The sequence below is a fragment of the Pseudomonas sp. App30 genome, assembly GCF_047947025.1.
Lineage (GTDB): Bacteria > Pseudomonadota > Gammaproteobacteria > Pseudomonadales > Pseudomonadaceae > Aquipseudomonas.
The window spans coordinates 2933821-2987500 of record NZ_CP133165.1 but is presented as its reverse complement, the minus strand read 5'-3'; the positions used below and the strand labels follow the sequence as shown (position 1 = coordinate 2987500).

Genomic DNA, 53680 nt, shown 5'->3' with positions numbered 1-53680 from the left:
GCTAAATACTACTGACTGACCGATAGTGAACTAGTACCGTGAGGGAAAGGCGAAAAGAACCCCGGAGAGGGGAGTGAAATAGATCCTGAAACCGTATGCGTACAAGCAGTGGGAGCAGACTTTGTTCTGTGACTGCGTACCTTTTGTATAATGGGTCAGCGACTTATATTCAGTGGCGAGCTTAACCGAATAGGGGAGGCGTAGCGAAAGCGAGTCTTAATAGGGCGTTTAGTCGCTGGGTATAGACCCGAAACCGGGCGATCTATCCATGGGCAGGTTGAAGGTTAGGTAACACTGACTGGAGGACCGAACCGACTACCGTTGAAAAGTTAGCGGATGACCTGTGGATCGGAGTGAAAGGCTAATCAAGCTCGGAGATAGCTGGTTCTCCTCGAAAGCTATTTAGGTAGCGCCTCATGTATCACTGTAGGGGGTAGAGCACTGTTTCGGCTAGGGGGTCATCCCGACTTACCAAACCGATGCAAACTCCGAATACCTACAAGTGCCGAGCATGGGAGACACACGGCGGGTGCTAACGTCCGTCGTGAAAAGGGAAACAACCCAGACCGTCAGCTAAGGTCCCAAAGTCATGGTTAAGTGGGAAACGATGTGGGAAGGCTTAGACAGCTAGGAGGTTGGCTTAGAAGCAGCCACCCTTTAAAGAAAGCGTAATAGCTCACTAGTCGAGTCGGCCTGCGCGGAAGATGTAACGGGGCTCAAACCATGCACCGAAGCTACGGGTATCATCTTAGGATGATGCGGTAGAGGAGCGTTCTGTAAGCCTGTGAAGGTGAGTTGAGAAGCTTGCTGGAGGTATCAGAAGTGCGAATGCTGACATGAGTAACGACAATGGGTGTGAAAAACACCCACGCCGAAAGACCAAGGTTTCCTGCGCAACGTTAATCGACGCAGGGTTAGTCGGTCCCTAAGGCGAGGCTGAAAAGCGTAGTCGATGGAAAACAGGTTAATATTCCTGTACTTCCGGTTATTGCGATGGAGGGACGGAGAAGGCTAGGCCAGCTTGGCGTTGGTTGTCCAAGTTTAAGGTGGTAGGCTGGGATCTTAGGTAAATCCGGGATTCTAAGGCCGAGAGCTGATGACGAGTTGCCTTTAGGCGACGAAGTGGTTGATGCCATGCTTCCAAGAAAAGCTTCTAAGCTTCAGATAACCGGGAACCGTACCCCAAACCGACACAGGTGGTTGGGTAGAGAATACCAAGGCGCTTGAGAGAACTCGGGTGAAGGAACTAGGCAAAATGGCACCGTAACTTCGGGAGAAGGTGCGCCGGTGAGGGTGAAGGACTTGCTCCGTAAGCCCATGCCGGTCGAAGATACCAGGCCGCTGCGACTGTTTATTAAAAACACAGCACTCTGCAAACACGAAAGTGGACGTATAGGGTGTGACGCCTGCCCGGTGCCGGAAGGTTAATTGATGGGGTTAGCTAACGCGAAGCTCTTGATCGAAGCCCCGGTAAACGGCGGCCGTAACTATAACGGTCCTAAGGTAGCGAAATTCCTTGTCGGGTAAGTTCCGACCTGCACGAATGGCGTAACGATGGCGGCGCTGTCTCCACCCGAGACTCAGTGAAATTGAAATCGCTGTGAAGATGCAGTGTATCCGCGGCTAGACGGAAAGACCCCGTGAACCTTTACTATAGCTTTGCACTGGACTTTGAATTTGCTTGTGTAGGATAGGTGGGAGGCTTTGAAGCGTGGACGCCAGTTCGCGTGGAGCCATCCTTGAAATACCACCCTGGCAACTTTGAGGTTCTAACTCAGGTCCGTTATCCGGATCGAGGACAGTGTATGGTGGGTAGTTTGACTGGGGCGGTCTCCTCCTAAAGAGTAACGGAGGAGTACGAAGGTGCGCTCAGACCGGTCGGAAATCGGTCGTAGAGTATAAAGGCAAAAGCGCGCTTGACTGCGAGACAGACACGTCGAGCAGGTACGAAAGTAGGTCTTAGTGATCCGGTGGTTCTGTATGGAAGGGCCATCGCTCAACGGATAAAAGGTACTCCGGGGATAACAGGCTGATACCGCCCAAGAGTTCATATCGACGGCGGTGTTTGGCACCTCGATGTCGGCTCATCACATCCTGGGGCTGAAGCCGGTCCCAAGGGTATGGCTGTTCGCCATTTAAAGTGGTACGCGAGCTGGGTTTAGAACGTCGTGAGACAGTTCGGTCCCTATCTGCCGTGGACGTTTGAGATTTGAGAGGGGCTGCTCCTAGTACGAGAGGACCGGAGTGGACGAACCTCTGGTGTTCCGGTTGTCACGCCAGTGGCATTGCCGGGTAGCTATGTTCGGAAAAGATAACCGCTGAAAGCATCTAAGCGGGAAACTTGCCTCAAGATGAGATCTCACTGGAACCTTGAGTTCCCTAAAGGGCCGTCGAAGACTACGACGTTGATAGGTTGGGTGTGTAAGCGCTGTGAGGCGTTGAGCTAACCAATACTAATTGCCCGTGAGGCTTGACCATATAACACCCAAGCAATTTGCGTCGAACGACCAGATTGCGGTGTTATGAAGATGATACGAACCGAAAGTTTGCTGATTCACAAATACCATCACATACCCGATTCGCTGGAATGCCTCCCAAAGGGCATCCTGGCTACAGAATTTCTTGACGACCATAGAGCATTGGAACCACCTGATCCCATCCCGAACTCAGCAGTGAAACGATGCATCGCCGATGGTAGTGTGGGGTTTCCCCATGTGAGAGTAGGTCATCGTCAAGATTAAATTCCGAAACCCCCATCTGCTAACGCAGGTGGGGGTTTTGTCTTTGTGGCGTGCGCAAAAAATCCCGGACGCGTAACCACCGGGCAACCTGGGACGCCGCCTTCGGCAGCTGCTACGGGGGATGGGTTTTTTGCGGGCATTAAAAAGCCGGCTTGTGGCCGGCTTCTCGTCGACAGTCCTGGTTTGTTTTTGGCAAACCGCAACCGCCTTCTAAAAATGTAAGGACCAGTAACCTTGCGTTACAGGTCAGCCAGGGCGGTGATACCGTCGCCTGGCTTGGGCAGGCTGCATGTTGTCCAGCAACAGCGCCTACCAAAAGGTGCGCCAAGAATAGCGACATTCACGCCAAAAGCCCAGCACAAATGTCATTCCTTCTCATCCCGGCGCCCATCCGGCCGCGCTGGCTGCAGGCTGGCCCACCAGAACACCCAGCCCAGGATTTCGATGGGCTCCTCGGCGCTCACTAGCTCATCGCCGAACTCCCCCAGGTTGTCTGCCCGCAGCCGCAACGCATCGCAGGTCATGGGGTAAATCGTGCGCACGCACAGTTCCCCATCGCGTAGGAAGGCGTAGGGCTGGCCCGAAACCGGGGTGGTGAGGCTACGATCGATGGCCAGGGCGGCGCCCAAGGGCAGCCGCGGGGCCATGCCGCCATCGGGCATGATCAACGCCATGCAGTGGGCCGGGTTTATCAGCAGCCGGGAGAACGCCGCCCTGGGCAGGCGCAGATGCCGGTGCTCCACGGCGATGAGCTGACGGTTTAGTGGGCGGTAGAACGCCAGCAAGACGTCATCTGCGCTGGAGGCGGCCAGTACGGTAGGGTTGCCCGTAGGATCGAGGTCGTCCTGATCGTAGAATTCGTCCTGGGGATCATAGGGCGGCCTGGGGGGAGGGAAGCGGTACTTGGGCCCCAGGCCGGTACGCAGCCAGCGGGTATGCACGCACAGCAACTCGGCAATGTCGTCCAGCCGTGCCACGGGCACGCCCCTGCGTATCCAGTTGTTCACGTGCTGGGGTAGTACATTGCGGTGCAGGGCCAGGTCGGAAGGGCTGAGGTGGCAGTCTTTCAGCAGGGTTCTCAGGCGGTCGCCGGATGTGAGCATGGCGGTGCTCCGGTTGTGGGTGGTCCTGCATGCTTGCCGAGCATTAGTCTCAAGAGCTGTAGGACTTTTCCGAGGGCATAAAAAAACCCTGCGCAAGGCAGGGTTTTTTGTCACCGGGCGGCTCAGCCTTTGAAGGCAGCAACCGACTTGGTGATTTCAGCGCGGGCAGCGTCAGCGTTGCCCCAGCCTTCGATCTTGACCCACTTGCCTTTCTCGAGATCCTTGTAGTTCTCGAAGAAGTGCTTGATCTGTTCCAGCAGCAGGGCTGGCAGGTCGGTGTATTCCTTCACGTCAACGTACAGCTGCGACAGCTTGTCGTGCGGTACGGCGATGACCTTGGCGTCGCCGCCGCCGTCGTCGGTCATGTGCAGGATGCCGACCGGACGGGCGCGGATTACCGAGCCTGGCGCCACTGGGTACGGGGTAACTACCAGCACGTCCAGGGGGTCGCCGTCGTCGGCCAGGGTGTTGGGGATGAAGCCGTAGTTGGCCGGGTAGAACATTGGGGTGGCCATGAAGCGATCGACGAACAGGGTGTCGCTGTCCTTGTCGATTTCGTATTTGATCGGCGCGTGGTTGGCCGGAATCTCGATGGCGACGTAGATGTCGTTCGGCAGGTCTTTGCCAGCCGGAATCTTGCTGTAGCTCATTGGGCGTTGCCCCCGTTGTAGGCCAGTAAAAATGGCCGTCTAGGCCAAAAAGTGGCAGGGATTATTGCATAGATTGGCAGCGTTGCCACGCCCGGCCGGACCGACACCCGCCTCAGGCCGGGTGGCTGTGGCGGTAGTCGGGATGGCTGCGTTTCAGGCCCTGCAGACGGGTCAGCGGATCCTGGCGGTAGAACGCCTGGAGTTGCCGGTAAACCTCCGGGTAGGCCTGGTGCAGCAGGTCCGGGGCACTGAAAAAATACTCGCTGGTGACGGCGAAGAACTCCGCCGGGTTTTCCGCGGCATAAGGGTCGATGGCAGTTTCGGCGTGAGGGTTGTGGTCCAGCTGCCGGTTCAGGTCGTCGTAGGCGTGCTGCATGGCGGCGGCCCAGTCGCTGACGCGCATGTCGCCGTGCAGGGGCGGCAGGCCGTTGGCGTCGCCGTTGAGCATATCCAGCTTGTGCGCCAGTTCGTGGATGACCAGGTTGTAGCCCTCCCAGCCGCCGCTGGCCAGCACGCCTGGCAGGGCCAGGATGATGGGGCCCTGCTGCCAGGCCTCGCCGCTGTGCTCGCCGTCCCAGCTGTGCTCCACGCCGCTGGGGTCGCGGTGGCGCTGGGGGCTGAGGAAGTCGTCGGGGTAGAGCACTATCTCGTGGAAGTTGCCGTACCAGTTGAGGTCGCCCAGGTGCAGCAGGGGCAACTGGGCCTGGGCGGCCAGCAGCAGGCGGGTGAGGTCATCCAGCTGCACGCCGTCCAGGCTGGTCAGGTGCTTGTCCAGCAGGAACAGCACGCTGTGCTCCTGCAGCCACTGGTCTTCCTCGACAGTGATGTCGTCGAGGATGGCCAGGGCGTGCCGTACCTGTTTCCACAGTTGCGGGTCCAGTGGGTGCCGGGCCAGGGCCCGGCGGCGGCGCCAGGCGCGCAACGACCACATGGCTTAGCGCGACGTGGCCTTGGCGGCCTTGCCGGCCATGCGGCTCTTGACCACGCCAATGACCATGGGCACCAGCGACAGCAGGATAATGGCCAGCACCAGCAGCGACAGGTTCTTCTTGATGAACGGCACGTTGCCGAAGAAGTAGCCCAGCGCTACCAGGCCACATACCCACACCACGGTACCCGCCACGCTGAAGCCCAGGAAACGTGGGTAGGACATCTTGGCGATACCAGCCACGAACGGTGCGAAAGTGCGCAGGATCGGCAGGAAGCGCGCCAGGGTCACGGTCTTGCCGCCATGGCGCTCGTAGAAGTCGTGGGTCTGCTGCAGGTAGTCGCGGCGGAAGATCTTCGAGTTGGGGTTGCTGAACAGCTTCTCCCCCGTGGTACGGCCGATGATGTAGTTGGTGCTGTCACCCAGGATGGCGGCTGCCATCAACAGGCCTGCCAGCAGGAACGGGTCCATGCCGCCGCCAGCGGCCACGGCGCCGGCAATGAACAGCAGCGAGTCGCCAGGCAGGAAAGGCGTCACCACCAGGCCAGTCTCGCAGAAGATGACCAGGAACAGGATCGCGTAGATCCAGGGGCCGTAGTTGTTCACCAGCAGGTCGAGGTAGGTATCGAGATGCAGGATCAGGTCAAGCGGGTTGAAATCCATGTGCAACACCTGTGCAGGGCCCGAGGCTACGGGCTTGGGGCGACTTTAAGGGCGTGAGGCTGTTCGGTAACAAATCGTACAACCTGCGGCGTCAGGATTATACGACCGGACACCGGGAATGCCCCACGAGTTTGTAGCCAGGCGTGTCGGATTTCCGTGAAAGCGTGCAGCCGCCGCCAAACGGCAGCGGCTGCCGGGGGGGGATCAATCGGAGTTGATGGGCAACACGTAACTGAGGAATTCAGTGTCCTGGTGGAAACCGATGGATTCGTAGGTCTTGTGCGCCACTTCGTTGTCGGCGCTGGTGGACACGCGCATGCGCACGGCATGGGTTTCCTTGGCCATCTTCTTCGCGGTGCGCAGCAGGTGGTCGGCCACCAACTGGCGACGGGCGTCCTCGGCGACATAGATGTCGTTGAGAATCCACACGCGCTTGAGCGATAGCGAGGAAAAACTGGGGTACAGCTGGCAGAAGCCCAGCAGCTTGCTGTCATCATCGTCGGGCAGGGCCAGGTAGATCACCGATTCCTTGCGGCGCAGGCGCTTTTCCAGGAACGCCCGGGACGAATCGGGGTAGGGCAGCTCGCCGTAGAACTCGCGGTATTTGACGAACAACGGAGCAATCATGTCCAGATGCTCCAGCGATGCTTGGATAATTCGCATAACGGGCCTCACGTGCTGACGGATGTTGGCGGCCAATACCACAGCATGCCGTTGGTCCGATGCTGCCTTAAAACAATTAGAAAACGCAATCAAACGGACGCTGAAATGAATCAGCCCGTTCACCCAGGAAGCATGAACGGGCTGCCTCGCTTTCAGCTTAGAAGCTTAGAAGAAGCCGAGCGGGTTGATGTCGTAGCTTACCAGCAGGTTTTTGGTCTGTTGGTAGTGGTCCAGCATCATCTTGTGGGTTTCACGGCCTACGCCAGACTTCTTGTAGCCGCCGAACGCCGCGTGCGCCGGGTACAGATGGTAGCAGTTGGTCCACACGCGGCCCGCCTTGATACCGCGGCCCATGCGGTAGGCGCGGTTGATGTCGCGGGTCCACACGCCGGCGCCGAGGCCGAACTCGGTGTCGTTGGCGATGGCCAGGGCTTCGGCTTCGTCCTTGAAGGTGGTGATGCTCACCACCGGGCCGAAGATTTCCTCCTGGAACACGCGCATCTTGTTGTTGCCTTTCAGCAGGGTTGGCTGGATGTAGTAGCCGGTCGCCAGGCTGCCCTCCAGTTTCTGCACCTGGCCGCCGGTCAGCAGCTCGGCGCCTTCGCCCTTGGCGATGTCCAGGTAGGACAGGATCTTGTCGAACTGCTGCTCGGACGCCTGGGCGCCGACCATGGTCTCGGTGTCCAGCGGGTCGCCGCGCTTGATCTGCTCGATCTTCTTCATCACTTCCTTCATGAAGGCCGGGTAGATCGACTCCTGTACCAGCGCACGCGATGGGCAGGTGCACACCTCGCCCTGGTTGAAGAACGCCAGCACCAGGCCTTCGGCGGCCTTCTCAATGAAGCTCTGCTCGGCCTGCATGATGTCTTCGAAGAAGATGTTCGGCGACTTGCCGCCCAGCTCCACGGTGGACGGGATGATGTTCTCGGCGGCGCATTTCATGATGTGCGAACCCACCGGGGTTGAGCCGGTGAAAGCAATCTTGGCGATGCGCTTGCTGGTGGCCAGCGCTTCGCCGGCTTCCTTGCCGAAGCCCTGGACGATGTTCAGCACGCCCGGTGGCAGCAGGTCGCCGATCAGCTCGACCAGCACGGTGATGCCCAGCGGGGTCTGCTCGGCGGGCTTGAGCACCACGCAGTTGCCGGCGGCCAGGGCCGGGGCCAGCTTCCACGCAGCCATCAGGATCGGGAAGTTCCACGGGATGATCTGGCCGACCACGCCCAGCGGTTCGTGGATGTGGTAGGCCACGGTGTTGCCGTCGATTTCAGCAGCGCTGCCTTCCTGGGCGCGCAGGCAGCCGGCGAAGTAGCGGAAGTGGTCGGCGGCCAGCGGGATGTCGGCGTTGAGGGTTTCGCGCACGGCCTTGCCGTTGTCCCAGGTCTCGGTGATGGCCAGGGTTTCCAGGTGCTGTTCGATGCGGTCGGCGATTTTCAGCAGGATCAGCGAACGGGCCTGCACCGAGGTGCTGCCCCACGCGTCGGCAGCGGCGTGGGCGGCGTCCAGGGCTTTATCGATGTCTTCGGCAGTGGAGCGGGGGAATTCGGCAATGGGCTGGCCATTGACCGGCGAAGTGGTGGTGAAGTACTGACCCTTGACCGGCGCCACGAATTCGCCGCCGATGTAGTTGCCGTAGCGGCTCTTGAAGTTGACCAGAGCCCCTTCGGTACCGGGATGTGCGTAACGCATGGTGAGTATCTCCTTGGGTTTTTATGCTTTTGGCTGGAGGACGCGTTTGCGGCGTGTACAAAGCGTAGAGCAAGTGTCGGGCCAGCGCCCTGCAACCCAGCAAAATCGAGGCTTGCGGCCGCCCTGTGGATAAGTTGTAGCAAGGCTTCGTGGCAACCCCGCGACAGTGGGCGTGACACTTTGTGCCAGGTGTGACACAGCCGTGACCCATGGGTCGAAGGTGGCATTGCATTGGGGGGGCGCCTGGAGGATGCTGGAGATCACCTCCACTGGAGAATAATAAAAAGTGCACAGTGATCATCTCAGCCGCCACGCCCGCCAGGTGCTGACCGTCGCGCGGGGCCAGGCACCGTCCGGCAGCCCTGCCAGCGATCCTTCCATCGCCCGCTCCTGGTTGCGTTGCCTGGAGGACTACCACCTGGACCCTTCCGTGGCCATGGCGCCCACGGTGCTGGAGCATGGGCGCATCCTTGAAAGTCGCGAGCGCATGCAGCAGGTGCTGCAGATTGCCGGCGGCGAAATGGCCAATTTGCATCAACAGTTGTCCGGCGCGGGCCACGCGGTGCTGCTCACCGACGCCCGCGGGGTGATCCTCAACTGTGTCACCGCGCCCACCGAACGCAAGGTGTTCGAGCGCGCCGGGCTGTGGCTGGGCGCCGACTGGAGCGAGGCGCGCGAGGGCACCAACGGCATCGGCACCTGCCTGGTGGAGCGCCAGGCCCTGACGATTCATCAGGATGAACACTTCCGCGGCCGCCACACGGGCCTGACCTGCTCGGCCAGCCCGGTGTTCGACCCCAATGGCGAGCTGCTGGCGGTGCTCGATGTGTCTTCGGCGCGGGCCGACGTCTCGCGGCAGAGCCAGTTCCACACCATGACCCTGGTCAACCTCTCGGCGAAGATGATCGAGAGCTGCTATTTCATGCGCCACTTCGAAGACCAGTGGCTGTTGCGCTTCCACTTGCAGGCCGAATCCGTGGGCATGTTCAGTGAGGGCTTGCTGGCCTTCGACGAACAGGGGCGCATCGTGGCCGTCAACCAGAGCGCCCTGAACCTGCTGGGGCGCGGGCGCGGCACCCTGGTGGGGCAGCCCGTGGAGGCATTCTTCGAATGCGCGCTGGGTGAACTGCTGGGCCGCGCCACCCAGGAAGCCACCGCCAGCTGGCCGCTGCGCAGCCGCGATGGCCGGCCACTGTTTGCCAGCCTGCGCGGGCGGCCGCGGCCGCAGGTGCTGGCCGTGCCGGCGCGGCAACCGGCGGCCCCGGCTGTGGATATCTGCTTGGGCGATGAGCGCCTGCAGCTGGATTTCCGCCGGGCGCTGAAGGTCTTCGAGCGTGACGTGCCACTGATGGTCCATGGCGAAACCGGCTCGGGCAAGGAGGCCTTCGCCAAGGCCGTGCACCAGGCCAGCCGCCGCGCCGACAAGGCCTTCGTCGCCCTCAACTGCGCGTCGCTGCCCGAGAGCCTGATCGAGAGCGAACTGTTCGGCTACCGCGGCGGCAGCTTCACCGGCGCGCGCAAGGAAGGCATGCGTGGCAAGCTGCAGCAGGCCGACGGCGGCACCTTGTTGCTGGATGAGATCGGCGACATGCCGCTGGCCCTGCAAACCCGCCTGCTGCGCGTGCTGGAAGACCGCATGGTGGTGCCGCTGGGTGGCGAGGCCGTGGCGGTGGATGTGCGCATCATCAGCGCCACCCACCGCAACCTGCTGGAGCGGGTGCGCGAGGGCAGTTTCCGCGAAGACCTCTATTACCGCCTGAACGGGTTGGAAATCGACCTGCCGGCCCTGCGCGACCGCACCGACAAACCGGCCCTGCTGGATTTCATCCTGGCCCAGGAGGCAGGTGGCGAACCGATGCACCTGGCACCGGAAGCACGGCAGGCGCTGCTGGCCTTCAACTGGCCCGGCAACGTGCGGCAAATGCGCAACGTGCTGCGCACGCTGGTGGCGCTGAGCGAAGGCGGGCAGGTGACGTTCGCCGACCTGCCGGGGTACCTGCGCGACCAGGCGCAGCCCGCGCCCTTGCCCGAGCAGCCGTTGGCCGAAGCCGAGCGCACGGCGTTGATCGGCGTGCTGGAACGCCAGCGCTGGCACATGACCCATGTGGCCGAGGAGCTGGGCGTGAGCCGCAACACCTTGTATAGAAAATTGCGCAAACACCGCATCAGCCGCCAGCTGAACGCGTGACCGTGGGAGCTGGCTTGCCAGCGAGTTGTCGGGGCCGCGAAAAACTCGCTGGCAAGCCAGCTCCCACACGGACAGGTGCCGCAATCAGCGCGTGAGATTTTTCCTACCGTGGGCTACCCTGCCTCGATGTTTTACGAGGTCAATCATGCACATTCATATTCTCGGTATCTGCGGCACGTTCATGGGCTCGCTGGCGGTACTCGCCAAGGAATTGGGCCATCACGTCACTGGCTCGGACGCCAACGTCTACCCGCCCATGAGCACGCAACTGCAGGCCCAGGGCATTGAACTGACCCAAGGCTACGACGCCGCCCAGCTGGACCCTGCGCCTGACCTGGTGGTGATCGGCAACGCCCTGTCGCGCGGCAACCCGGCAGTGGAATACGTGCTGAACAAGGGCCTGCCCTACGTGTCGGGCCCGCAATGGCTGGCCGACCACGTGCTGCAGGGGCGCTGGGTACTGGCCGTGGCCGGCACCCACGGCAAGACTACCACCAGCAGCATGCTCGCCTGGGTGCTGGAACACGCCGGCATGGCGCCGGGCTTCCTGATTGGTGGCGTGCCGCAGAACTTCGCGGTGTCGGCACGCCTGGGCGACACGCCGTTCTTCGTGGTCGAGGCCGACGAGTACGACAGCGCCTTCTTCGACAAGCGCTCGAAGTTCGTCCACTACCGCCCGCGCACGGCGATCCTCAACAACCTGGAATTCGACCACGCCGACATCTTCCCCGACCTGCCGGCCATCGAGCGGCAGTTCCACCACCTGGTGCGCACCATTCCCAGCGAAGGCCTGGTGATTCACCCCACCACAGAGCCGGCGTTGCAGCGCGTGATCCAGATGGGCTGCTGGACCCCGGTGCAGACCACCGGCGCTGGCGGCCAATGGCAGGCGCGCCTGTTGAGCGAAGACGGCTCGCGCTTCGAAGTGTTGTTCGATGGCAAGGTCGAAGGCACTGTGGACTGGCCGCTGACCGGCCAGCACAACGTCGCCAACGCCCTGGCTACCCTGGCCGCGGCACGCCACGTTGGCGTGGTGGCGGCCCTGGGCATCGAAGCCCTGAGCGCGTTCAAGAACGTCAAGCGCCGCATGGAAACCGTGGCCCAGGTGCAGGGCGTGACCATCTACGATGACTTCGCCCACCACCCCACGGCTATCGCCACCACCCTGGACGGCCTGCGCAAGCGCATCGGCGATGCACCGCTGATCGCGGTTATCGAGCCGCGCTCCAACTCCATGAAGCTGGGCGCCCACCGCGACGGCCTGCCGGACAGCGTGCGCGATGCCGACCAGGTGATCTGGTACGCACCGCCGAACCTGGGTTGGGACCTGGCCGCCACAGCGGCGCAGTGCCCGGTGCCGGCCATTGTCGCCGACTCGCTGGAGGCGATCATCGCCCGGGTGCAAAGCCAGGCGCAGCCAGGCACCCACGTGGTGATCATGAGTAACGGCGGCTTCGGCGGCCTGCACCTGAAGCTGGCCGAGGCGCTCAAATGAGTGGCCCCGAACGCATCACGCTGGCCATGACTGGCGCCTCGGGCGCCCAGTACGGCCTGCGCCTGCTCGATTGCCTGGTGCGCGAAGACCGCGAGGTGCACTTCCTGATCTCCAAGGCCGCGCAGCTGGTGATGGCCACCGAGACCGACGTGGTGCTGCCGGCCAAGCCCCAGGCCATGCAGGCGTTCCTCACCGAATACACCGGCGCTGCGGCCAACCAGATCCGCGTCTACGGCAAGGAAGACTGGATGTCGCCGGTCGCCTCAGGCTCCGGCGCGCCAGCCGCCATGGTCGTGGTGCCGTGCTCCACGGGCACCCTGTCGGCCATCGCCACCGGCGCCTGCAACAACCTGATCGAGCGTGCCGCCGACGTCACCCTCAAGGAGCGTCGGCAGCTGATCCTGGTGCCGCGCGAGGCCCCGTACTCCACCATTCACCTGGAAAACATGCTCAAGCTGTCGCAGATGGGCGCGGTGATGCTGCCGGCATCGCCCGGTTTCTACCACCAGCCGCAGACCATCGATGACCTGGTGGACTTCGTGGTGGCGCGGGTGCTGAACCTGCTGAACATTCCCCAGGACATGCTGCCGCGCTGGGGCGAGTACCACCTGGGCGGCGATGAATAGATTCCTGCCGTGCCTGCTGGCCGCCCTGCAGCTGGGCGGCTGCGCCAGCGTGCGCACCCTGGACGCGGCCAAGCCGGGCGCGCCGGTGGTGTATTCCGGGGCGCGGCTGGATTGGTATGCAATCGAAGGCGGGTGCTGCCCTGTGGATAAGTTTGGCGCCGAGGCGCCGGCCTGGCCGCAGGTTGACCTGCCGTTCAGCACCTTGCTGGATACGCTGCTGTTGCCGTTGTCGGTGCTCAACGTGCTCGGCTTCGGCGTGCAAGCCCAAGGCGGCCTGTAGATTCCGTACCGGTAACTGTCTTGAAATGGCGTCGCCTGCATCGCGACTAAAGTCGGCTCCTACACCGTTCGTGGTAGGAGCCGGCCTTGGCCGCGATGCAGGCGAGGCGATCTTCGCGTAGCAGCTGCCGCAGGCTGCGTCCCGCGCGAAAACGCGGCCCTTACCTGCCCAGACGGCGCAGTTCGTCGGATTCAACCACGCGGATGCCATCCTGCTCCTCAAGCGCCAGGCGCCACAGCGCCCGCGCCAGCTGGCACGCTTCGATGCCGCGGTATTTGCCCGGAATCAATTTGGCCAGCGGTGCCACCAGCTGCTCGCCCAGGCGCGGCTGCACCCGGGTGCCCAGCAGCAATGAAGGCCGCACGATGGTCAGCTGTGGCCAGTTCATGGCCTTGAGGTCGCGCTCGGTCTCGCCTTTCACGCGGTTGTAGAAGATCTTCGACTTGTCGTCGGCGTCGATGGCGCTGATCACCAGCAGGTGCCGGGCGCCCATCTCCCGGGCGCGGTGGGCGTAGGCCATGACCAGGTCGTGGTCGATCTGGCGGAACGCCTCCTGGGAGCCGGCCTGCTTGATGGTGCTGCCCAGGCAGCAATAGGCCACGTCGACGCGGCCCGCCAGCGCCGGCAGCAGGTCAGTGAACGGCCCTACCGGGTTTTCCAGGTGCGGGTGCTCGGCAAGGGGGCGACGGGTGGGCGCCAGTACGCGGCTCACCGTGGGTTCGTTGAGCAGGCGGTCCAGCAGATGTTCACCCGTGAGACCGGTGGCTCCAGCGAGCATGATGTGCTGCGGCGTCAAATACATGTTGTCTCTCCCCTGTTACAGGAAGTCTAGTGGCTTCCTGCACTTTTCGCCTGGGCCCCACTGCCCAGTGCCGCACTTTGCAGCGCCCGCCTGGCCTGCTGCTGGCGCAGGCGTTGCCAGTGTGCAAGCACGCCCTTGGGGGCCCAGATCTGCGGCTCGGACGCATCGAAGCCGTCCGCCTGTTCACGTTCGGCAACATGCTTGCGGGCAAGTTCGAACGCTTGTTGCAGGTCGTCCGTTTCGTTCAGGGCCTGGGCGAACAGCGCGTCGCCAAAATAGGTGAAGTCCGACTCCTCCGAGCAGCCAAACGACACGCGGTCGGCTCGCGAGGCGGTCATGACCAGCGTGTGGTCGTCCTTGAGCGCCGGCACGAAGCCGCCGGAGTAGCACGCTGAAATCACCACGATCTTGTCGCGGTTCTTCAGCGGCGCCAGCACCGCGGCCAGTTCGTCGGGTGGCAGGTCCGACAGCTGCAGGCGCGGCTGGTCCAGCACCAGCTCATGTTCGTGGGTGCCGTGGCTGGTCAGGTAGATGAACACCAGGTCCTCGGCGCCGCTGCGCTGGGCGATGGTCTGCACCGCGCGGCTGAGGGTCTCGCGGGTGGCCATGGGCCGGTCGCCCAGGTGGTCGCGGTGGTTCACCAGGTTCACCTGGCCCACGGCGCCGAAGCGGCTGGCGAGCATGTGGTTGACGTAGTCGGCCTCGCGCATGAACACGCTCTGCTTGCCATCACCGGCCAGGGTCAGGCTGTACAGCTGGATTTCGCCATTGGTGGAGGCGGGCACGGCAGCCAGCGCCTTGTCCAGCAGCGCGCCCTGGTTCAGCAGGCCCAGTTCGAGGGTGTCGGGCAGCAGCTTGCCCTGGGCGTCGCGTACGCGCTGGCCGTTGGTCCACCAGCCGCTTTCCACCTCGCCGTCCTTGTGGGTGAGGGTGCCCTTGCCGTCGTAGGTGTCGGTGTCGAAGTTGCCCTCGTAGCTGCTGCCATCGGCCAGGCTCAGGGTGCCCTGGCCGGCGAAATGCCAGTCCTCGAAACGGCCCTTGAAGTGGCTGCCGTCGCTGCCGAACATTTCGCCCTCACCGCTCAGCGCGCCTTCCTTGAACTCGCCGATCCACACGTCGCCCTCGGCGCTTTCGTAGCGGCCGCGGCCTTGCAGGCGGTTGTGCTGGAACTCGCCGATGTACTGGTCGCCGTCGGAACTGCTGAAGGTGCCGTGGCCCTCCAGCTCGCCGTTGACGAAATTGCCGGTGAACTGGTTGCCGCTGCCGTCGCTGCGCACGCCTTCGCCGTTGGGTTTGCCTTGGGCGAACACGCCCTGGTAGTCGCTGCCGTCGTCCAGCTCCAGGTGCCCGGCGCCCGAATACTGGTCGGCCTTGAAGCCGCCACGGTAGCTTTGCCCCGGCTCTTTCAGCGTGCCTTCGCCGTCGCGGCGGCCCAGCTTGAAGGTGCCGGTGTAGGTAGTGCCGTTGGCGCTCAGGGTGCCCTGGCCGTCGAACAGGCCCTGCTTGAATTCGCCGCGGTAGAGTTCGCCGTTGCTGCCGTGCCATTCGCCCTGGCCGTGCCACTGGCCGTTGAGGAACGCACCGGTGTACCAGCTGCCGTTGGGGTAGTCGATCCGGCCCTGGCCCTGCAACAGGCCATTGACCACCTCGCCACGGTAGCGGCCGCCATCGGGCAGGCGCGCGTCGGGAGGGGAAAGGGACTCGCCATCGCCACAGGCGGTGATCAATAAGGTCAGGGCGAGGGGAACGAGTGGGCGCATGGCGGGATCCGGGCAAGTAAGGCGCCGAGTATGCCGCACAATGCCCCCGGTGAAACAGCCACCGGCGGCATTGCCCGCTGTCTGGTTATTACACGAAGCAGAGTGATAGCGGTTCGGCGATATACGCCGGCTTCTCCGAACCCTCGATTTCAAGGGTGGCGGTAGCCTTGAGCAGCCATTGGCCGGGCTTTTTCTCGGTGACTTCGGTGAGTTCCACCTTGAGCCGCACGTTGGAGTCGACCTTCACCGGCTGGATGAAGCGCACGCTGTCCAGGCCGTAGTTGACCACCATTTTCAGGCCCTCGGGCACCACCAGCAGGTCTTCCATCAGCTTGGGGATCAGCGACAACGACAGGAAACCGTGGGCAATGGTGCTGCCAAACGGGGTCTTGGCGGCTTTTTCCGGGTCCACGTGAATAAACTGGAAGTCACCGGTGGCCTCGGCAAACAGGTTGATGCGAGCCTGGTCGATCTTCAACCATTGGGAATACCCCAGTTCCTTACCGACGTACTGCTTGAGTTCTGCAACGGGTACAAAGGGCATCTGCACTCTCCTTGTTGATGGCGCGTTGGCATACGCGCGTCTAGATCAGCATGGTCATCCACGCCGGTCAAGCTTCCATGGCCATGGCGAATGGCGGTTTATAGCCGCCAAGCTTGCGTGCTTATAATGGCCCGGCATGCCAGGGGCGGAGAAAAATATGTTGTTACGTGGTTTGACGTGGCTGATCGTTTTCCAATTGCTGGGCACGGCCATCAATCATCTGGTGCTGAGCATGCTGCCGGGGCCGATCATCGGCCTGCTGCTGTTGCTGGCGTTCCTGATGCTGCGCGGCGAGGTGGGCAAGCCTCTGGGCGACGCCTCGTCCAGCCTGCTGCGCTACCTGCCGTTGTTGCTGGTGCCGCCGGCCGTGGGCGTGATGGCCTATGCCAGTGATATTGCTGCCGACTTCTGGGCGATTGCCGGCACCCTGGTGATCTCGGTGCTGGTGTCCATGGCGCTGGCGGGCTGGCTGATGCAGAAAATGCTGGCGCGGCGCGGGGACCACTCATGACCCTGGACTGGCACGGCGCGCTGGCGTCGGTGATTCACCATCCGCTGTTCGGCATCGGCATCACCCTGGGCACCTACCAGCTAGTGCTGGCCGGGTACGAGCGCACCCGCTGGATCTTCCTGCAGCCGGTGCTGGTGTCCATGCTGGTGATCATCGGTATCCTGCTGCTGACCGGCGTCAGCTACGGCGAATACCGCAAGAGCACTGACATTCTCGGCATCCTGCTGGGGCCGGCCACCGTGGCCTTGGCCGTGCCGCTGTACCTGAACCTCAAGCGTATCCGCCAATTGCTGGCGCCCACCTTGGCTACGCTGGTGGTAGGCGGGGTGTTCGCCACCGGCCTGGGGCTGTTGCTGGCCTGGAGCTTCGGCGCCGAGCACCTGATTCTGATGACCCTGGCCCCCAAGTCCGTGACCTCGCCCATCGCTATGCTGGTAGCGGAGCAGATTGGTGGCGTGGCAGCGCTGGCGGCAGTGTTCGTGCTGATTACCGGCGTGATCGGCGCGATCTTCGGCCCGGCCATGCTGTCCATGCTCAAGGTACGCAGCCCCGCAGCCCGGGGCATGGCCCTGGGCATGACCGCCCATGCGGTGGGCACTTCGGTGGCCCTGCAGGAAGGCGAGGAGTGCGGGGCCTTCGCTGCGCTGGCGATGAGCCTGATGGGGGTGTCGACCGCGGTGTTCCTGCCGCTGGTCGTCAGCCTGTTCGTTTAAGGAAACCACTATGACCTTGCCGTTGTTCCCCCTCAATACCGTGCTGTTCCCCGGCTGCATGCTCGACCTGCAGATTTTCGAGGCGCGCTACCTGGACATGATCGGCCGCTGTATGAAGCAGGGCGCCGGATTTGGCGTGGTGTGCATCCTGGAAGGCCAGGAAGTCGGCCCGGCGCCCACCGGGCATGCGGTTATCGGCTGCGAGGCGGTGATCCGCGATTTCCAGCAGCAGGACAACGGCCTACTGGGCATTCGCGTGGAGGGCGTGCGCCGCTTCCGCGTGACCGGCACCGAGCTGCAGCGCGACCAGCTGCTGGTGGCGGACGTGGAGTGGTTGCCGGAAAGCGCCGACCAGCCGCTGCAGGAAGAGGACGACGACCTGGTGGCGCTGCTGCACGCCCTCGCCGAGCACCCCATGGTGGCAGCGCTGGACATGGGCAACGAGATCCCCGGGCGCCAGTCGCTGGCGAACCAGTTGGCGTACCTGCTGCCGTTCCCTGAGCTGGACAAGATCGACCTGCTGGCGCTGCAGGAACCTTCCGAGCGGCTTGCGGGCATCCAGGTGCTGCTCGACGACCTGCAGGGCGAACTGTTCGCCTGACCCTTGTATCAACAACCGTCTTTGTGGGAGCTGGCTTGCCAGCGAGTTTTTAGGGCCTCAACAGCTCGCTGGCAAGCCAGCTCCCACAACAGCGTCGTAACGGCCTTCAGTAGGCGTAGCGCAGCAGGGTATGGGAAAACTCCCGCGTGGCGAAATACGCCAGCACTACCGTCGTGACCGGCATCACCACCCACCACACCCTCGGCGCCATGGCTGGCAACGGCTGGCGCCATTGGCTCAGGGTCAGGCTGGCCGCGCACACGAAGCACGCCAGCAGGGCGCCCGCCAGGATATCCGTGGGCCAATGCGCCCCCAGGTACACCCGTGACAGGGCGATGCTCCCCGCCGGCAGGATGCCCAGCAACAACCAGGTCAGCCGCAGCCTCGGCGGCTGGCCGCGCCCGGCCAGCACGGCCAGGGTCAGGAACAGCGCGAACGCCGCCGAACTGTGGCCGCTGGGCATGCTGTAGGTGCCCAGGGGGTGGGTCATCACGTCCGGGCGCATGCGCGCGAACACGTGCTTCATCAGCCCGTTGCCCAGCGCGGTACCCAGCAGCGTGCCGACGGCAAACACGGCCGGCCGCCACTGGCGCAGCACCAGCAGCAGGCCGCAGAGCAGCGCCGCCAGCACGAACTGGGTGCGGAAGTCGCCCATCTTGGTCAGCGCCACGGCGATGTCGTCAGCCAGCGCGCCGCGGTGTTCCTGCACCAGGGTCATGATGCCCTGGTCGAACTGCACCAGGTGCGGCCAGCCCAGGAACACGCCCGCCAGCAGCACCAGGCACATGGCCGTGACCAGCCGGGTGCCATGGCGGCGCGATTGCCAGGCGGCGCTCACGCTCAGGCCGATCAGGATGGCGAAGCCTGCGGCCAGCACGCCTGCCTGGGGCCAGAAGCCTTCCGGCAGCGGCAGGCGCATGGCGGCACCGGTGGCCCAGCCAGGCATCAGGTACACCACCGACCAGCCGGCGCCCGCCAGCAGGCTCACCCCCACGAACCGCACCAGCGGCATGTCGAACATGCCCGCCACCATGGGCAGCATCGGCCGCAGCGGGCCGATGAAGCGCCCCACCAGCAGGCTGGCGATGCCGTAGCGTTGGAAATAGCCTTCGGCGCGGCCGATCCATTCGGGATGGTGGCGCAAGCCAGGCAGGCGCCGGATGTTCTGGTGGAAATGGCGCCCGGTGAAGTAGGACAAACCGTCGCCCAGCAGGCCGCCGATGTAGCCCAGCAGCAAGGTCTCGCCCAGCGACAGCGCGCCGCTGCCGGCCAGCACGGCGATGGCGAACAGCAGCACGGTGCCGGGCACGATCAGGCCGACAATCGCCAGGCATTCGGTGCCGGCCACCAGCACAATCGCCAGCCCCAGCCATTGGGGGTGAGCGGACAACCAGGCGGTCAGCCCGTCGAGCCATGGGCCCATGTTTCAGTTTCCTTGCGTGAGGATGGAAAAGTCGCGACCTTCGACTTGACCGCGGCGCAAGGGGTTCCTTGTGCAATGGCGGGCATGCTCGGCGTCCACGAAGCGGTACGGCAGATGTTCGTCACGCCCGTGGGGGATGCCCAGGCGGGTGGTCTGGATAATTTGTTTCGGGATAATGCCAAGGTCTTCGACAAATAATTGTTCAGGGTCGAAGCGCCGGGCGTCCCAATTGGGCACCTTCAGGCCCAGCGCCTTGCACAGCAGGGTCTGCCCGGCGCACAGGCGTTCGGGCGGGCGCGGGTTGCCGCTGGCGTCGGGGTTGTTCAGCTGCATCTGCGCCAGGGCGTTGGCGTCGGCATGGGCGTCCACCCAGGGGTAGGCGGACTTGATCAGCACCGCGTTGCCGGGGCCCTGGGCGCTGAAGTTCAGCGAGTCGCCGCCGCGGGCGTAGTACATGTAGATGTGCCCGCCGTCGAGGAACAGCGCCTTGCGTTTCTCGGTGTAGCCCAGGGAGGCGTGGCTGCCTTTCTCGGCGCAGTAATAGGCCTCGGTCTCGATAATGCGTGCCGACAGCCAGTACGGCCCCTGGCGATGGCGAATCACCTTGCCCAGCAACTCGCGGGCCAGCACTTGGGCGTCGCGGTCGAAGAAAGCGTCGGGCAGGGGGCGAGCATCGGGCCAGGGCAGGGCAGGCAGCATCGGGCGGTTACCGGAAGATACGAAAGAGCTCGCAAGGATAATATTCATCTGTGGCTTAATCACGGCTGAATCGTTGCCCGTTGTGTGACTGTTTTTGACCATCCGCCTGCCACCGCTGTCGGTGGACCCTCGAGACAGCTATAATCAGCCGCTTTCCTCTTTGCCAAGACCACAGAGACCATGACTGAGTCCGTTCTTGACTACATGACCCGTTTGGGTCGCGCCGCCCGCGAAGCCTCCCGCGTGATCGCGCGCGCCAGCACTGCGCAGAAGAACCGCGCCCTGCAGGCTGCCGCCAACGCCCTGGACGCCGCCCGCAGCGAACTCACCGCCGCCAACGAGCAGGACCTGGCCGCTGGCCGGGCCAACGGCCTGGAGCCGGCCATGCTCGAGCGCCTGGCGCTGACCCCTGCGCGCATCGACGGCATGATCGTCGGCCTGCGCCAGGTGGCCAGCCTGCCGGACCCGGTGGGTGCGATCCGCGACATGAGCTATCGGCCGTCGGGTATCCAGGTCGGCAGGATGCGCGTACCCCTGGGCGTGGTGGGCATCATCTACGAGTCGCGCCCCAACGTGACCATCGACGCCGCCAGCCTGTGCCTGAAGTCCGGCAACGCCACCATCCTGCGCGGCGGCTCCGAGGCCATCCATTCCAACCGTGCCATCGCCGCCTGCGTGCAGCGCGGCCTGGCCGAGGCCGGCCTGCCAGCCGCCGTGGTGCAAGTAGTGGAAACCACCGACCGCGAGGCCGTGGGCGCGCTGATCAGCATGCCTGAGTATGTCGACATCATCGTGCCCCGTGGCGGCCGCGGCCTCATCGAGCGCGTCAGCCGCGATGCCAAGGTGCCGGTCATCAAGCACCTGGATGGCATCTGCCATATCTATGTTGCCGCCGACGCCGACCTGGCCAAGGCCCAGCGCATCGCCTTCAACGCCAAGACCTACCGCTACGGTATCTGCGGTGCCATGGAAACCCTGCTGGTGGACGCGGCCGTGGCCGCCGACTTCCTGCCGGCCATGGCTGCCCAGTTCGCCGAGAAGGGCGTGGAACTGCGCGGCTGCGAGCGCACCCGTGACATCATCCAGGCGCTGCCGGCCACCGAGGCCGACTGGCACACCGAATACCTGGCGGCGATCCTGTCGATTCGCGTGGTCGACGGCCTGGACCAGGCCATCGAGCACATCAATCACTACGGTTCGCACCACACCGACTCCATCGCCACCGAGAACCTGGCCGAGGCCCGGCGGTTCACCGCCGAAGTCGATTCCGCCTCGGTGATGATCAACACCCCGACCTGCTTCGCCGACGGCTTCGAGTATGGCCTGGGTGCGGAAATCGGCATTTCCACGGACAAGATCCACGCCCGTGGCCCGGTAGGCCTGGAAGGCCTGACTTGCGAGAAATACATCGTGGTCGGCGACGGCCAGCTGCGCGGCCAGGAGCCGGCCTGACTTGGGCGACCTGAGCCAGCCAGGCAGCAAACCCGCGCCACGCCGTATCGGCGTGCTGGGGGGCACCTTCGACCCGGTGCACATCGGCCACCTGCGCAGCGCGCTGGAAGTGGCCGATGCGCTGCGCCTGGACGAACTGCGCCTGACGCCCAACGCCCGGCCGCCGCACCGCGACACCCCGCAGGTGACGCCGCAGGACCGCTTGGCGATGGTGCAATGCGCGGTGCAGGGCGTGGCGCCGTTGACGGTGGATGCCCGGGAGCTGCAACGGGACAAGCCGTCCTACACCATTGATACGCTGGAGCTGATGCGCGCGGAACTCGCCGCCGATGACCAGCTGTTCCTGCTGCTGGGCTGGGATGCCTTTTGTGGCCTGCCTTCCTGGCACCGCTGGGAAGAACTGCTGCAGCACTGCCATATCCTGGTATTGCAGCGGCCTGACGCCGACAGCGAGCCGCCGGATGCCTTGCGCAACCTGCTGGCCGCGCGGTCGGTCAGCGACCCGCTGGCCCTTGAAGGGCCTGGCGGGAATATTACTTTCGTCTGGCAGACCCCCCTCGCGGTGTCGGCCACCCAGATCCGTCAACTGCTGGCCAGCGGGAAGTCGGTACGTTTCCTGGTGCCTGACGCGGTACTGGCCTACATCGAGGCGCACGGGCTGTACCGTGCGTCCAATTGAACTGAACGAGTTTTATATGACTAAGCAAAAAATCAGCGTATCCGGCGAAGAGCTGGTCGAACTGGCCAAGGCCGCACTGGAAGACGTCAAGGCCCAGGACATCCTGGTCATCGACGTGAAGGACAAGCACAGCCTGACCGACTACATGGTCATCGCCACCGGTACCTCCAGCCGCCAGATCAACGCCATGCTGGACAAGGTTCGCGAGAACGTGAAGGCCAAGGGCGCGCAGCCACTGGGTGAAGAAGGCAAGGGCGAAAGCGACTGGGTGCTGCTGGACCTGGGTGACGTCATCGTGCACATGATGACCGCCGCTGCCCGCCAGTTCTACGACCTGGAACGCCTGTGGCAGGGCGCCGAGCAGAGCCGTGCCGCCAGCGGCGCGCACCACACCCCGGGCAACGAATAAGGCCGGGCCATGCGTCTGCGTCTGATTGCGGTCGGCTCGCGCATGCCGAAGTGGGTGGAAGACGGTTGGCAGGAATACGCCAAGCGTCTGCCGTCCGAGCTTGCCCTCGACCTGGTGGAAATCCCGCTCAACACCCGCGGCAAGAACGCCGACGTGGCGCGCTTCATCCGTCAGGAAGGCGAAGCCATGTTGGCCAAGGTTCAGCCGGGGGAGCGTATCGTCACGCTCGAAGTGCACGGCAAGCCGTGGAGCACCGAGCAGCTGGCGGTAGAGCTGGACAAGTGGCGGCTGGATTCGCGCACCGTCAACTTCATGGTGGGCGGCCCCGAGGGGCTGGCGCCTGAAGTGTGCGCGCGCGCCGACCAGCGCTGGTCGCTGTCGCCCCTGACCTTGCCGCACCCGCTGGTACGCATCCTGATCGGCGAGCAGTTGTATCGCGCCTGGACAGTCCTGTCCGGGCACCCTTACCACAAATAAGCGTACAAGCCGCCTTTCATGTCCCAGCCGATTCGCCTCAAGGATCACGAGAAAGACGCACGCCTGGTGCGTAGCCGCGTCGTGGTCGGCGCAATCGTGGTGATGGTGATGGTGTGTGCGCTGGTGGCTCGCCTGTATTACCTGCAGGTCATCCAGTACGAATATCACTCCACGCTGTCGGAGAACAATCGGGTGCACGTGCAGCCGATTCCGCCGTCGCGCGGGCTGATCTACGACCGTAACGGGGTGATCATCGCCGATAACCGGCCCAGCTTCAGCCTGAGCATGACCCGTGAGCGGGCCGGGGACTGGGCGCAGGTGCTGGACAGCATCGTCCAGATCCTCGACCTGGGCCCTGACGAACGCGCCATGTTCGAAAAGCGCATGAAGCAGGGCCGCCGGCCGTTCGAGCCGGTACCGATACTGTTCGAGCTCAACGAAGAACAGATCGCCCGAATTGCCGTGAATCAGTTCCGCCTGCCTGGGGTGGAAGTGGTCGCGCAGCTGGTGCGCCATTACCCCCAGGGGCCGCATTTCGCCCATTCGGTGGGCTACATGGGGCGCATCAACGAGAAAGAGCTGAAGAGCCTCGACGCCGTGGCCTACAGCGGCACCCACCATATCGGCAAGACCGGCATCGAGCGCTTCTACGAGCCGCAGTTGCACGGCCAGGTGGGTTATGAAGAAGTCGAGACCAACGCCCGTGGCCGCGTGCTGCGGGTGCTCAAGCGCACCGACCCGGTGCCTGGCAAGGACATCGTCCTGAGCCTGGACATCAACCTGCAGGAAGCCGCCGAGGCCGCGCTGGCCGGCCGTCGTGGCGCCATTGTAGCCCTCGACCCGCAGACCGGCGAGGTGCTGGCCATGGTCAGCCAGCCGAGCTTCGACCCCAACCTGTTTGTCACCGGCATCAGCTTCAAGGCCTATGCTGACCTGCGCGACTCCATCGACCGGCCGCTGTTCAACCGCGTGCTGCGCGGCCTGTACCCGCCGGGCTCGACCATCAAGCCGGCGGTGGCCATCGCCGGCCTCGACACTGGTGTGGTGACTGCCAGCACCCGGGTGTTCGACCCCGGCTACTACCAATTGCCCAACTTCGACCACAAGTACCGCAACTGGAACCGCAGCGGCGACGGCTGGGTGGACCTGGACACGGCGATCATGCGGTCCAACGACACCTACTTCTACGACCTGGCGCACAAGATGGGCATCGACCGCCTGTCCAGCTACCTCAACCGTTTCGGCATCGGCCAGAAGGTCGCCCTGGACATGTTCGAGGAGTCCCCGGGGCTGATGCCGTCGCGGGACTGGAAGCGCGCTACCCGGCGCCAGGCATGGTTCCCGGGTGAAACCCTGATCCTGGGGATCGGCCAGGGCTACATGCAGGCCACCCCGCTGCAACTGGCCCAGGCCACCGCGCTGGTGGCCAACAAGGGCAAGTGGAACCGTCCGCACCTGGCGCGCACCATCGAAGGTGAACCGCCGGTGGACGAGAACCCCATGGAAGACATTGTGCTGCGCGACCCCAACGACTGGGACCGCGTCAACCACGGCATGCAGCAAGTGATGCACGGTGCCCGTGGTACCGCCCGCAAGGCGTCGGTCGGCGCCCAATACCGCATTGCCGGCAAGAGCGGCACTGCCCAGGTGGTGGCCATCAAGCAGGGCGAAAAATACGACCGCTCCAAACTTCAGGAACGCCATCGCGACCACGCCCTGTTCGTGGGTTTTGCGCCGGCTGACAATCCCAAAATTGTAGTTGCGGTGATGGTGGAGAACGGCGAGTCCGGTTCCGGCGTCGCGGCGCCCGTGGTGCGCCAGGTGATGGACGCCTGGCTGTTGGGCCCCGATGGCCGGCTCAAGCCCGAGTACGCCAGCAATACCGCAACGGAGATCACCGCACGTGAAGAGTAATTTCGATCGCATGCTCTCCAGCGAGGACGTGATGCGCCGCCGCGCCACCTTGCTGCAGCGCATCCACATCGACGGCCCGCTGTTGATCCTGCTGCTGACCCTGGCGGCCGGCAGCCTGTTCGTGCTGTATTCGGCCAGTGGCAAGAGCTGGGACCTGCTGATCAAGCAGGCCACCTCGTTCGGCATCGGCCTGGTGTCCATGCTGCTGATCGCCCAGCTGGAACCGCGCTTCATGGCCCGCTGGGTGCCGCTGGCCTACTGCCTGGGGGTGATCCTGCTGGTGGCCGTGGACGTCATGGGCCACAACGCCATGGGCGCCACGCGCTGGATCAACATCCCGGGGGTGATCAAGTTCCAGCCCTCGGAATTCATGAAGATCATCATGCCGGCCACCATCGCCTGGTACCTGGCCAAGCGCACGCTGCCGCCCACGCTCAAGCATGTAGGGGCGAGCCTGATGATGATCGGCATCCCGTTCATTCTCATCGTGCGCCAGCCGGACCTGGGCACCTCGCTGCTGATTCTGGCCTCGGGTACATTTGTACTCTTCATGGCCGGCCTGCGCTGGCGCTGGATCATCAGCGTGATCGCCGCGGCGGTGCCGGTGGCGGTGGCGATGTGGTTCTTCATCATGCACGACTACCAGAAGCAGCGGATCCTGACCTTCCTCGACCCCGAGAGCGACCCGCTGGGCACCGGCTGGAACATCATCCAGTCCAAGGCCGCCATCGGTTCGGGCGGGGTGTTCGGCAAGGGCTGGCTGCTGGGCACCCAGTCGCACCTGGACTTCCTGCCCGAAAGCCACACCGACTTCATCATCGCCGTGCTCGGCGAGGAGTTCGGCCTGGTGGGCATCTGCGCCTTGCTGCTGTTGTACCTGGCGCTGATCGGCCGTGGCCTGGTGATTACCGCCCAGGCGCAGACGCTGTTCGGCAAGCTGCTGGCCGGCAGCCTGACCATGACGTTTTTTGTTTACGTTTTCGTCAATATCGGTATGGTCAGCGGCCTATTGCCCGTCGTAGGCGTGCCGCTGCCCTTCATTAGCTACGGCGGAACTTCGCTGGTGACGCTGATGTCAGCGTTTGGGGTTTTGATGTCGATCCATACCCATCGCAAGTGGATCGCGCAGGTTTGATTAAGGTGAAGAATTTCATGCAAGCAGTATGCAACTGGGCCGCTCGGTGCATTCCCTGGGTCGGCCTGGTGGGCATCCTCGGGTCGTCGCAACAGGCGACGGCCGGCGACTACGACGGCACCCCGCAACTGGCCAAGTTCGTTGGCGAGATGACCCGTGACTACGGCTTCGCCGGCGAGCAGGTGATTGGCGTGTTCGAGGAGGTGCAGCGCAAGCAGGCGATCCTCGATGCCATTTCCAAGCCGGCCGAACGGGTGAAGCCGTGGAAGGAATACCGCCCGCTGTTCATCACCGACGCGCGCATTGCCCGCGGCGTGGACTTCTGGCGCCAGCACGAGGTAGCGCTCAAGCGTGCCGAACAGGAATACGGCGTGCCGGCGCAGATAATCGTGTCTATTATTGGTGTCGAAACGTTTTTCGGCAGAAATACCGGCAACTACCGGGTGATCGACGCGCTTTCCACCCTGGCGTTCGACTACCCGCCACGGGCCGACTTCTTCCGCAAGGAGCTGCGCGAGTTCCTGCTGCTGTCGCGTGAGCAGCAGGTCGACCCGCTGAGCATCAAGGGGTCGTACGCCGGCGCCATGGGCCTGCCGCAGTTCATGCCCAGCAGTTTCCGCGCCTATGCCGTCGATTTCGACGGCGATGGCCACATCAACATCTGGAGTGACCCCGATGACGCCATCGGCAGTGTCGCCAACTACTTCAAGCAGCACGGCTGGGTGATGGGCCAGCCGGTGGTGAGCCGCGCCTCGGTGCGTGGCGAGCACGTGGACGAAGGCCTGAGCCCGGGCATTGATCCGGTCAAGAACGTTGGACAGTTGCGAGCACTGGGCTGGTCGAGTCATGATGCGCTGCGCGACGATATGCCAGTGACTGCTTTCCGCTTCGACGGTGAGTTCGGTCCGGAATATTGGATGGGGCTTGGCAACTTCTACGCCATCACTCGCTATAATCGCAGCGCCATGTATGCCATGGCCGTCTATCAACTGTCGCAAGCACTGGTTCAAGCACGGGGCGTCAAGTAATGCGGACTACGCCGATTCGCACACCACTGAAGCTGATGGGCTACGCAGCCCTGGCCCTGCTCGTCGTCAGCTGCTCGTCGACCAGCCGTGCCCCGCAAAGCGGTGGTTATACCGTGCGCTCGCAGCCTGGCCTGGACATCAACCGGGCCCACAAGGACGGCGCGCCGTGGTGGGACGTGGACGTCTCGCGCATCCCTGACGCGGTGCCCACGCTGCACAGCGGCCCGTACAAGGCCAACCCCTACACGGTGCTGGGCAAGACCTACTTCCCGCTCAACGATGCCAGCAGTTACGTGGCCACTGGCACGGCCTCCTGGTACGGCACCAAGTTCCACGGCCAGAACACCGCCAACGGCGAGGTCTACGACCTGTACGGCATGAGTGCCGCGCACAAGACCCTGCCGCTGCCCAGCTACGTGCGCGTCACCAACCTGGACAACAACCGCAGCGTGATCCTGCGGGTGAATGACCGCGGGCCGTTCTACTCCGACCGCATCATCGACCTGTCCTACGCCGCCGCCAAGAAGCTGGGCTATGCCGAGATCGGCACCGCGCGCGTGAAGGTCGAGGGTATCGACCCCGCCCAGTACTGGGCCCAGCGCGGCCGCCCGGCGCCGCTGATGCTTGACCAGCCGCAGGTGGCGCAGGTGCCGCAGAAGCCGGCCATCACCGCGTCGGCCGGCACCATCGAGCAATGGACGCCGCCGCCACAACAGCATGCCGCCGCCGTCCTGCCCGCGCAGATCGACGCAAAAAAAAACGCTTCTGTTCCAGTCTCTGGCCAGTTTCTCCAGGTGGGAGCGTTCGCCAATCCGGACGCTGCGGAGCTGCTGAGGTCGAAGCTGAGTTCGATGGTGCGAGCCCCGGTGTTCGTCAGCTCGATCGTGCGCAACCAGCAGACACTGTATCGAGTGCGGATGGGGCCGATCGGCACGCCGGGTGAGGTGCAGCAGACCCAGGACAGCGTGCGCCTGGCCAACCTGGGTTCGCCTAGCGTGGTCACCGCAGAATGACTTTTCCGGCCTGGCAACAGGCCGGACCACGGCTGGCGCCTGTCCTTGGGGGCGGGTGCCAGCCGTTTGATTAACGGCCCGCAGAACGGCTGAGCAGTAAACGGGGTCATAGGCCCCGACACAAAACAGATTTTGCCCGAGAGGGCATGTGCCCATTAGCAATTTCGAGAGACGGATGAACATCACCACCTTTGCCAAACGCCTGTGCCTGCCTGTACTGCTGCTGATCGCCCCAGTTGCCATGTCGGCCGAGCAAATGACGCCTGCGGCGCCGCAACTGGCTGCCAAGGCCTACGTACTGATGGAAGCGTCCAGCGGGCAAGTCCTGGTGGATAGCAACGGCGACCAGCGTCTGCCGCCAGCCAGCCTGACCAAACTGATGAGCGCCTACATCGCCACCCTGGAGATCAAGCGCGGCCAGATCGGTGAGAACGATCCGGTGACCGTCAGCGAGAACGCCTGGCGCACCGGTGGTTCGCGGATGTTCCTGAAAGTCGGCTCGCAAGTGTCGGTCAGCGACCTGCTGCACGGCATCATCATCCAGTCGGGCAACGACGCCACCGTGGCCCTGTCCGAGCACATCGCCGGCAGCGAAGACGCCTTCGCCGACATGATGAACAAGACCGCCGGCGACCTGGGCATGGAGAACAGCCACTTCATGAACCCTACCGGGCTGCCGAACCCGGATCACTACTCCACCCCGCACGACATCGCCAAGCTGGCCCGCGCGATCATCAACATCGACCCGGCCCACTACGCGATCTATTCGCAGAAAGAGTTCTTCTGGAACAACATCAAGCAGCCTAACCGCAACCTGCTGCTGTGGCGCGACAAGACCGTCGACGGTCTGAAAACCGGCCACACCGAAGAAGCCGGCTACTGCATGGCGGCCTCGGCCGTACGTGATGGCATGCGCCTGATCGCGGTTGTGTTCGGTACCACCAGCGAAGCGGCCCGTGCTGCCGAAACCCAGAAGCTGCTGACCTACGGTTTCCGTTTCTTCGAAACCCAGACCTTCTACCAGAAGGGCACCGAGCTGGCTAAAGCCCCGGTATGGAAAGGTGCTACCCACGAAGTGCGCGCCGGCCTTGCCGACGACCTGACCATGACCCTGCCAAAAGGCCAGCTGAAAGGCCTGACCGCCACCATGACCATGAAGCCACAGCTGACCGCGCCTATCGCCAAAGGTGACGTGATCGGTAAAGTGGAAGTCAAAAACGGTGACCAGGTGGTCCACAGCGCCGACCTGATCGCCCTCGACGCGGTCGAGGAAGGTGGCTTCATCCGCCGCATGTGGGATAGCATTCGTCTATTCTTCTACGGCTTGTTCAACTGATTACGTGAATAGCATGCCCCCTGGCTGCGCCGTGCGGCCAGGGGGTTTGTCCGTCTTCACGGCTTAAGAGGCCGTTACTGCTATGACAGACACAGAAGTCAAGGCTCCTAAAATCGAATTCCCTTGCGCCGATTATCCGATCAAAGTAATCGGTGATACCGGCGCGGGCTTCAAAGACAAAGTCATCGAAATTGTCACGCGTCACGCCGACATCGAGCATGACAAGACCGCCGAACGCCAGAGCAGCAATGGCAAGTACACCACGCTGCAGCTGCACATCCTGGCCACCGGGCAAGACCAGCTCTACAACATCAACAGCGAACTGCGTGCCACCGGCGTAGTTAAAATGGTGCTCTGATGTCGCGGTGCCTGGGCTTTCGCGAACTGGGCCTTGTGGCCTACGAGCCGGTCTGGCACGCGATGCAACGTTTTACCGACCAGCGCACCCCGGCCACCGGGGACGAGGTCTGGCTGGTGCAGCACCCCGCGGTGTTCACCCAGGGCCAGGCGGGCAAGGCCGAGCACCTGCTGGTGCCCGGCGACATCCCGGTGGTGCAGGTGGACCGTGGCGGCCAGGTGACCTACCACGGCCCCGGCCAGTTGGTGGCGTACCTGCTGCTGGACGTGCGACGCCTGGGCTACGGCGTGCGTGAACTGGTCACGCGCATCGAGCAGACCCTCGTCGCGCTGCTGGACGAGTATGGTGTACCGGCGGCGGCCAAGGCCGATGCCCCCGGTGTGTATGTCCAGGGTGAGAAGATCGCCTCGCTGGGCCTGCGGATCCGCAACGGGTGTTCCTTTCATGGCCTGGCCTTGAACGTGGACATGGACCTGGCGCCGTTCCGCCGTATCAACCCCTGCGGATATGCCGGGCTGGCGATGACCCAGTTGTGCGATCATGCAGGCCAGATTGAATATGCCGAGGTTGGTGCCCGGCTGCGCGCGCAGCTCGTCAAGCACCTCGACTACGCTGAGCAGACGACCCTGACGGGCGGAATCGATTGATATGACTACCGCGCAAGACACAGCTGAATCCGTGCAATCCATGATCCCGGTGACCAACGTGACCCCGCCCCGGCCAAAAGTCGAGGCCGGCGTGAAGCTGCGTGGTGCCGAGAAGGTCGCGCGTATTCCGGTGAAGATCATCCCTACCGAAGAACTGCCGAAGAAGCCTGACTGGATCCGCGTGCGCATCCCGGTTTCGCCGGAAGTCGACCGCATCAAGCAGCTGCTGCGCAAGCACAAGCTGCACAGCGTGTGCGAGGAAGCGTCCTGCCCGAACCTGGGCGAGTGCTTCTCCGGTGGTACCGCTACCTTCATGATCATGGGTGATATCTGCACCCGTCGCTGTCCGTTCTGCGACGTCGGCCACGGCCGCCCGAAAGCCCTGGATGCTGACGAGCCGATGAACCTGGCCGTGGCCATCGCCGACCTGCGCCTCAAGTACGTGGTCATCACCTCGGTGGACCGCGACGACCTGCGCGACGGCGGTGCCCAGCACTTCGCCGACTGCCTGCGGGAAATCCGCAAGCTGTCGCCGGGCGTGCAGCTGGAAACCCTGGTGCCGGACTACCGCGGCCGCATGGACGTGGCGCTGGCCATCACCGCCGCCGAGCCGCCGGATGTGTTCAACCACAACCTGGAAACCGTGCCGCGCCTGTACAAGGCCGCGCGCCCGGGTTCGGACTACCAGTGGTCGCTGACCCTGCTGCAGAAGTTCAAGGAACTGGTGCCGCACGTGCCGACCAAGTCCGGCCTGATGCTGGGCCTGGGCGAGACCGACGAGGAAGTGATCGAGGTGATGCATCGCATGCGCGAGCACAACATCGACATGCTGACCCTGGGCCAGTACCTGCAACCGTCGCGCAGCCACTTGCCGGTGCAGCGTTTCGTGCACCCGGACACCTTCGCCTGGTTCGCCGAGGAAGGCTACAAGATGGGCTTCAAGAACGTCGCCTCCGGCCCGCTGGTACGTTCCTCGTACCATGCCGACCAGCAGGCGCACGAGGCCAAGATCAAGCTCTGATCGACGCCTGAAGCACCCGTGCCGGCCGGCAGTTCACCGAACTGCGGCCGGCATTGTTGTTCATGGGCCATGACATTGGGATACAGGGGGTTACACGGCTATGCTGTTCTGTCACGGGGAACGCTCTAAAGTAGGCGCTTTCGATCCACGCAAGGAGCCCATCGAATGACACACCAAGCCGCTGCCACCCTGCCGCGCAGGGTACCCACCGAGGCGCAGATCGCCCTGATCGCGCCGGCCGGCCCCAAGGATTTCAGTGTCGAGGCCGCCGAACGCTGGGTCACCAGCCGAGGCCACCGGCTCAAGGTCTACCCTGGCGTGCTGCAGCACCAGGGCTACCTGGCCGGCAGCGACCAGGCGCGCCTGCAGGACCTGCACGACGCCTTCGCCGACCCCGAGAACGACGCGATCATCTGCCTGCGCGGTGGCTACGGCGCCCCGCGGCTGCTGGAGCACATCGACTACGAGCTGATCGCCCGCCACGCCAAGCCCTTCATCGGCTACAGCGACATCACCGCCTTGCACCTGGCGTTCGCCCGGCACTGCAATTTCGTCACCTTCCACGGCCCCATGCTTACCTCGGACCTGCTGGCCAACCGCCAGGCGCCCACCGAGGACTCGCTGCGCCGCCTGCTGCGCGGCCAGCTGCGCGCCGGTGACCTGCTGGCGCACCCGGTGGCCCACCCGCTGACCTGCATCGAGCATGGCGTGGCCAGCGGGCGCCTGACCGGCGGCAACCTGTCGATGATCTGTGCCACCCTGGCCACCGACTACGAAATCGACCTGAACGGCGCCATCCTCTTCATCGAGGACGTTGGCGAGCCCCTGTACAGGGTTGACCGGCTGCTCACGCAACTGCGCCTTGCCGGGCGTTTCAAGGGCCTTCGCGGGGTATTGGTGGGCGACTTCTCGGGGCTGGACGTGCCGCGGCTGACGCCGTTGCTCAAAGAGGTCTTCGAGCCGATGGGCATCCCGGTGCTGGCGGGTTGGCGCAGTGGCCATTGCGACCCGAACCTGACCTTGCCGCTAGGCGCCCAGGTGCGCCTGGACGCGGGCCAGAAGACCCTGATGCTGGAGCAGGATGTGGTGCGGTAGTGGCTGGACCACACCCCTCTCGTAGCAGCGGCCGCCAGGCCGCGTCCAGGGCTTACTGACCCCGCAAACTATCCAGCAGCTTGTGGTTGGCATACCCATCCGCCGGCCAGCCCAGCGCCTGCTGCGCCTGGCGGATCGACTTGCGGGTGTTGGCGCCGATGATGCCGTCCGGCGTGCCGGCGTCATACCCCTTCGCGGTCAGCAGCGTCTGCAGCTCGATACGCTCGGTGCGGCTCAACGGCAGGTCATCGCGCGGCCATTCGCCGGTCACGTAGCCACCGCCATCGAAACGCTGGGACAGCAGGCTCACCGCCAGCGCGTACGACGACGAGTTGTTGTACTTGAGGATGGCGCGGAAGTTGTCCAGCACCAGGAACGCCGGGCCACGGTAGCCCGCCGGCAACAGCAGTGACGCCGACAGCTGCTCGCTGCCGGTGGGCAGGCGGGTGCCCGGCGTGACCTTCACGCCCATCTGCAGCCATTCGCCCACCGGCTTGCGCAGGGTGCCGTCGGCCTGGGCGTAGTCGAAGCCTGGCGCCAGCTGCACTTCAAAGCCCCACGGCTGGCCACGCTGCCAGCCGGAGCTTTGCAGGTAATGGGCGGTGGAGGCGAGGGCGTCCGGCGCGCTGTTCCAGATATCCCGGCGGCCATCGCCGTCGAAGTCCACCGCGTGGGTGTTGTAGGTGGACGGGATGAATTGGGTCTGGCCCATGGCGCCGGACCAGGAGCCCAGCATCGCCTCTGGTTGAATATCACCGTTCTGCAGGATCTGCAGCGCGGCAATCAACTGGTCCTGGGCGAAGCTCTGGCGGCGGCCTTCGTAGGCCAGGGTCGCCAGGGAGCGGATCACTGACTTGTCACCCTGGAACTGGCCGAAGCTGCTCTCCATGCCCCACACCGCCACCAGCGCCTGGCGGTCCACGCCATAGCGCTGCTCGATGCGTTGCAGCACGTCGCCGTACTGGCTCATCAACGCCTGGCCCTTGCGCACGCGCACCGGCGAGATGGCGCCATCCAGGTATTCCCACACCGGCCGGGTGAACTCCGGCTGGCTGCGGTCGGCCTTGACCACGCTCGGGTCCGGGGTAACACCGGCGAAGGCGCGGTCGAACACATCCGGACGAATGCCAGCCTGCAGGGCCTGCTGGCGGAAACCGTCTTCCCACTGGGTGAAGGTTTCGCTGGGCAACACCACGCCATCGGCATCCACCGGCGCGGCCGTGGTCAACGGGGCCTGTGGCGAGCTTTTCTGGGCAGGGACGGGCAGGGCATCGGCGGCGACGGTCGGCTTTTCAGCGCAAGCGCCCAGCAGAACGAGAACGGAAGCAGCGAGCAGGTGACGCATGTGCACACGCTGGGGACGACGAAGAGGCATTCACAGGTCCAGGTATTTCGGGTTCAGGTGTGGACCATAACATGAGAGCAGGGGGGGAGGGGTAGCGCGGGGCAACGTTCGGCGTGAATGGGCTTTTCAGGCAGCCAGAAAAGGAGAAGCCTCCCAGTTTTTCGACTGGAAGGCTTCGCGTTTGTAGCTGCCCTTGCCCTTGGTGGGTCGTTCCTGGCGGCTGCGGAACAGGGGCTGGGCGATGATGGACTTGGCCTTGTTGGGGCGCTTTTTGCTCATGGCGGGTCTCCTTGGTTGGAGCGCCGATCATACGCCTCTGCACACACCATGCAACCGTAGCAGCGGCCGCAGGCCGCGTCCCGGGCGCTGCGCTTGTATCGCGTTGCCTGGGACGCGGCCTGCGGCCGCTGCTACGGGTTTCATCACTGGGCGGGGAGCACCGTTCGCTGGCCTGCCATCAACAGCGACAACCGCGACAGGCTGATCCACACCGACCCCTGCGCCTGGCCCTTGATCTGCGCGTCGATGTGCTGGGCGTCCTGCAGCAGTTCGCCCCAGCGTTTTGCCGAGTGGCGTTGCAGGGCCTTGCTCATCAAAGGGCGGCGCTTGTCCCACACCGGCGGCTTGGCGCTGCTGAAGGCTTTGTCCAGTGGTGTGCCCTGGCTGTATTGCAGCGAGATGTTGGCCAGCGTGCGCAACTCCCGGGCCAGGGCCCAGAGGATGACCGGCGGTTCCACGCCTTCGCCACGCAGCCCTTCGAGCATGCGCAAGGCATGGGCGGCCTCGCCGTTCAGCACCGCGTCCACCAGGCCGAAAACGTCGAACCGCGCGCTGTCGGCCACCGCCGATTGCACGGTTTCCAGGGTTACCTGGTTGTTCTCGGCCAGCAGCTTGAGCTTCTCGATTTCCTGGGCGGCAGCCAGCAGGTTGCCTTCCACGCGGGCGGCAATCAGCTCCACCGCATCCTGCTGCGCAGCCAGGCCAGCCTGGGACAGGCGCTGGCGAATCCATTGCGGCAGCTGGTTGGCGTCCACCGGCCAGATCTGCACGAACTGGGTCTGCTGGCCTTCGACCAGCGCCTTGCCCCACTTGGTCTTCTGCGCGCTGCCATCGAGCTTGGGCAGGCTGATCAGCAGCAGGGTGTCTTCGGCAGGGCGCGAGCAGTACTCGATCAGCGCCGCAGCGCCCTTGTCACCGGGCTTGCCCGAGGGCAGGCGCAGCTCCAGTAGGCGGCGCTGGGCGAACAGCGACAGGCTGGCGCCAGCCTGCAGCAGGGTGCCCCAGTCGAAGTTGGCGTCAGCGCTGAACACCTGGCGTTCATCGAAGCCTTGCTGGCGCGCAGCGGCGCGCACCGCGTCGGCGGCTTCCTGGCACAGCAGCGGGTCGTCGCCACTGATCACGTAGATCGGCGCGAGGCTGCCTTGCAGGTGCTTGTTGAGTTGGGCGGGGGTCAGTTTCATGGTGATGAAAGAAGGGGCGCCTGAGCGCCCCGTTCCTCTTTTACTTCGAAGGGATCTGGACAGGCGACTGTTGCGGCGTCGCGTCACGAATGCGTTGCGCTTCGGCTTCCTGCTCGGCCAGGGCCTTGGCCTTGGCTTCGGCATCATCCTGCAGCTTGTCCAGCTGCTGCGGGGTGATCTGCTGCAGGCGCAGCATCAGGCGCTGGACGATTTCACGACGCATCTCGTCGCGAGTCTCGTGAGCGACCTGGTCGGAACCCGCCAGGTTGTTGCCATCCTGGGTGTAGGTCTTGTCTACCACGACCTTGTCGCTGAGCAGGTTCAGGTTCTCGTGGCCGACGATGTCATAGCTCAGGGTGGTGGTCAGCTCGTACTCAGCCGAACGCGTACCGCTGGTATAGCTGGCGGTGCGCTGGTCTTCCTGCTCGCGGCTCAGCACCAGCTTGTAGGGGGCGCCGTCGTAGACCTTCACGCCGCTGGCGGCGATCTGCTTGCGCAGTTGCGTCACGGTAGGGCCGTAGGCGTCACGCGCGGTGATGTTCAGCTCCTTGAGAGCCATCACGCTGGTGCCGGTGCCGCGCAACTGGAAACCGCAGGCGCCCAGCAACACGGCCAGGCCCATAACCAGTAGATTGCGTTTGATCATCTTGTTGCTCCCTAGAAACCTTGTGGGCCGACTCTGTAAATGGCGCCCGGTTGCCCGGGCGCGCTGATCCGATCAGCTGGCGACGATATTGACCAGTTTCCCCGGCACGACGATGACCTTGCGGATCGTCAGGCCGTCGATGAAGCGCAGCACGTTCTCGTTGACCCGGGCGGCCGCCTCGATTTCCTCGCGGCTGGCGCTGGCTGGCATCTCGATCTGGCCGCGCAGCTTGCCGTTGACCTGGATCACCAGCTGCAGGCTGTCCTGTACCAGGGCGCTTTCGTCCAGCACCGGCCAGCCGGCGTCGATGACGGCACCGGCGTGGCCCAGCGCATTCCACAGTTCGTGGCAGATGTGCGGGGTGATCGGGGCCAGCAGCAGGGTCACGGTCTCCAGGCCTTCCTGGATCAGTGCACGGTCCTGCTCGGTGGCCTGCGGGGCCTTTTCCAGCACGTTCATCAGGGTCATCACCTGGGCGATGGCAGTGTTGAACTTGTGGTGCTGGCCGATATCCTGGCTGGCCTGGCGGATGGCCAGGTGCGTGGCACGGCGGATAGCCTTCTGCTCGTCATTCAGGCTGGCAACGTCCAGCGCGGCCGGCAGGCCCTGGGCCACGTGGGCCTGGGCCAGGCGCCAGACGCGACGCATGAAGCGGTGCGAGCCTTCGACGCCGGAGTCGGACCATTCCAGGCTCATGTCGGGCGGCGAGGCGAACATCATGAACAGGCGGCAGGTGTCGGCGCCGTACTGGTCGATCATGGACTGCGGGTCGACGCCGTTGTTCTTCGACTTCGACATCTTCTCGGTGCCGCCGATTTCCACCGGCAGGCCGTCGCTGATCAGCTTGGCGCTGATAACCTTGGCCTTGCTGTCGCGCTCAAGCTCGACGTCGGCCGGGTTGAACCAGGTCTTGCCGCCGTTATCTTCCAGGCGGTAGTAGGTCTCGGCGACCACCATGCCCTGGGTCAGCAGGTTCTTGAACGGCTCGTTGGAGCTGACCAGGCCTTCGTCGCGCATCAGCTTGTGGAAGAAGCGCGCGTACAGCAGGTGCAGGATGGCGTGTTCGATACCGCCAATGTACTGGTCAACCGGCAGCCAGTGGTTGGCCGCAGCTGGGTCGACCATGCCGCCTTCGTATTGTGGCGAGGCGTAGCGAGCGTAGTACCACGACGACTCCACGAAGGTGTCCATGGTGTCGGTTTCACGCTTGGCCGGCGCGCCGCATTTCGGGCAGCTGCACTCGTAGAACTCGGGCATGCGCGCCAACGGCGAACCGGCGCCGTCCGGCACCACGTCTTCGGGCAGCTTGACCGGCAACTGGTCTTCGGGCACCGGCACGTCGCCACAGGTGTCGCAGTGGATGATCGGGATCGGGCAGCCCCAGTAGCGCTGGCGGCTGATGCCCCAGTCGCGCAGCCGGAACTGGGTGCGCGACTTGCCCAGCTCTTTCTTGATCAGCGCCACTTCCATGGCGTCGAATGCGCCAGCGAAGTCCAGGCCGTCGAATTCGCCGGAATTGATCAGCGTGCCGTGCTCGCCATAGGCTTCCTGCCACGGGGCAGGGTTGGTGTCGCCGGCGCTGGTGCGTACTACCGACTTCACCGGCAGGCCATACTTGTGGGCGAACTCGAAGTCACGCTCGTCGTGCGCAGGCACGGCCATGACCGCGCCGTCGCCGTAGTGCATCAGCACGTAATTGGCGACCCACACCGGCAGCTTGTCGCCGGTCAGCGGGTGCTCGACGAACAGCGACGTCGGCATGCCTTTCTTTTCCTGGGTGGCGACGTCGGCTTCGGCGACGCTGCCGCTCTTGCATTCGTTGATGAACGCCTGCAGCTCAGGGTTGTTCTGCGCGGCCAGGGTGGCCAGCGGGTGCTCGGCGGCCACGGCCACGTAGGTGGCGCCCATCAGGGTGTCGGGGCGGGTGGTGAACACTTTCAGGGTGCCGGCTTCGCCGATCGACGCCTGGTGGTACGGGAACTGCACCTCCATGCCGCGCGACTTGCCGATCCAGTTGCGCTGCATGGTCTTGACCTGCTCGGGCCAGCCGGTCAGTTCGTCCAGGCTTTCCAGCAGCTCTTCGGCGTAGGCAGTGATGGCGAAGTAGTACATCGGGATTTCGCGCTTCTCGATCAGCGCGCCCGAACGCCAGCCACGGCCGTCGATGACCTGCTCGTTGGCCAGCACGGTCTGGTCGACCGGGTCCCAGTTCACGGTGCCGTTCTTGCGGTAGATCACGCCTTTTTCGAACAGGCGGGTGAACAGCCACTGCTCCCAACGGTAGTAGTCAGGCTTGCAGGTGGTGACTTCGCGCGACCAGTCGATGGCCAGGCCCAGGCTTTTCAGCTGGGTCTTCATGTAGGCGATGTTCTCGTAGGTCCACTTGGCCGGCGCGACCTTGTTCTTCATGGCGGCGTTTTCCGCCGGCATGCCGAAGGCGTCCCAACCCATCGGCTGCAGGACGTTCTTGCCCTGCATGCGGTGGTAACGCGAGATCACGTCGCCGATGGTGTAGTTGCGCACGTGCCCCATGTGTAGCTTGCCGCTGGGGTAGGGGAACATCGACAGGCAGTAGTAGGTCTCCTTGCCTGGTTGTTCACTTACTTCAAAGGACTTTTGCTCGTCCCAGAACGACTGGGCGGCGGCTTCGATTTCGCGGGGCTGATAGAGTTCGTGCATGGCTACTTTGCGCTGAGAAATGGGTGACCTTATCCAGGCAGCGTGAAATCCGCTACACCCGGCAATCCGGTGGCGATCTTTAAACGCCGTAGCATACATGACCCCGCTTCAAGGTGGGAAACCCATATTGCATCCAGGCATGCCCATCCAACCCGGCCAAAAGCCAGCAAAGCCCCGCAGGCATTGGCCGTTGGTCGCTGCAGCGGGCTGGTTTCGCCTGCGCCGCTAAGCTCATCAATGGGGAAGCTGTTTTATCTTCAATGAGGTGAACGGATGGTTGAGTCACATGTTAATGCTATGAAGCCGGAGCTGTTCGAGCGTCTGATCGATCGTCTCGGCCTGGCCCTCGACGTTGCCCGCACATCTGTACGTTTGCGCAACGAAGCGCCTGCCGAACTCGAGTTGCGTGGCTTGAGCCGCGCGGAAGTGGAACTGATCAATGCCTACCTGGACTCCATGCCAGTGGGCGTGCATGCCGGTGCCGTGGTGCGTGACCCCAGGGACGCCGCGCCCGCCACCAGCAATGTGGTGTGGATCAAGGACAAGACCGCGAGAAAGACCGGCGCCAAGGCAAGGGCCGCGCAGTTCAAATAATAGACCGGAGGCGCTGCTCATGCACCCAGACCGCCGGCGAGACTTGCGTACACACATTCAGATTGAGGCCGTGCGCCTTAACCCTTAGGCTTCGGGCATCCTGGGAGATGCTCGATGCCTTTTCGTTACTTCATCAAACAATTATTCCTGCCGCCTGGCGTGCTTTTCCTGTGCCTGCTGCTGGCCTGGTGGCTGCGCCGCTCGCGGCCGCGCCTGGCCCTGGCCTGCTTCGTGGTGGGCCTGGCCGGGCTGTGGCTGATGAGCCTGCCGCGGGTGGTGCAGTTGGCCGCCCACGGGCTGGAGCAGGAACCGGCCCTTACCGCTGAACAATGGCCGCAGCTGGCCCAACGTGCTGATGCCATCGTGATTTTGGGCGCCGGCCGCGAGCGCGGCGACCCGGCCTGGGGCGGTGAAGACCAGCCCACCGGCGTTAATCTCGAACGCGTGCGCTACGCGGCCCGGCTGGCCAAGGCCTCGGGCTTGCCGATACTCACTTCCGGCGGCCTGCACTACGGCTCGCCGCCCAGCGAGGCGTACATCATGGCCACCTCGTTGCGCGATGATTTCGGCGTGGCCACCCGCTGGCAGGAAGGCGCCAGCCGCACCACCTGGGAAAACGCCACCCTGAGCGCCGAGATCCTCAAGGCCCAGGGCATCCACCGCGTGGTGGTAGTCACCCAGGCCTGGCACATGCCGCGGGCGCGCTGGAGCTTCGAACATGCGGGCCTTGAGGTGGTGAGCGCGCCGGTGGGCTTCCTGGGCATCGACAACGCCCGCCCGCTGGGCGGCTGGATGCCCGAGGGCAAGGCGTTCTGGCAGAGCGGGCAGTTGTTGAACGAGGCGGTGGGGTTGGTCGGGTATCGCCTGTTTTACCGTTAATCCGTGGCAGCTGCCGAAGGCTGCGTCCTGGCCCTGCCGTGGTGCCCTGGACGCGGCCTTCGGCCGCTGCTACGGGGGAGCCGAGGCCCCAATCACACCGTCTTGGCGATCCGGCTGGCCAGCAGGGCCCAGCCGAACAGCACCAGGCACAGGATGATCAGCGGCCACGAGCGCCACTGCAGGTACGGCGTGAGCTGGTGCATGGGCACCACGTCGCCGTACAGGATGCCTTTCTGGAACTGCGGGATCTGCGCGGTGATCTGCCCGAACGGGTTAATCAGCGCGGTGACGCCGTTGTTGGTGGCGCGGATCATCCAGCGGCCGGCCTCCAGGGCACGCATCTGCGCCATCTGCAGGTGCTGCAGCGGGCCGATGGAGGTGCCGAACCAGGTGTCGTTGCTGATGGTCAGCAGCAGATCGGCCTTGGCGGCTTCACCCGCGGCAAACTCGGGGTACACCACTTCGTAGCAGATGAACGGCGCGATCTGGTAGCCCTTGGCCTGCAGCAGCGCTTGGTCGGCCGGGCCACGAGCGAAGTCCGACATAGGCAGGTCGAAGAAGGTGATCAGCCCGCGCAGCAGGTCCTGCAACGGCACGTATTCGCCGAACGGCACCAGCTTCTGCTTCAGGTAGGTGCCATCACCCTGGCCCACCACGGTGATGCCGTTGTAGTACTGGTTCTGGTGGCGCACCTGCTGGCGGATCGGCACGCCGGTGATCAGCGCCGCGTTATGGCTGGAGGCGAAGTTGCCCATCATGTCCAGGTAGCCCTGGGCGTTGTCCATCAGCACCGGCACGGCGGTTTCCGGCCAGATGATCAGGTCGGTCTTCTTCGCCGTGAAGGTCATGTCGCGATACAGCGCCAGCTGCGCGTCGACCTGGGCCGGGTCCCATTTCATTTCCTGCTCGATGTTGCCCTGCACGGCCGCCACGCTCAGCGGCTGGCCCAGGGGCTCGGTCCAGGCGTGATGCTTGAGCGCCAGGCCGATGCCCCAGGGGGCCAGCAGCAGGACGATGCCGGCCACCAGGAAGGAGGCGCGCTGGCGCAGGCGATGCAGGTTGCACAGCAGCGCTGCGGTCAGGGCCAGCACGAAGGAAATCAGCCACATGCCACCCACCGGCGCCAGCCCGGCCAGGGGGCCGTCAAGTTGGCTATAACCGGCGTACAGCCATGGGAAACCGGTCAGGAACCAGCCGCGGAAGGCCTCCTGGGCCACCCACAGGGCGCCAAAGGCCAGGGCGTCGGCCAGCGGCGCCTCGTTGCGGCGCAGCCAGCGCGCCCACAGCCAGGTGGGCAGGGCGAAGAACAGCGCCACCGCAATGCTGAACAGCAGCATCAGGAAGCCGGCCAGCAGCACCGAGGCACCGCCGAAGTTGTGAATGCTGACGTAGATCCAGCTGGTGCCGGCGCCGAACAGGCCGAAGCCGTAGGCCCAGCCACGCATGAACGCCTGGCGCGGGCTGAGCCCGCGCAGGCCCAGGTACAGCAGCGCCAGCGACAACAGTGACAACGGCCAGATGTTGAACGGCGCCAGCGCCAGGGGAGTCAGGGCACCGGCCGCCACGGCCAGCAGGTTACCGGGCCAGCCGGGGCGGGTGATCCAGCGCATCTTGATCCTTAATGCGTTTTCAGCGGGAAATGGGGGTCAGGCGCAGCAAGTGTATCCGGCGGCTGTCGGCGTTGAGAATGCGGAAGCGGTAAGCACCTATTTCCGTGGTCTCGTTGCGCTTGGGCAGGTGGCCGAAAGCGCTCATCACCAGGCCACCGACGGTGTCGAACTCGTCGTCGGAGAACTCACTGTCGAAGAACTCGTTGAAGTTCTCGATGGGCGTCAGGGCCTTGATCAGGAAGTCGCCGCTGGGCAGAGGCTTGATGTAGCTGTCCTCTTCCACGTCGTGCTCGTCCTCGATGTCGCCGACGATCTGCTCCAGCACGTCTTCGATCGTCACCAGGCCCGCCACGCCGCCGTATTCGTCGATGACGATGGCCATGTGGTTGTGGTTGGCGCGGAACTCGCGCAGCAACACGTTCAGGCGCTTGGACTCGGGCACGAAGGTGGCCGGGCGTAGCAGGTCCTTGATGTTGAAGTTGTCGCCGTTCTCCTTGAGGATCAACGGCAGCAGGTCCTTGGCCAGCAGCACGCCGATCACGTCGTCGTGGCTGTCACCGATCACCGGGTAGCGCGAGTGGGCGGCGTCGATCACCGCGGGCAGGAATTCGCGAGGTGTCTGGGTCGACTTGATGCTGATCATCTGCGAGCGCGGCACCATGATGTCGCGCACTTGCAGGTCGGCAACCTGGATAGCGCCTTCGACGATGGTCAGCGCTTCGCTGTCGAGCAGCTTGTTCTGGTGGGCTTCGCGCAGCAGCTCCAGCAGCTCCTGGCGGTTTTTCGGCTCATGGGCAAAAGCCTGGGTGATTTTACCCAGCCATGACTTCTGCCCGTTGCTCGATCGATCTTCGCTCATGGCCCTTTTCTCGTGATCCTTGCTGTTTCGGTGGTGAATATTAGTGTTCATCGTCGTCTGCATAGGGGTCGGGATGACCCAGTTTGGCAAGCAACTCTCGTTCCAGCGCTTCCATTTCCTCGGCTTCCTCGTCCTCTTCATGGTCGAAACCAAGCAGGTGCAGGCAACCGTGGATGACCAGGTGCGCCCAATGCGCTTCCAGCGACTTGCCTTGTTCGGCCGCTTCGCGTTCCACCACCGCCACGCAGATCACCAGATCGCCGAGCAGCGGGATGTCGAGCATGTCGTCAGGCACGTCTGCCGGGAAGGATAAGACGTTGGTGGCGTAATCTTTATGACGGTAGGTGTTGTTCAGCTCGCGCCCTTCGGGCACGTCCACCAGGCGGATGGTCAGCTCCGAGTCACCCTTGCGCATGCCCAGCGCCGTCTCGCACCATTGCTGGAAGAGCGTTTCGCTGGGCACCGGGTCATTGGTGGCAACCTGCAGGTCCAGTTCAACCATTGCGCACGTTGTCCTTTTCTACCGGGCGGGCATCGAAGCGCTCGTAGGCTTCGACGATGCGCTGCACCAGCGGATGGCGCACCACGTCCTTGGGCTTGAAATGGGTGAAGCTGATGCCTGGCACGCCATCGAGCACGTCGATGACGTGCGCCAGGCCCGACTTGGTGCCCTTGGGCAGGTCGACCTGGGTGATGTCGCCGGTGATCACGGCGGTAGAGCCGAAACCGATGCGGGTGAGGAACATCTTCATCTGTTCGACGGTGGTGTTCTGGCTTTCGTCGAGGATGATGAAGCTGTTGTTCAGGGTGCGACCGCGCATGTAGGCCAGCGGGGCGATCTCGATCACCTGGCGCTCGATGAGCTTGGCCACGTGCTCGAAGCCCAGCATCTCGTACAGCGCGTCGTAGAGCGGGCGCAGGTACGGGGCGATCTTCTGGGCCAGGTCGCCGGGCAGGAAGCCCAACTTCTCGCCGGCTTCGACCGCGGGGCGCACCAGCAGGATGCGGCGCACCTGCTCGCGCTCCAGCGCGTCGACCGCGCAGGCCACGGCCAGGTAGGTCTTGCCGGTACCGGCCGGGCCGATGCCGAAGTTGATGTCGTTGCCCAGGATTTCCTTCACGTAGCGCTGCTGGTTCAGCCCGCGCGGGCGAATCATGCCCTTGCGCGTGCGCAACGACACCGGCACTTCGTTGGAAGACGGGTTGTCCAGCTCTTCGATGGCCGACTCCTGCAGGTACAGGTGCACCAGGTCCGGGGACAGCTCGGTGGCCTTGGTCTCCCGGTACAGGCGACGCAGCAGGTGCTCGGCAGAGGTGGTGTGCGTGGGTTCGCCAATCAGCTCGAACTGGTTGCCGCGGTTGCGGATCTCGATCTCGAGACGTTGTTCGATCAGGCGCAGGTGTTCGTCGAACTGCCCGCAGAGGTTGGCGAAGCGGCGAGCCTCGAAGGGCTCGAGGATGAAGCGATGAGGTTCTATGGGTGCGTTCAAGGTCGTTTTTAGCCGCCCGACGGCAATTGAGTTGGATTCAAGGATAACCCCAGCAGGCCAGCGGCGAAAGGCCCCAGATGTCCAGTGGTCATGTAATGCACGCGCCCACCCCGATAACAACCGCCATGCCATCGGTCGGCTCATCTTCGAGCGGGGTTCCTGGCATTGCCGGGCGGGCGCCTGTGCTATAGTTTTCGCCCTCTTTACCACCCTCGACTGTTACCCACCCAAGATGACCAAACGCGAAGCTCCAATCTACAAAGTGATTTTCCTCAACCAGGGCCAGGTGTTCGAGATGTACGCCAAGCAGATCTTCCAGAGTGATCTGTGGGGCTTCCTGGAAATCGAGGAATTCGTCTTTGGCGAGCGCACCCAGGTGGTCGTGGACCCTAGCGAAGAAAAACTCAAGGCCCAGTTCGAGGGCGTGGTGCGCAGCTTCGTGCCCATGCATTCGATCGTGCGCATCGACGAAGTGGAGCGCCTGGGCACGCCGAAAATCAGCGAAGCCCGCGGCGTCAGCAACGTGATGCCATTCCCCATGCCGATGCCGGAGAAGTAACGGCGTCAGCTCAGGGCAGCGGCGAGAAGGGCGAGCGGCCGTCGGCGGTCTGCAGTTCCAGCAGGTATTTGCGGAAAATCTGCCCCAGCACCTGGGTGGCCATTTCCAACTGGTCGCGCGGCATCTGCGCGGCCACCTCGTCGGCGCTGTCCAGGGCGTCTTCCTGGCCGTTCACGGCGGCCATCTTCAGCACGATATAGGCCTGCACGTTGTTGGCCGGCACGCCTTCGCCGTGGAAGAACATCAAGCCCAGGTGGTATTGCGCGTCGGCATGGCCTTGCAGCGAGGCCTGCTCGAAGTAATTGAGCGCCTGGTTCAGGTCGCGGGGGGTGGCGGTGCCGTCGTAGTAGAACTGCCCCAGCTCGTATTGCGCCTGGGCGTCGCCGGACTTGGCGGCCGCCTGGCAGCTGGCCAGGGCCTGGGGCAGGTCCTGGGGCTGGGTGTTGAGCGTGCAGCGACCCATCGCCGGAATCAACAGCGAATTGCCGCCTGCCGAGGCCAGCAGGGGCTGAAGAAGCAACAGGCAGCCCAGGGCAAGGGCGCGGCCGGTGCGGTTCATGGGGATCGACTTACCTCAACAGGAAACGGGCGGACCCGGCCAGAACAAGGACTGGTGGCACATTATGAAATAAGCCGGCCTGTCCTTACAAAGTCTTTACTCGTTTTTCTGCTCTGTGGGTAGGGATTGAGTAAAAGTAACAGCTGGAACGCTGTGTGGGAGCTGGCTTGCCAGCGAGCTTTTCAGGGCCTCAAAAGCTCGCTGGCAAGCCAGCTCCCACAACGTTCTTATTTCAACGCTGCGAAGGCGCGCTCGGCCGCATCCAGGGTGATTTTAAGCTCGGCATCGCCATGGGCGATGGAGGTGAAGCCCGCCTCGAACGCGCTTGGCGCCAGGTACACGCCGCCTTCCAGCATCAGGTGGAAGAAGCGCTTGAAGCGCTCGGCGTCGCTGCTCATCACGTCTTCGAAGGTGACGATGTCGTCGGCGCCGCTGAAGTACAGGCCGAACATACCGCCCGCCTGGGTGGTCACGAACGGGATGCCGGCGGCGTCGGCGCGCTGCTGCAGGCCGTCGAGCAGGCGGGTGGTGTAGTCGCTCAGCTCGTCATGGAAGCCGGGACGGCTGATGAGGTTCAGGGTGGTCAGGCCTGCGGCCATGGCCAGCGGGTTGCCCGACAGGGTGCCAGCCTGGTACACCGGACCCAGCGGCGCGATGTGCGACATGATCTCGCGCTTGCCGCCGAAGCAGCCCACGGGCATGCCGCCGCCAATGATCTTGCCGAAGGTGCTCAGGTCCGGGGTGACGCCGTAGTAAGCCTGGGCGCCGCCCAGGGCCACGCGGAAGCCGGTCATCACTTCGTCGAAGATCAGCACCACGCCGTGCTGGGTGCACAGCTCGCGCAGGCCTTGCAGGTAGCCTGGCGCAGGCGGCACGCAGTTCATGTTGCCGGCCACCGGCTCGACGATGATGCACGCCACTTCCTCGCCCACTTCAGCCAGCATTTCGGCCACGGCCTGCAGGTTGTTGAACGGCAGGGTCAGGGTGTGCTTGGCGAAGGCCGCGGGCACGCCCGGCGAGCTTGGCACGCCCAGGGTCAGGGCGCCGGAGCCGGCTTTTACCAGCAGGCTGTCGGAGTGGCCGTGGTAGCAGCCTTCGAACTTGATGATGCTGTCGCGGCCGGTGAAGCCACGGGCCAGGCGGATGGCGCTCATGGTGGCCTCGGTGCCCGAGCTGACCATGCGCACCATTTCCATGGATGGCACCAGCGAGCAGACCAGGTCGGCCATCTGGGTTTCCATCTCGGTCGGCGCGCCGTAGGACAGGCCGTGCTCCAGCTGCTTGCGCACCGCGTCCAGCACGTCGGGGTGGCTGTGGCCCAGGATCATCGGGCCCCACGAGCCCACGTAGTCCACGTAGCGCTTGTCGTCTTCGTCGGTGACGTAGGCGCCGGCGGCGTGCTTGAAGAACAGCGGCGTGCCGCCCACGCTCTTGAAGGCACGCACGGGCGAGTTGACGCCACCGGGGATGTGTTTCTGGGCGTTGGCAAACAGCGTTTCGGAGCGGGACATAATCAGGGTCTCGTTAATCAGGCGGATTCGAACAGGGCGTTGAACGCGCGGGCGCGAGCGGTCACTTCCTGGGCGGTGTCGGCGCCAAACAGGGCATTGACCACGGCCAGCAGGTCGGCGCCCTGTTCCAGAAGTTGCGGGGCGTTGGCCAGGGTGATGCCGCCGATCGCGCAGATCGGCAGCTTGAACTGGGCGCGGGCCTGGCTGAGGGTGTCCAGGGGCACCAGGCCGGCGTCGGGCTTGGTGCTGGAGTCGAAGAAGGCGCCGAAGGCCACGTAGCTGGCGCCTTCGCGGGCAGCTTGTTCAGCCAGGTCGAGGCGGCCATGGCAGGTGGAACCGATGATGGCGTTGCGGCCCAGCAGCGCACGCGCCGGGGTCAGCGGGCCGTCGGTCTGGCCAAGGTGCACGCCCACGCCCAGGCGGGCGGCCAGCTCGGCGTCATCGTTGATGATCAGCTGGGTCTTGTACGGTTCGCACAGCTTGCGCAGCGCTTCGGCCTCGCGCAGGCGGCGGGCCTCGTCGGTGCTCTTGTCGCGGTATTGCAGCAGCAGCACGCCGCCGTCCAGGGCCGCCTTGACGTAGTCAAGGAAACGGCCGGCCAGCAGCTTGCTGTCGGTAATGGCGTAAAGGCCACGTAGTTTCATCACACTTACCTCTATGGCGCGGCGTTACGAGCAGAAATCCAGTGGCAGGCGGCGGGGCACGTACTGGCCCTTGCCGAGCTGCTCGGCGTCACGCAGGGTGCGCCAGGTGTAATCGAGGGCCGACTGCACGGCGCTCTCCAGTTGCTCGCCCAGGGCCAGGCGGCCGGCCAGGGCGCTGGCCAGGGTGCAGCCCGAACCATGATAGCTGCCGGGCAGGCGCTGGCAGATGAAGGTCTGGCGGCGGCCGTCACGGCTGTACAGGCGGTTGTGGATTTCGGTTTCGTCACCGTGGCCGCCGGTGATCAGCAGGTGGCGCACGTAGGGCAGCAGTTTTTCCGCGCATTCGTCGGCGCTGCCTTCGGGCAGTTCGGCCAGGATGCGAGCTTCGGGGAGGTTAGGGGTAGCGATGATGGCCAGGGGCAACAGGCGCTCGCGCATGGCGTAGCCGACCTCGTCCTTGCCCAGGCGGCCGCCGCCACCGGCGCGCAACACCGGATCGCAGACCATCGGCAGGTGCGGGTGCTGGCTGAGCAGCTCGACCACGGTGTCGACCATTTCCAGCGAGCCGAGCATGCCCAGCTTGACCGCGGCCACCTCAGAGTCGTTGAGCACGGCATTGGCCTGGGCCAGTACCCACTCGCGGTCGAGCACGCGGAAGTCGGTGACATTGACAGTGTCCTGCACGGTCAGGGCGGTCACGGCCGGGGCGGCGTGGCAACCTTGGGCGATCAGGGCTTCGATATCTGCCTGCAGGCCGGCGCCGCCACTGGGGTCGTGGCCGGAGAGACAGAGGACAACGGGGCGGGAGCTATAGATATTCATGGTGCGCGAGCTTACCACCAAACGCTTTTGTCGGGACCGGGCGGCATCGGCTGTTTTTTTGTCGCAATAGTCAGGCAGTTTTTCCTGCTGTTGGCTGAAAGTGCCGACCTAGAGCCTTTGATACAATTTTTTACAGCCGCTGCGCTAGTGGCAAGAAGCTATGCTAGAGTGCTTCGAAACCGATAACAGGCACTGCCGGACGACGTCGTCTCAAAGGGAATGGGGGCTTCCTGACGCGCTCGGACAGGCTACGCTGGGGCTGTATGCGCTATTTCCTGATTTTACTGGTGGGCTGGCTACCGCTGCTGGCCTGCGCGCTCGATTTTGACGAGTCCACGCGCACCCTTCCCCTGGGGCACGTGATGCAAGTCTATGAAGATGTCGATGGCTCGGCCAGCATCGAGCAGGTTTCGTCCGCGGCCTTTGCCGATCGTTTTCATCGGCAAAGCGAAGCCGTGCTCAACGCCGGCTACTCGCGCTCGGTGTTCTGGCTGCGCGTGGACCTGCGCTACGTGCCCAAGGCCCCCGAGGCCGTGGGCAACTGGCTGCTGGAGCTGGCGTACCCGCCCATGGACAGCATCGAACTGTTCCTGGCCGACCCCAACGGCAAGTTTCGCCTGACCCAGAGCACGGGCGACGAGCTGCCGTACTCGGTGCGCGAGATCAAGCAGAACAACTACGTGTTCGCCATTCCGTTCCCGGCCAACCAGACCACCACCGCCTACCTGCGCATTCACAGCGAAGGCTCGGTGCAGGCGCCGCTGAACCTGTGGTCCTATACCGCTTACCTTGAAGATCAGCCCACCCGTCTGTATGTGCTGGGGCTGATCTACGGCGTGCTGCTGGGGATGCTGGTCTACAACCTGTTCATCTACCTGAGCGTGCGCGACCGCAGCTACCTCTACTACATCCTCTATATCGCCTCCTTCGGCCTGTACCAGGTGTCGGTGAACGGTGCCGGGGTGCAGTATTTCTGGCCCGAGAACCCCTGGTGGGCCAACGCCGCCACGCCGTTCCTGATCGGCTCGGCCGCGCTGTTCGGCAGCCAGTTCGCCCGCAGCTTCCTGCAGACCGCCGAACACAGCCGCTGGCTCGACCGCCTGCTGATGGTGCTGATGGGCGTGGGCGTGGTGACGATGATGCTGTCGCTGACCGCCACCTACGGCATGGCCTTGCGCCTGGCGACGGCGCTGGCGCTGGTGTTCACTGTGGTGATCTTCAGCGCCGGCCTGATCGCCTGGTGGCGCGGCCTGCGCCTGGCGCGCTATTTCATCATTGCCTGGACCGCGTTCCTGGCCGGCGGCATCGTCAACACCCTGATGGTGCTGGGCTACCTGCCCAACGTCTTCATCACCATGTACGCCAGCCAGATCGGCTCGGCGCTGGAGGTGGGGCTGCTGTCCCTGGCCCTGGCCGACCGCATCAACTCCATGCGCGAGCAACAGGCGCGAGTGCTGCTGGAAGCGGGGCAGAAGCTGGAACTGCTCAACCAGCAACTGGCCAACAGCAACCGCCTCAAGGACGAGTTCCTGGCCACTGTCACCCACGAGCTGCGCACGCCCATGAACGGTGTGATCGGCTCGCTGGAGCTGATGCAGACAGTGCCCATGGACACCGAACTCGAGCAGTACCAGCAGACCGCGGCCGGCTCGGCGCGGGACATGATGCGCATGGTCGACGACATCCTCATCCTCACCGAACTGCAGGCCGGCAAGCTTTACCCGCGCCACGAACCGTTCGGTGTGCAGGCCCTGCTCGACGGCCTGCAGATGCAATTCGGCCGGGCCGCCCAGGCCAAGCACCTGGCGTTCTCGGTGGAAACCGACAGCGACCTGCCCGAGCGCCTGCAGGGCGACTCGAAGAAGCTGGCGCTGTGCCTGGGTTGCCTGCTGGACAACGCCGTCAAATTCACCCGCCAGGGCTCGGTGGGGCTGCGGGTGCGCGTGGGCGAGCGCACGGCGGACGGCCTGGCGCTGAGCTTCAAGGTCAGTGACACCGGCATTGGCTTCAGCCAACTGGCCGACGCCACTTTGTACCAGCGGTTCTTCCAGGTCGACGGCTCCATGACCCGTGAATACGGCGGCTTGGGCATTGGCCTGGCGATCTGCCGGCAATTGGCCGACCTGATGGGCGGCGAGCTCAGCCATCACTCCGAACCGGGGCGCGGCAGCTGGTTCGAGCTGCACTTGCAGTTGGGCCTGGTGGACGACCTGGGGCCAACCCCGGCCGGGCCGCGTACCGAGCACCAGCGCACCCAGCGCTCGCCCCACGACTGCACGGTGCTGCTGGTGGATGACAACAGCATCAACCAGCTGGTGATCCGCGGCATGCTGCTCAAGCTGGGCTACCGCGTGCGCACGGCCGACGATGGCATTACCGCGCTGGAGCTGTTGCACCGCGAGCGGTTCGACGCCGTGCTGCTGGACTGCCAGACGCCGCTCACCGACGCCTTCGCCACCTGCCGGCGCCTGCGCGAACTGCCCGGTTGCGCACGCCTGCCGGTGCTGGCGGTGGTGGGCCAGCGCCAGGAACGGGAGCGTTGCCTGGAGGCTGGGATGAGCGATTGCCTGAACCGGCCGGTGCGTTTCGAAGAGCTGCAAGCCACCTTGCACCGCTGGTTGCTGGTCAAGGTGCAGGGCGAAAGCGCCGACATTTAGGCCGATATGTCACTTTGACAGGGGCGGGTAGCGTGATTCACTGGGGTATGAACCTGCCCCAGGAGCCCGCCATGAACCTGCACCAGTTCGCCGAAACCCACGAAGTCAGCAACCAGCCGCCGCCCCTGGATGGCGCCAACCTGTGGCGCATCGACCTGCCGCTGCAGGCCTGGGCCAAGCGCTTCGGTGGCGGCTGGGCCGAGGCGCGCATCGACGCCTACGGTGCCCTGGCCGGTGGGCCGCTGATGGCGGCGGGGTTCCTGGCGAACCAGAACAAGCCGGTGTTCAGCAGCCACGACCGCTACGGCCACCGTATCGACCTGGTGGAATTCCATCCCGCTTATCACGAGCTGATGCGCGCGGCCGTCGAGCACGGCTTGCCGTCCCTGCCCTGGACCGATCCGCGCCCCGGCGCCCACGTGGCGCGCGCCGCCATGACCTACCTGCACACCCAGGCCGAGGCCGGTAGTGGCTGCCCGCTGACCATGACCTTCGCCAGCGTGCCGGCGCTGCGCCTGCAACCGGGCCTGGCCGAGCAGTGGCTGCCCAAGGTGCTGGCCACCGAGTACGACCCGCGCAACGTCGGCATGGCGCACAAGGCCGGGGTCACCCTGGGCATGGCCATGACCGAGAAACAGGGCGGCACCGACGTGCGCGCCAACACCACCCGCGCCTTCCCCGTGGGCGCCCCGGGGCCGGGCCAGGCCTATGAACTGGTGGGGCACAAGTGGTTCTGCTCGGCGCCCATGTGCGACGCCTTCCTGACCCTGGCCCAGACCGACAAGGGCCTGACCTGCTTTCTGCTGCCGCGCCACCGCCCGGATGACACCCGCAACGAGTTCTACATCCAGCGCTTGAAGAACAAGCTGGGCAACTGCTCCAACGCCTCCAGTGAAGTGGAGTTCCGTGGCGCCCTGGCCTGGATGGTGGGCGAGGAGGGCCGCGGCGTGCCGACTATCATCGAGATGGTGGCCATGACCCGTTTCGATTGCATGGTCGGCTCCAGCGCGCTGATGCGCCAGGCGCTGACCCAGGCCGCGCACCATTGCGCCCATCGCCAGGTGGGCGGCCGAGTGCTGGCCGAGCAGCCGTTGATGCAGAACGTGCTGGCCGACCTGGCGCTGGAAAGCGAGGCGGCGCTGGCGCTGAGCCTGCGCATGGGCCAGGCCCTGGACCATCTGGATGACGGCCACCAGGCACGCTTCGCCCGGCTGATGACGGCAGTGGGCAAGTATTGGATCTGCAAGCGCGCCCCGGCCATGATCAACGAAGCCGCCGAGTGCATGGGCGGCGCCGGCTACGTCGAGGACAGCATCCTGCCGCGGCTGTACCGCGAGGCGCCGGTCAACTCCACCTGGGAAGGCTCGGGCAATGTCCAGTGCCTGGACGTGCTGCGCGCCCTGTCCAAGGAACCGGGCGTGCTCGATGCCCTGTTCGCCGAGCTGGGTGATGGCCATGGCGACCGTCGCCTGGCGGCGCACATCGGCGGGCTGAAAGCGGCGTTCCAGGACACCAGCGACATCCAGTACCGCGCCCGCCAGCTCACCGAAGACATCGCCCTGGCGGTGCAGGCCAAGTTGTTGCTGGAGGCAGGCAATGCGCTGGTCAGCGACGCCTTCATCGCCAGCCGCCTGAGCGGCGGCGGCCGCGCCTACGGCGCGCTGCCGCGCGGCCTCGACGTCCAGGCACTGGTCCAACGCTCAACCCCCCACCTCCCGTAGCAGCGGCCGCAGGCAACGCAGGTCCTTCGCCGGACGCAGCCTTCGGCAGCTGCTACGCAGATCGGGCGCCTGGCCGCGTCACGGGCAACACGTGCCTTTATGTGTTGTTACAGGCAAGATGGAGGTCTGCAAGATCAGACAGGAAGCGCACCGTGACTCGAACTGCCGAAGCCTTTGTTGTTGTCGAAACCGCCGAACAAGCCGTCGATCGTCTGGCTGAACTGCACGAGCGGGGTACCAAGGCCCTGAGCCAGGCGCTCAAGCAATACCTCAAGGACCGCAGCGAACCCGACGCGGCCCAGCGCGCGCTGTTCCACTACCCGGAACTGCGCGTCACCTACACCTACAGCGGCGAAGTCCCGCCCATCACCCGCGCCTACGCCAAGGTACAGTCGCCGGGCACCTATTCGGTCACCGTCACCCAGCCGGCCGCGTTCCGCACCTACCTGCTGGACCAGCTCAAGCCGCTGATGCGCGACTTCTCCGTCACTGTCGAAGTGGGCGTCAGCGAGCAGAACATCCCGTACCCCTACGTGGTCGAGCAGGGCGATGAGCTGGCCGGCAGCGGTGTCACCGCCGCCGCCCTGGCCCGCGTGTTCCCCAGCACCGACCTGTCCGCTGCCACCGATGGCGTGGCCGACGGCCTGTACGACTGGGCCACTGCCGACCCGATGCCGCTGGCGCTGTTCGACGCCGCCCGCGTCGACTTCTCCCTGCGCCGCCTGATCCACTACACCGGCAGCGACTGGCGCCACGTACAGCCGTGGATCCTGCTGACCAACTACCACCGCTACGTCGACCAGTTCGTCAGCCATGGCCTGGAGCAATTGCAGAGCGACCCGCGCTTCGTGCGCATGGTCATGCCTGGCAACGTGGTGATCGAGAAGGGCATGGCCAGCGAGCAGGCCCAGGCCCTGGTGGACAGCGTGGTGTGGCACCGCTACCAGATGCCGGCGTACCACCTGATTGCTGCCGATGGCGACGGCGTGACCCTGGTCAACATCG

General features: G+C 64.4%; 50 protein-coding genes and 2 rRNA genes (2 of these 52 running past the window's edge). 28 read left to right on the top strand and 24 right to left on the bottom strand.

What is annotated here, in order from left to right; genetic code table 11:
* Positions 1 to 2478 (top strand): 23S ribosomal RNA (locus RAM80_RS13830); it begins 415 nt to the left of the window's first position.
* A gap of 143 nt (positions 2479 to 2621) precedes the next feature.
* Positions 2622 to 2737, top strand: a 5S ribosomal RNA gene (gene rrf, locus RAM80_RS13825).
* A gap of 369 nt (positions 2738 to 3106) precedes the next feature.
* Here rrf and RAM80_RS13820 read toward each other — a convergent pair.
* From RAM80_RS13820 to RAM80_RS13795, 6 genes are all read right to left on the bottom strand, one after another.
* Complete coding sequence (locus RAM80_RS13820; protein WP_416427083.1) at positions 3107 to 3844, bottom strand: LexA family transcriptional regulator; 738 nt, start codon at positions 3842 to 3844, stop codon at positions 3107 to 3109.
* A gap of 122 nt (positions 3845 to 3966) precedes the next feature.
* The gene (gene ppa / locus RAM80_RS13815; protein WP_416427082.1) at positions 3967 to 4494 is read right to left on the bottom strand and encodes an inorganic diphosphatase; all 528 of its coding nucleotides are present in this window, start codon (positions 4492 to 4494) and stop codon (positions 3967 to 3969) included.
* Positions 4495 to 4606: 112 nt separating this feature from the next.
* On the bottom strand, positions 4607 to 5425 hold the full coding sequence (locus tag RAM80_RS13810; protein ID WP_416427081.1) for a zinc-dependent peptidase: 819 nt from the start codon (positions 5423 to 5425) through the stop codon (positions 4607 to 4609).
* Positions 5426 to 5428: 3 nt separating this feature from the next.
* The gene (locus RAM80_RS13805) at positions 5429 to 6085 is read right to left on the bottom strand and encodes a DedA family protein (protein ID WP_416427080.1); all 657 of its coding nucleotides are present in this window, start codon (positions 6083 to 6085) and stop codon (positions 5429 to 5431) included.
* Positions 6086 to 6289: 204 nt separating this feature from the next.
* The gene (locus RAM80_RS13800) at positions 6290 to 6748 is read right to left on the bottom strand and encodes a GNAT family N-acetyltransferase (protein ID WP_416427079.1); all 459 of its coding nucleotides are present in this window, start codon (positions 6746 to 6748) and stop codon (positions 6290 to 6292) included.
* A 165-nt stretch (positions 6749 to 6913) separates the two neighbouring features.
* A complete protein-coding gene (locus RAM80_RS13795) occupies positions 6914 to 8434 on the bottom strand; it encodes an aldehyde dehydrogenase family protein (protein WP_416427078.1) in 1521 nt (506 codons plus the stop codon).
* Positions 8435 to 8720: 286 nt separating this feature from the next.
* Between RAM80_RS13795 and RAM80_RS13790 the strand changes: the two genes are divergently transcribed.
* The 4 genes from RAM80_RS13790 (at position 8721) to RAM80_RS13775 (ending at position 13023) form a co-directional block, all read left to right on the top strand.
* A complete protein-coding gene (locus RAM80_RS13790) occupies positions 8721 to 10622 on the top strand; it encodes a sigma-54-dependent Fis family transcriptional regulator (protein ID WP_416427077.1) in 1902 nt (633 codons plus the stop codon).
* 145 nt (positions 10623 to 10767) lie between these two features.
* A complete protein-coding gene (gene mpl / locus RAM80_RS13785) occupies positions 10768 to 12117 on the top strand; it encodes a UDP-N-acetylmuramate:L-alanyl-gamma-D-glutamyl-meso-diaminopimelate ligase (RefSeq protein ID WP_416427076.1) in 1350 nt (449 codons plus the stop codon).
* Complete coding sequence (gene ubiX / locus RAM80_RS13780) at positions 12114 to 12743, top strand: flavin prenyltransferase UbiX (protein WP_416427075.1); 630 nt, start codon at positions 12114 to 12116, stop codon at positions 12741 to 12743. Before mpl ends, ubiX begins: the two co-directional genes overlap by 4 nt.
* Positions 12736 to 13023: a YceK/YidQ family lipoprotein gene (locus tag RAM80_RS13775; protein ID WP_416427074.1), complete on the top strand. Its 288-nt coding sequence runs from the start codon at positions 12736 to 12738 to the stop codon at positions 13021 to 13023. Before ubiX ends, RAM80_RS13775 begins: the two co-directional genes overlap by 8 nt.
* A gap of 160 nt (positions 13024 to 13183) precedes the next feature.
* Here the strand turns inward: RAM80_RS13775 and RAM80_RS13770 are convergent, their stop codons facing one another.
* From RAM80_RS13770 to RAM80_RS13760, 3 genes are all read right to left on the bottom strand, one after another.
* Positions 13184 to 13825: an oxidoreductase gene (locus tag RAM80_RS13770; protein ID WP_416427073.1), complete on the bottom strand. Its 642-nt coding sequence runs from the start codon at positions 13823 to 13825 to the stop codon at positions 13184 to 13186.
* Positions 13826 to 13851: 26 nt separating this feature from the next.
* Positions 13852 to 15585: a C13 family peptidase gene (locus RAM80_RS13765; RefSeq protein WP_416427072.1), complete on the bottom strand. Its 1734-nt coding sequence runs from the start codon at positions 15583 to 15585 to the stop codon at positions 13852 to 13854.
* An 88-nt stretch (positions 15586 to 15673) separates the two neighbouring features.
* Positions 15674 to 16129: a MaoC family dehydratase gene (locus RAM80_RS13760; protein WP_416427071.1), complete on the bottom strand. Its 456-nt coding sequence runs from the start codon at positions 16127 to 16129 to the stop codon at positions 15674 to 15676.
* Positions 16130 to 16286: 157 nt separating this feature from the next.
* Here RAM80_RS13760 and RAM80_RS13755 point away from each other — a divergent pair, with 157 nt between their 5' ends.
* From RAM80_RS13755 to RAM80_RS13745, 3 genes are read left to right on the top strand one after another with little or no spacing between them, the layout of a single operon-like run.
* Positions 16287 to 16640, top strand: a complete 354-nt coding sequence (locus RAM80_RS13755) for a CidA/LrgA family protein (RefSeq protein WP_416427070.1) — start codon at positions 16287 to 16289, stop codon at positions 16638 to 16640.
* Positions 16641 to 16642: 2 nt separating this feature from the next.
* Entirely contained in the window at positions 16643 to 17353 is a 711-nt protein-coding gene (locus RAM80_RS13750; protein WP_416427478.1) for an LrgB family protein, read from the top strand.
* Positions 17354 to 17363: 10 nt separating this feature from the next.
* On the top strand, positions 17364 to 17954 hold the full coding sequence (locus RAM80_RS13745) for an LON peptidase substrate-binding domain-containing protein (protein ID WP_416427069.1): 591 nt from the start codon (positions 17364 to 17366) through the stop codon (positions 17952 to 17954).
* 106 nt (positions 17955 to 18060) lie between these two features.
* Here the strand turns inward: RAM80_RS13745 and RAM80_RS13740 are convergent, their stop codons facing one another.
* Both RAM80_RS13740 and RAM80_RS13735 read right to left on the bottom strand, forming a co-directional pair.
* Positions 18061 to 19377 carry a bifunctional DedA family/phosphatase PAP2 family protein gene (locus RAM80_RS13740; RefSeq protein WP_416427068.1) on the bottom strand — a complete coding sequence of 439 codons (1317 nt, stop codon included), beginning with the start codon at positions 19375 to 19377 and terminating at the stop codon, positions 18061 to 18063.
* A gap of 3 nt (positions 19378 to 19380) precedes the next feature.
* Positions 19381 to 20076, bottom strand: a complete 696-nt coding sequence (locus RAM80_RS13735) for a DNA-3-methyladenine glycosylase (protein ID WP_416427067.1) — start codon at positions 20074 to 20076, stop codon at positions 19381 to 19383.
* Positions 20077 to 20256: 180 nt separating this feature from the next.
* On the opposite strand from RAM80_RS13735, the gene RAM80_RS13730 reads away from it, so the two are divergent.
* From RAM80_RS13730 to RAM80_RS13670, 13 genes are all read left to right on the top strand, one after another.
* Entirely contained in the window at positions 20257 to 21528 is a 1272-nt protein-coding gene (locus tag RAM80_RS13730; RefSeq protein ID WP_416427066.1) for a glutamate-5-semialdehyde dehydrogenase, read from the top strand.
* A 10-nt stretch (positions 21529 to 21538) separates the two neighbouring features.
* On the top strand, positions 21539 to 22207 hold the full coding sequence (gene nadD, locus RAM80_RS13725; RefSeq protein ID WP_416427477.1) for a nicotinate-nucleotide adenylyltransferase: 669 nt from the start codon (positions 21539 to 21541) through the stop codon (positions 22205 to 22207).
* 16 nt (positions 22208 to 22223) lie between these two features.
* A complete protein-coding gene (gene rsfS, locus RAM80_RS13720) occupies positions 22224 to 22616 on the top strand; it encodes a ribosome silencing factor (RefSeq protein WP_027981076.1) in 393 nt (130 codons plus the stop codon).
* A 9-nt stretch (positions 22617 to 22625) separates the two neighbouring features.
* A complete protein-coding gene (rlmH, locus tag RAM80_RS13715) occupies positions 22626 to 23093 on the top strand; it encodes a 23S rRNA (pseudouridine(1915)-N(3))-methyltransferase RlmH (RefSeq protein ID WP_027981077.1) in 468 nt (155 codons plus the stop codon).
* Positions 23094 to 23111: 18 nt separating this feature from the next.
* A complete protein-coding gene (mrdA, locus tag RAM80_RS13710; RefSeq protein ID WP_416427065.1) occupies positions 23112 to 25007 on the top strand; it encodes a penicillin-binding protein 2 in 1896 nt (631 codons plus the stop codon).
* A 31-nt stretch (positions 25008 to 25038) separates the two neighbouring features.
* A complete protein-coding gene (gene rodA, locus RAM80_RS13705) occupies positions 25039 to 26142 on the top strand; it encodes a rod shape-determining protein RodA (RefSeq protein ID WP_416427476.1) in 1104 nt (367 codons plus the stop codon).
* A gap of 17 nt (positions 26143 to 26159) precedes the next feature.
* Positions 26160 to 27170, top strand: coding sequence for a lytic murein transglycosylase B (gene mltB, locus RAM80_RS13700; protein ID WP_416427064.1), 1011 nt, complete (start codon positions 26160 to 26162; stop codon positions 27168 to 27170).
* The gene (locus RAM80_RS13695) at positions 27170 to 28183 is read left to right on the top strand and encodes a septal ring lytic transglycosylase RlpA family protein (protein WP_416427063.1); all 1014 of its coding nucleotides are present in this window, start codon (positions 27170 to 27172) and stop codon (positions 28181 to 28183) included. The genes mltB and RAM80_RS13695 overlap by 1 nt, the downstream gene beginning before the upstream one ends.
* Positions 28184 to 28358: 175 nt before the next feature.
* Positions 28359 to 29519 carry a D-alanyl-D-alanine carboxypeptidase family protein gene (locus RAM80_RS13690; protein WP_416427062.1) on the top strand — a complete coding sequence of 387 codons (1161 nt, stop codon included), beginning with the start codon at positions 28359 to 28361 and terminating at the stop codon, positions 29517 to 29519.
* Between the two features lie 82 nt (positions 29520 to 29601).
* Complete coding sequence (locus tag RAM80_RS13685; protein ID WP_027981082.1) at positions 29602 to 29877, top strand: DUF493 domain-containing protein; 276 nt, start codon at positions 29602 to 29604, stop codon at positions 29875 to 29877.
* Complete coding sequence (gene lipB, locus RAM80_RS13680) at positions 29877 to 30524, top strand: lipoyl(octanoyl) transferase LipB (RefSeq protein WP_416427061.1); 648 nt, start codon at positions 29877 to 29879, stop codon at positions 30522 to 30524. The genes RAM80_RS13685 and lipB overlap by 1 nt, the downstream gene beginning before the upstream one ends.
* A gap of 40 nt (positions 30525 to 30564) precedes the next feature.
* Positions 30565 to 31545, top strand: coding sequence for a lipoyl synthase (gene lipA, locus RAM80_RS13675; protein ID WP_416427474.1), 981 nt, complete (start codon positions 30565 to 30567; stop codon positions 31543 to 31545).
* Positions 31546 to 31710: 165 nt separating this feature from the next.
* Complete coding sequence (locus RAM80_RS13670; RefSeq protein WP_416427060.1) at positions 31711 to 32640, top strand: S66 peptidase family protein; 930 nt, start codon at positions 31711 to 31713, stop codon at positions 32638 to 32640.
* A gap of 52 nt (positions 32641 to 32692) precedes the next feature.
* On the opposite strand, the gene RAM80_RS13665 is transcribed toward RAM80_RS13670, so the two are convergent.
* From RAM80_RS13665 to leuS, 5 genes are all read right to left on the bottom strand, one after another.
* Positions 32693 to 34015 carry a lytic murein transglycosylase gene (locus RAM80_RS13665; RefSeq protein WP_416427059.1) on the bottom strand — a complete coding sequence of 441 codons (1323 nt, stop codon included), beginning with the start codon at positions 34013 to 34015 and terminating at the stop codon, positions 32693 to 32695.
* Between the two features lie 96 nt (positions 34016 to 34111).
* Positions 34112 to 34264, bottom strand: coding sequence for an alternative ribosome rescue factor ArfA (arfA, locus tag RAM80_RS13660; protein WP_027981087.1), 153 nt, complete (start codon positions 34262 to 34264; stop codon positions 34112 to 34114).
* Between the two features lie 143 nt (positions 34265 to 34407).
* Positions 34408 to 35445, bottom strand: coding sequence for a DNA polymerase III subunit delta (gene holA, locus RAM80_RS13655; protein WP_416427058.1), 1038 nt, complete (start codon positions 35443 to 35445; stop codon positions 34408 to 34410).
* Between the two features lie 40 nt (positions 35446 to 35485).
* Entirely contained in the window at positions 35486 to 36091 is a 606-nt protein-coding gene (gene lptE / locus RAM80_RS13650; protein WP_416427057.1) for an LPS assembly lipoprotein LptE, read from the bottom strand.
* Between the two features lie 72 nt (positions 36092 to 36163).
* Positions 36164 to 38770, bottom strand: coding sequence for a leucine--tRNA ligase (gene leuS / locus RAM80_RS13645; protein ID WP_416427056.1), 2607 nt, complete (start codon positions 38768 to 38770; stop codon positions 36164 to 36166).
* Between the two features lie 273 nt (positions 38771 to 39043).
* Between leuS and RAM80_RS13640 the strand changes: the two genes are divergently transcribed.
* Together RAM80_RS13640 and RAM80_RS13635 are read left to right on the top strand one after the other, a co-directional pair.
* Positions 39044 to 39364, top strand: a complete 321-nt coding sequence (locus RAM80_RS13640) for a hypothetical protein (protein WP_416427055.1) — start codon at positions 39044 to 39046, stop codon at positions 39362 to 39364.
* A 114-nt stretch (positions 39365 to 39478) separates the two neighbouring features.
* Positions 39479 to 40243 carry a YdcF family protein gene (locus tag RAM80_RS13635; protein WP_416427054.1) on the top strand — a complete coding sequence of 255 codons (765 nt, stop codon included), beginning with the start codon at positions 39479 to 39481 and terminating at the stop codon, positions 40241 to 40243.
* Positions 40244 to 40335: 92 nt separating this feature from the next.
* Here RAM80_RS13635 and lnt read toward each other — a convergent pair whose 3' ends face one another.
* From lnt to RAM80_RS13615, 4 genes are read right to left on the bottom strand one after another with little or no spacing between them, the layout of a single operon-like run.
* Positions 40336 to 41853, bottom strand: a complete 1518-nt coding sequence (gene lnt / locus RAM80_RS13630; protein ID WP_416427053.1) for an apolipoprotein N-acyltransferase — start codon at positions 41851 to 41853, stop codon at positions 40336 to 40338.
* A 19-nt stretch (positions 41854 to 41872) separates the two neighbouring features.
* Positions 41873 to 42712, bottom strand: coding sequence for an HlyC/CorC family transporter (locus RAM80_RS13625; RefSeq protein ID WP_416427052.1), 840 nt, complete (start codon positions 42710 to 42712; stop codon positions 41873 to 41875).
* 40 nt (positions 42713 to 42752) lie between these two features.
* A complete protein-coding gene (ybeY, locus tag RAM80_RS13620; RefSeq protein ID WP_416427051.1) occupies positions 42753 to 43214 on the bottom strand; it encodes an rRNA maturation RNase YbeY in 462 nt (153 codons plus the stop codon).
* Entirely contained in the window at positions 43207 to 44202 is a 996-nt protein-coding gene (locus RAM80_RS13615) for a PhoH family protein (protein ID WP_416427050.1), read from the bottom strand. Before RAM80_RS13615 ends, ybeY begins: the two co-directional genes overlap by 8 nt.
* Positions 44203 to 44434: 232 nt before the next feature.
* Here RAM80_RS13615 and RAM80_RS13610 point away from each other — a divergent pair, with 232 nt between their 5' ends.
* Positions 44435 to 44761 carry a DUF1820 family protein gene (locus RAM80_RS13610; protein WP_008374706.1) on the top strand — a complete coding sequence of 109 codons (327 nt, stop codon included), beginning with the start codon at positions 44435 to 44437 and terminating at the stop codon, positions 44759 to 44761.
* A 10-nt stretch (positions 44762 to 44771) separates the two neighbouring features.
* Here the strand turns inward: RAM80_RS13610 and RAM80_RS13605 are convergent, their stop codons facing one another.
* The 4 genes from RAM80_RS13605 to RAM80_RS13590 form a co-directional block, all read right to left on the bottom strand.
* A complete protein-coding gene (locus RAM80_RS13605; protein ID WP_416427049.1) occupies positions 44772 to 45320 on the bottom strand; it encodes a tetratricopeptide repeat protein in 549 nt (182 codons plus the stop codon).
* Between the two features lie 227 nt (positions 45321 to 45547).
* Positions 45548 to 46831, bottom strand: a complete 1284-nt coding sequence (hemL, locus tag RAM80_RS13600; RefSeq protein ID WP_416427048.1) for a glutamate-1-semialdehyde 2,1-aminomutase — start codon at positions 46829 to 46831, stop codon at positions 45548 to 45550.
* 17 nt (positions 46832 to 46848) lie between these two features.
* Positions 46849 to 47475 carry a thiamine phosphate synthase gene (thiE, locus tag RAM80_RS13595; RefSeq protein WP_416427047.1) on the bottom strand — a complete coding sequence of 209 codons (627 nt, stop codon included), beginning with the start codon at positions 47473 to 47475 and terminating at the stop codon, positions 46849 to 46851.
* A gap of 24 nt (positions 47476 to 47499) precedes the next feature.
* Positions 47500 to 48297, bottom strand: coding sequence for a hydroxymethylpyrimidine/phosphomethylpyrimidine kinase (locus RAM80_RS13590; protein WP_416427046.1), 798 nt, complete (start codon positions 48295 to 48297; stop codon positions 47500 to 47502).
* Between the two features lie 263 nt (positions 48298 to 48560).
* On the opposite strand from RAM80_RS13590, the gene RAM80_RS13585 reads away from it, so the two are divergent.
* From RAM80_RS13585 to amn, 3 genes are all read left to right on the top strand, one after another.
* Complete coding sequence (locus RAM80_RS13585; protein ID WP_416427045.1) at positions 48561 to 50954, top strand: 7TM diverse intracellular signaling domain-containing protein; 2394 nt, start codon at positions 48561 to 48563, stop codon at positions 50952 to 50954.
* A 71-nt stretch (positions 50955 to 51025) separates the two neighbouring features.
* A complete protein-coding gene (locus tag RAM80_RS13580; RefSeq protein WP_416427044.1) occupies positions 51026 to 52675 on the top strand; it encodes an acyl-CoA dehydrogenase family protein in 1650 nt (549 codons plus the stop codon).
* Positions 52676 to 52827: 152 nt separating this feature from the next.
* Positions 52828 to 53680, top strand: partial view of an AMP nucleosidase gene (gene amn, locus RAM80_RS13575; protein WP_416427043.1) — the 5' portion only. 620 nt of this gene lie beyond the right edge of the window; 853 of the gene's 1473 nt are visible here — the first part of the coding sequence; it begins with the start codon at positions 52828 to 52830; its stop codon lies beyond the right edge, outside the window.

What these genes read in the sequence shown, in the direction of transcription:
- RAM80_RS13820 (WP_416427083.1), bottom strand. Translation starts at nt 3,844, where the DNA reads ATGCTCACATCCGGCGACCGCCTGAGAACCCTGCTGAAAGACTGCCAC.
- ppa (WP_416427082.1), bottom strand. Translation starts at nt 4,494, where the DNA reads ATGAGCTACAGCAAGATTCCGGCTGGCAAAGACCTGCCGAACGACATC.
- RAM80_RS13810 (WP_416427081.1), bottom strand. Translation starts at nt 5,425, where the DNA reads ATGTGGTCGTTGCGCGCCTGGCGCCGCCGCCGGGCCCTGGCCCGGCAC.
- RAM80_RS13805 (WP_416427080.1), bottom strand. Translation starts at nt 6,085, where the DNA reads ATGGATTTCAACCCGCTTGACCTGATCCTGCATCTCGATACCTACCTC.
- RAM80_RS13800 (WP_416427079.1), bottom strand. Translation starts at nt 6,748, where the DNA reads ATGCGAATTATCCAAGCATCGCTGGAGCATCTGGACATGATTGCTCCG.
- RAM80_RS13795 (WP_416427078.1), bottom strand. Translation starts at nt 8,434, where the DNA reads ATGCGTTACGCACATCCCGGTACCGAAGGGGCTCTGGTCAACTTCAAG.
- mpl (WP_416427076.1), top strand. Translation starts at nt 10,768, where the DNA reads ATGCACATTCATATTCTCGGTATCTGCGGCACGTTCATGGGCTCGCTG.
- ubiX (WP_416427075.1), top strand. Translation starts at nt 12,114, where the DNA reads ATGAGTGGCCCCGAACGCATCACGCTGGCCATGACTGGCGCCTCGGGC.
- RAM80_RS13775 (WP_416427074.1), top strand. Translation starts at nt 12,736, where the DNA reads ATGAATAGATTCCTGCCGTGCCTGCTGGCCGCCCTGCAGCTGGGCGGC.
- RAM80_RS13770 (WP_416427073.1), bottom strand. Translation starts at nt 13,825, where the DNA reads ATGTATTTGACGCCGCAGCACATCATGCTCGCTGGAGCCACCGGTCTC.
- RAM80_RS13765 (WP_416427072.1), bottom strand. Translation starts at nt 15,585, where the DNA reads ATGCGCCCACTCGTTCCCCTCGCCCTGACCTTATTGATCACCGCCTGT.
- RAM80_RS13760 (WP_416427071.1), bottom strand. Translation starts at nt 16,129, where the DNA reads ATGCCCTTTGTACCCGTTGCAGAACTCAAGCAGTACGTCGGTAAGGAA.
- RAM80_RS13755 (WP_416427070.1), top strand. Translation starts at nt 16,287, where the DNA reads ATGTTGTTACGTGGTTTGACGTGGCTGATCGTTTTCCAATTGCTGGGC.
- RAM80_RS13745 (WP_416427069.1), top strand. Translation starts at nt 17,364, where the DNA reads ATGACCTTGCCGTTGTTCCCCCTCAATACCGTGCTGTTCCCCGGCTGC.
- RAM80_RS13740 (WP_416427068.1), bottom strand. Translation starts at nt 19,377, where the DNA reads ATGGGCCCATGGCTCGACGGGCTGACCGCCTGGTTGTCCGCTCACCCC.
- RAM80_RS13735 (WP_416427067.1), bottom strand. Translation starts at nt 20,076, where the DNA reads ATGCTGCCTGCCCTGCCCTGGCCCGATGCTCGCCCCCTGCCCGACGCT.
- RAM80_RS13730 (WP_416427066.1), top strand. Translation starts at nt 20,257, where the DNA reads ATGACTGAGTCCGTTCTTGACTACATGACCCGTTTGGGTCGCGCCGCC.
- rsfS (WP_027981076.1), top strand. Translation starts at nt 22,224, where the DNA reads ATGACTAAGCAAAAAATCAGCGTATCCGGCGAAGAGCTGGTCGAACTG.
- rlmH (WP_027981077.1), top strand. Translation starts at nt 22,626, where the DNA reads ATGCGTCTGCGTCTGATTGCGGTCGGCTCGCGCATGCCGAAGTGGGTG.
- mrdA (WP_416427065.1), top strand. Translation starts at nt 23,112, where the DNA reads ATGTCCCAGCCGATTCGCCTCAAGGATCACGAGAAAGACGCACGCCTG.
- rodA (WP_416427476.1), top strand. Translation starts at nt 25,039, where the DNA reads ATGCGCCGCCGCGCCACCTTGCTGCAGCGCATCCACATCGACGGCCCG.
- mltB (WP_416427064.1), top strand. Translation starts at nt 26,160, where the DNA reads ATGCAAGCAGTATGCAACTGGGCCGCTCGGTGCATTCCCTGGGTCGGC.
- RAM80_RS13695 (WP_416427063.1), top strand. Translation starts at nt 27,170, where the DNA reads ATGCGGACTACGCCGATTCGCACACCACTGAAGCTGATGGGCTACGCA.
- RAM80_RS13690 (WP_416427062.1), top strand. Translation starts at nt 28,359, where the DNA reads ATGAACATCACCACCTTTGCCAAACGCCTGTGCCTGCCTGTACTGCTG.
- RAM80_RS13685 (WP_027981082.1), top strand. Translation starts at nt 29,602, where the DNA reads ATGACAGACACAGAAGTCAAGGCTCCTAAAATCGAATTCCCTTGCGCC.
- lipB (WP_416427061.1), top strand. Translation starts at nt 29,877, where the DNA reads ATGTCGCGGTGCCTGGGCTTTCGCGAACTGGGCCTTGTGGCCTACGAG.
- lipA (WP_416427474.1), top strand. Translation starts at nt 30,565, where the DNA reads ATGATCCCGGTGACCAACGTGACCCCGCCCCGGCCAAAAGTCGAGGCC.
- RAM80_RS13670 (WP_416427060.1), top strand. Translation starts at nt 31,711, where the DNA reads ATGACACACCAAGCCGCTGCCACCCTGCCGCGCAGGGTACCCACCGAG.
- RAM80_RS13665 (WP_416427059.1), bottom strand. Translation starts at nt 34,015, where the DNA reads ATGCCTCTTCGTCGTCCCCAGCGTGTGCACATGCGTCACCTGCTCGCT.
- arfA (WP_027981087.1), bottom strand. Translation starts at nt 34,264, where the DNA reads ATGAGCAAAAAGCGCCCCAACAAGGCCAAGTCCATCATCGCCCAGCCC.
- holA (WP_416427058.1), bottom strand. Translation starts at nt 35,445, where the DNA reads ATGAAACTGACCCCCGCCCAACTCAACAAGCACCTGCAAGGCAGCCTC.
- lptE (WP_416427057.1), bottom strand. Translation starts at nt 36,091, where the DNA reads ATGATCAAACGCAATCTACTGGTTATGGGCCTGGCCGTGTTGCTGGGC.
- leuS (WP_416427056.1), bottom strand. Translation starts at nt 38,770, where the DNA reads ATGCACGAACTCTATCAGCCCCGCGAAATCGAAGCCGCCGCCCAGTCG.
- RAM80_RS13640 (WP_416427055.1), top strand. Translation starts at nt 39,044, where the DNA reads ATGGTTGAGTCACATGTTAATGCTATGAAGCCGGAGCTGTTCGAGCGT.
- RAM80_RS13635 (WP_416427054.1), top strand. Translation starts at nt 39,479, where the DNA reads ATGCCTTTTCGTTACTTCATCAAACAATTATTCCTGCCGCCTGGCGTG.
- lnt (WP_416427053.1), bottom strand. Translation starts at nt 41,853, where the DNA reads ATGCGCTGGATCACCCGCCCCGGCTGGCCCGGTAACCTGCTGGCCGTG.
- RAM80_RS13625 (WP_416427052.1), bottom strand. Translation starts at nt 42,712, where the DNA reads ATGAGCGAAGATCGATCGAGCAACGGGCAGAAGTCATGGCTGGGTAAA.
- ybeY (WP_416427051.1), bottom strand. Translation starts at nt 43,214, where the DNA reads ATGGTTGAACTGGACCTGCAGGTTGCCACCAATGACCCGGTGCCCAGC.
- RAM80_RS13610 (WP_008374706.1), top strand. Translation starts at nt 44,435, where the DNA reads ATGACCAAACGCGAAGCTCCAATCTACAAAGTGATTTTCCTCAACCAG.
- RAM80_RS13605 (WP_416427049.1), bottom strand. Translation starts at nt 45,320, where the DNA reads ATGAACCGCACCGGCCGCGCCCTTGCCCTGGGCTGCCTGTTGCTTCTT.
- hemL (WP_416427048.1), bottom strand. Translation starts at nt 46,831, where the DNA reads ATGTCCCGCTCCGAAACGCTGTTTGCCAACGCCCAGAAACACATCCCC.
- thiE (WP_416427047.1), bottom strand. Translation starts at nt 47,475, where the DNA reads ATGAAACTACGTGGCCTTTACGCCATTACCGACAGCAAGCTGCTGGCC.
- RAM80_RS13590 (WP_416427046.1), bottom strand. Translation starts at nt 48,297, where the DNA reads ATGAATATCTATAGCTCCCGCCCCGTTGTCCTCTGTCTCTCCGGCCAC.
- RAM80_RS13585 (WP_416427045.1), top strand. Translation starts at nt 48,561, where the DNA reads ATGCGCTATTTCCTGATTTTACTGGTGGGCTGGCTACCGCTGCTGGCC.
- RAM80_RS13580 (WP_416427044.1), top strand. Translation starts at nt 51,026, where the DNA reads ATGAACCTGCACCAGTTCGCCGAAACCCACGAAGTCAGCAACCAGCCG.